45 protein-coding genes (1 of these 45 only partly in view) are annotated in these 55,865 nt (G+C 48.3%); 40 read left to right on the forward strand and 5 right to left on the reverse strand.

The genetic code is table 11. The features are described 5' to 3' along the window. From htpG to ACLTOH_RS00470, 19 genes are all read left to right on the forward strand, one after another. Positions 1 to 221, forward strand: the 3' portion of a protein-coding gene (htpG, locus tag ACLTOH_RS00380) for a molecular chaperone HtpG (protein ID WP_227063999.1). 1,885 nt of this gene lie to the left of the window's left edge; the window shows 221 of its 2,106 coding nt (coding positions 1,886–2,106); its start codon lies off the left edge, out of view; the stop codon is at positions 219 to 221. 301 nt (positions 222 to 522) lie between these two features. Then, positions 523 to 1,764 carry a peptidoglycan-binding protein gene (locus tag ACLTOH_RS00385; RefSeq protein ID WP_118502603.1) on the forward strand — a complete coding sequence of 414 codons (1,242 nt, stop codon included), beginning with the start codon at positions 523 to 525 and terminating at the stop codon, positions 1,762 to 1,764. Positions 1,765 to 2,016: 252 nt separating this feature from the next. Then, entirely contained in the window at positions 2,017 to 2,376 is a 360-nt protein-coding gene (locus ACLTOH_RS00390) for a GntR family transcriptional regulator (RefSeq protein ID WP_118537331.1), read from the forward strand. A 46-nt stretch (positions 2,377 to 2,422) separates the two neighbouring features. Then, on the forward strand, positions 2,423 to 3,121 hold the full coding sequence (locus ACLTOH_RS00395; protein WP_117466219.1) for an ABC transporter ATP-binding protein: 699 nt from the start codon (positions 2,423 to 2,425) through the stop codon (positions 3,119 to 3,121). Next, positions 3,115 to 4,008 carry a hypothetical protein gene (locus tag ACLTOH_RS00400; RefSeq protein ID WP_118502599.1) on the forward strand — a complete coding sequence of 298 codons (894 nt, stop codon included), beginning with the start codon at positions 3,115 to 3,117 and terminating at the stop codon, positions 4,006 to 4,008. Before ACLTOH_RS00395 ends, ACLTOH_RS00400 begins: the two co-directional genes overlap by 7 nt. 77 nt (positions 4,009 to 4,085) lie before the next feature. Then, entirely contained in the window at positions 4,086 to 7,661 is a 3,576-nt protein-coding gene (locus tag ACLTOH_RS00405; protein ID WP_022313398.1) for a DUF5717 family protein, read from the forward strand. A gap of 37 nt (positions 7,662 to 7,698) precedes the next feature. Next, positions 7,699 to 8,937 (forward strand): DUF5716 family protein, encoded by a 1,239-nt coding sequence (locus ACLTOH_RS00410; RefSeq protein WP_412223080.1) that lies wholly within the window; start codon positions 7,699 to 7,701, stop codon positions 8,935 to 8,937. 33 nt (positions 8,938 to 8,970) lie between these two features. Beyond that, entirely contained in the window at positions 8,971 to 9,822 is an 852-nt protein-coding gene (locus ACLTOH_RS00415; RefSeq protein WP_022313397.1) for a hypothetical protein, read from the forward strand. A gap of 21 nt (positions 9,823 to 9,843) precedes the next feature. Further along, positions 9,844 to 11,004: a hypothetical protein gene (locus tag ACLTOH_RS00420; RefSeq protein WP_117466212.1), complete on the forward strand. Its 1,161-nt coding sequence runs from the start codon at positions 9,844 to 9,846 to the stop codon at positions 11,002 to 11,004. Between the two features lie 110 nt (positions 11,005 to 11,114). Continuing rightward, positions 11,115 to 11,915 (forward strand): amino acid ABC transporter substrate-binding protein, encoded by an 801-nt coding sequence (locus ACLTOH_RS00425; RefSeq protein ID WP_119623565.1) that lies wholly within the window; start codon positions 11,115 to 11,117, stop codon positions 11,913 to 11,915. 30 nt (positions 11,916 to 11,945) lie between these two features. Further along, positions 11,946 to 12,596, forward strand: coding sequence for an amino acid ABC transporter permease (locus tag ACLTOH_RS00430; RefSeq protein ID WP_022313394.1), 651 nt, complete (start codon positions 11,946 to 11,948; stop codon positions 12,594 to 12,596). Positions 12,597 to 12,611: 15 nt separating this feature from the next. After that, positions 12,612 to 13,379 (forward strand): amino acid ABC transporter ATP-binding protein, encoded by a 768-nt coding sequence (locus tag ACLTOH_RS00435; RefSeq protein ID WP_117466210.1) that lies wholly within the window; start codon positions 12,612 to 12,614, stop codon positions 13,377 to 13,379. Positions 13,380 to 13,491: 112 nt separating this feature from the next. After that, positions 13,492 to 14,367 carry a phosphoribosylaminoimidazolesuccinocarboxamide synthase gene (locus ACLTOH_RS00440; RefSeq protein WP_117466209.1) on the forward strand — a complete coding sequence of 292 codons (876 nt, stop codon included), beginning with the start codon at positions 13,492 to 13,494 and terminating at the stop codon, positions 14,365 to 14,367. A 60-nt stretch (positions 14,368 to 14,427) separates the two neighbouring features. Continuing rightward, positions 14,428 to 15,879 (forward strand): amidophosphoribosyltransferase, encoded by a 1,452-nt coding sequence (purF, locus tag ACLTOH_RS00445; protein ID WP_022312303.1) that lies wholly within the window; start codon positions 14,428 to 14,430, stop codon positions 15,877 to 15,879. Positions 15,880 to 16,106: 227 nt separating this feature from the next. Next, positions 16,107 to 17,564, forward strand: a complete 1,458-nt coding sequence (gene purB, locus ACLTOH_RS00450; protein ID WP_022312302.1) for an adenylosuccinate lyase — start codon at positions 16,107 to 16,109, stop codon at positions 17,562 to 17,564. A 121-nt stretch (positions 17,565 to 17,685) separates the two neighbouring features. Further along, complete coding sequence (locus ACLTOH_RS00455) at positions 17,686 to 19,092, forward strand: amidophosphoribosyltransferase (protein WP_022312301.1); 1,407 nt, start codon at positions 17,686 to 17,688, stop codon at positions 19,090 to 19,092. Between the two features lie 258 nt (positions 19,093 to 19,350). Then, positions 19,351 to 20,643 carry an adenylosuccinate synthase gene (locus ACLTOH_RS00460; RefSeq protein ID WP_117466207.1) on the forward strand — a complete coding sequence of 431 codons (1,293 nt, stop codon included), beginning with the start codon at positions 19,351 to 19,353 and terminating at the stop codon, positions 20,641 to 20,643. 275 nt (positions 20,644 to 20,918) lie between these two features. Beyond that, positions 20,919 to 21,827 (forward strand): LysR family transcriptional regulator, encoded by a 909-nt coding sequence (locus ACLTOH_RS00465; RefSeq protein WP_022312299.1) that lies wholly within the window; start codon positions 20,919 to 20,921, stop codon positions 21,825 to 21,827. A gap of 76 nt (positions 21,828 to 21,903) precedes the next feature. Beyond that, positions 21,904 to 22,509, forward strand: coding sequence for an HAD family hydrolase (locus ACLTOH_RS00470; protein WP_022312298.1), 606 nt, complete (start codon positions 21,904 to 21,906; stop codon positions 22,507 to 22,509). Positions 22,510 to 22,714: 205 nt separating this feature from the next. Here ACLTOH_RS00470 and ACLTOH_RS00475 read toward each other — a convergent pair whose 3' ends face one another. Together ACLTOH_RS00475 and ACLTOH_RS00480 are read right to left on the reverse strand one after the other, a co-directional pair. Continuing rightward, entirely contained in the window at positions 22,715 to 22,996 is a 282-nt protein-coding gene (locus tag ACLTOH_RS00475; protein ID WP_022312297.1) for a hypothetical protein, read from the reverse strand. 130 nt (positions 22,997 to 23,126) lie between these two features. After that, the gene (locus tag ACLTOH_RS00480; protein ID WP_022312296.1) at positions 23,127 to 24,425 is read right to left on the reverse strand and encodes an HlyC/CorC family transporter; all 1,299 of its coding nucleotides are present in this window, start codon (positions 24,423 to 24,425) and stop codon (positions 23,127 to 23,129) included. Positions 24,426 to 24,573: 148 nt separating this feature from the next. Between ACLTOH_RS00480 and ACLTOH_RS00485 the strand changes: the two genes are divergently transcribed. From ACLTOH_RS00485 to secD, 4 genes are all read left to right on the forward strand, one after another. Next, positions 24,574 to 24,954: a TIGR04086 family membrane protein gene (locus tag ACLTOH_RS00485; protein WP_117464731.1), complete on the forward strand. Its 381-nt coding sequence runs from the start codon at positions 24,574 to 24,576 to the stop codon at positions 24,952 to 24,954. A gap of 158 nt (positions 24,955 to 25,112) precedes the next feature. Further along, on the forward strand, positions 25,113 to 25,256 hold the full coding sequence (gene scfA, locus ACLTOH_RS00490) for a six-cysteine ranthipeptide SCIFF (RefSeq protein ID WP_022154192.1): 144 nt from the start codon (positions 25,113 to 25,115) through the stop codon (positions 25,254 to 25,256). A 279-nt stretch (positions 25,257 to 25,535) separates the two neighbouring features. Further along, positions 25,536 to 26,933: a thioether cross-link-forming SCIFF peptide maturase gene (gene scfB / locus ACLTOH_RS00495; RefSeq protein ID WP_117464732.1), complete on the forward strand. Its 1,398-nt coding sequence runs from the start codon at positions 25,536 to 25,538 to the stop codon at positions 26,931 to 26,933. A 16-nt stretch (positions 26,934 to 26,949) separates the two neighbouring features. Continuing rightward, positions 26,950 to 29,211, forward strand: a complete 2,262-nt coding sequence (secD, locus tag ACLTOH_RS00500; protein ID WP_117464733.1) for a protein translocase subunit SecD — start codon at positions 26,950 to 26,952, stop codon at positions 29,209 to 29,211. A 76-nt stretch (positions 29,212 to 29,287) separates the two neighbouring features. Here secD and ACLTOH_RS00505 read toward each other — a convergent pair whose 3' ends face one another. Further along, positions 29,288 to 30,106, reverse strand: coding sequence for an Rpn family recombination-promoting nuclease/putative transposase (locus tag ACLTOH_RS00505; RefSeq protein ID WP_412194310.1), 819 nt, complete (start codon positions 30,104 to 30,106; stop codon positions 29,288 to 29,290). Between the two features lie 228 nt (positions 30,107 to 30,334). Between ACLTOH_RS00505 and recJ the strand changes: the two genes are divergently transcribed. Both recJ and ACLTOH_RS00515 read left to right on the forward strand, forming a co-directional pair. Continuing rightward, positions 30,335 to 32,098 (forward strand): single-stranded-DNA-specific exonuclease RecJ, encoded by a 1,764-nt coding sequence (gene recJ / locus ACLTOH_RS00510; protein WP_227732308.1) that lies wholly within the window; start codon positions 30,335 to 30,337, stop codon positions 32,096 to 32,098. Positions 32,099 to 32,735: 637 nt separating this feature from the next. Further along, complete coding sequence (locus ACLTOH_RS00515; RefSeq protein ID WP_022312551.1) at positions 32,736 to 33,413, forward strand: YitT family protein; 678 nt, start codon at positions 32,736 to 32,738, stop codon at positions 33,411 to 33,413. Here the strand turns inward: ACLTOH_RS00515 and ACLTOH_RS00520 are convergent. Next, a complete protein-coding gene (locus ACLTOH_RS00520) occupies positions 33,403 to 35,550 on the reverse strand; it encodes a hypothetical protein (RefSeq protein WP_412223082.1) in 2,148 nt (715 codons plus the stop codon). The genes ACLTOH_RS00515 and ACLTOH_RS00520 overlap by 11 nt on opposite strands. 157 nt (positions 35,551 to 35,707) lie before the next feature. Here ACLTOH_RS00520 and ACLTOH_RS00525 point away from each other — a divergent pair, with 157 nt between their 5' ends. From ACLTOH_RS00525 to ACLTOH_RS00590, 14 genes are all read left to right on the forward strand, one after another. Then, the gene (locus tag ACLTOH_RS00525; protein WP_412223084.1) at positions 35,708 to 37,225 is read left to right on the forward strand and encodes a UDP-N-acetylmuramoyl-L-alanyl-D-glutamate--2,6-diaminopimelate ligase; all 1,518 of its coding nucleotides are present in this window, start codon (positions 35,708 to 35,710) and stop codon (positions 37,223 to 37,225) included. 13 nt (positions 37,226 to 37,238) lie between these two features. Beyond that, positions 37,239 to 39,503 (forward strand): primosomal protein N', encoded by a 2,265-nt coding sequence (priA, locus tag ACLTOH_RS00530; protein WP_412223085.1) that lies wholly within the window; start codon positions 37,239 to 37,241, stop codon positions 39,501 to 39,503. 13 nt (positions 39,504 to 39,516) lie between these two features. Then, positions 39,517 to 39,999 (forward strand): peptide deformylase, encoded by a 483-nt coding sequence (gene def / locus ACLTOH_RS00535; RefSeq protein WP_022312555.1) that lies wholly within the window; start codon positions 39,517 to 39,519, stop codon positions 39,997 to 39,999. 23 nt (positions 40,000 to 40,022) lie between these two features. Beyond that, complete coding sequence (fmt, locus tag ACLTOH_RS00540; protein ID WP_117464741.1) at positions 40,023 to 40,958, forward strand: methionyl-tRNA formyltransferase; 936 nt, start codon at positions 40,023 to 40,025, stop codon at positions 40,956 to 40,958. Between the two features lie 61 nt (positions 40,959 to 41,019). After that, positions 41,020 to 41,739 carry a zinc metallopeptidase gene (locus ACLTOH_RS00545; RefSeq protein ID WP_117464742.1) on the forward strand — a complete coding sequence of 240 codons (720 nt, stop codon included), beginning with the start codon at positions 41,020 to 41,022 and terminating at the stop codon, positions 41,737 to 41,739. A 2-nt stretch (positions 41,740 to 41,741) separates the two neighbouring features. After that, the gene (gene rsmB / locus ACLTOH_RS00550) at positions 41,742 to 43,055 is read left to right on the forward strand and encodes a 16S rRNA (cytosine(967)-C(5))-methyltransferase RsmB (protein ID WP_118730713.1); all 1,314 of its coding nucleotides are present in this window, start codon (positions 41,742 to 41,744) and stop codon (positions 43,053 to 43,055) included. Positions 43,056 to 43,080: 25 nt separating this feature from the next. Then, positions 43,081 to 44,154 (forward strand): 23S rRNA (adenine(2503)-C(2))-methyltransferase RlmN, encoded by a 1,074-nt coding sequence (rlmN, locus tag ACLTOH_RS00555; RefSeq protein WP_412223086.1) that lies wholly within the window; start codon positions 43,081 to 43,083, stop codon positions 44,152 to 44,154. Between the two features lies 1 nt (position 44,155). Further along, entirely contained in the window at positions 44,156 to 44,884 is a 729-nt protein-coding gene (locus ACLTOH_RS00560) for a Stp1/IreP family PP2C-type Ser/Thr phosphatase (protein WP_118502571.1), read from the forward strand. 33 nt (positions 44,885 to 44,917) lie between these two features. Then, positions 44,918 to 47,056 (forward strand): Stk1 family PASTA domain-containing Ser/Thr kinase, encoded by a 2,139-nt coding sequence (pknB, locus tag ACLTOH_RS00565; protein WP_118668729.1) that lies wholly within the window; start codon positions 44,918 to 44,920, stop codon positions 47,054 to 47,056. A gap of 18 nt (positions 47,057 to 47,074) precedes the next feature. Next, positions 47,075 to 47,968 carry a ribosome small subunit-dependent GTPase A gene (rsgA, locus tag ACLTOH_RS00570; protein WP_412223087.1) on the forward strand — a complete coding sequence of 298 codons (894 nt, stop codon included), beginning with the start codon at positions 47,075 to 47,077 and terminating at the stop codon, positions 47,966 to 47,968. Between the two features lie 2 nt (positions 47,969 to 47,970). After that, the gene (locus ACLTOH_RS00575) at positions 47,971 to 49,368 is read left to right on the forward strand and encodes a 5-bromo-4-chloroindolyl phosphate hydrolysis family protein (RefSeq protein WP_022312563.1); all 1,398 of its coding nucleotides are present in this window, start codon (positions 47,971 to 47,973) and stop codon (positions 49,366 to 49,368) included. 68 nt (positions 49,369 to 49,436) lie between these two features. Next, the gene (locus ACLTOH_RS00580; RefSeq protein WP_022312564.1) at positions 49,437 to 50,597 is read left to right on the forward strand and encodes a toxic anion resistance protein; all 1,161 of its coding nucleotides are present in this window, start codon (positions 49,437 to 49,439) and stop codon (positions 50,595 to 50,597) included. 98 nt (positions 50,598 to 50,695) lie between these two features. Then, positions 50,696 to 51,961: a methyl-accepting chemotaxis protein gene (locus tag ACLTOH_RS00585; protein WP_022312565.1), complete on the forward strand. Its 1,266-nt coding sequence runs from the start codon at positions 50,696 to 50,698 to the stop codon at positions 51,959 to 51,961. A 90-nt stretch (positions 51,962 to 52,051) separates the two neighbouring features. Further along, positions 52,052 to 53,239, forward strand: a complete 1,188-nt coding sequence (locus ACLTOH_RS00590; RefSeq protein ID WP_022312566.1) for an N-acetylmuramoyl-L-alanine amidase family protein — start codon at positions 52,052 to 52,054, stop codon at positions 53,237 to 53,239. On the opposite strand, the gene ACLTOH_RS00595 is transcribed toward ACLTOH_RS00590, so the two are convergent. Further along, positions 53,214 to 54,260, reverse strand: a complete 1,047-nt coding sequence (locus ACLTOH_RS00595; protein ID WP_022312567.1) for an acyltransferase family protein — start codon at positions 54,258 to 54,260, stop codon at positions 53,214 to 53,216. The two genes, ACLTOH_RS00590 and ACLTOH_RS00595, sit on opposite strands and share 26 nt — an antisense overlap. A 182-nt stretch (positions 54,261 to 54,442) precedes the next feature. Between ACLTOH_RS00595 and ychF the strand changes: the two genes are divergently transcribed. Then, the gene (gene ychF / locus ACLTOH_RS00600) at positions 54,443 to 55,540 is read left to right on the forward strand and encodes a redox-regulated ATPase YchF (protein ID WP_022312568.1); all 1,098 of its coding nucleotides are present in this window, start codon (positions 54,443 to 54,445) and stop codon (positions 55,538 to 55,540) included. Positions 55,541 to 55,865: the final 325 nt, after the last annotated feature.

Consider the following 55,865-nt stretch of genomic DNA (forward strand, 5'->3'; position numbering starts at 1 on the left):
TGGATATGAGTGCTTTCGGCGGTGAGGGCGAGACCCTGATTCTGAATGCCAACCATCCTCTGGTACAGTACATCACCGAGCACCAGGACGGCGAGAACGCAGAAATGATCTGCGAGCAGCTGTACGATCTGGCAAAGCTCCAGCATGCACCCTTGTCCGCCGACGCCATGACCAAGTTCGTGGCAAGAAGCAATGACATTATGATGCTGTTGACCAAATAAAAATGACGGATTAAAAACAAAGGGAATCACAATCTGGGAACGGTTTGTGGTTCCTTTTTTGGGCTACACGGTGGCTCGGGGACAGATGCAGACCGGTACCGGAATTAGTATTTAGTGAATGCATATCACCCGTCTGTTAATCAAGTAGATGTATGATGAAGACAAAACGGATAGAAGTTAGTCTGCTTAGTATATGGGAACATGCACATATTTTTCTGACTTTGCATATTCTGTAAGGAACATTTGTTGCCTGACCGGATCAAGACAGACAAAACGGCATAGGCAGAAAGGACCTCTGTCCATGGAAACTACTTATACAGGAACACTTCAGATCAGCGTTGTCTCCGCTCTGGGGATGACACCGATACCCGGCGCGACCGTCACTGTCTCCTATACCGGGGATCCGGATTCCCCGCTGGAGACGATGACTACTGACGAATCCGGGCAAACCCCTACGATAACACTGGATGCGCCGCCGAGAGAGCTTTCTTTATCTCCGGATATTACGGCACAGCCCTATTCGGAGTACAACATTCAGGTGACTGCAGAAGGCTTTGAACCGGTACTGGTATCTGGTTCCGAAATTCTGGCAGGCGAATTTTCCCTACAACCGATCCGCATGAATCCGCTGAATGTAACAGAGGAGGAAGAAAAAGTAGTAGTAATACCTGCACATACGCTTTTCGGAGAGTATCCTCCGAAGATTCCGGAAGAAGAAATCAAACCTATGAACGAGACCGGGGAGATCGTACTGAGCCGTGTGGTGATTCCGGAATATGTGATCGTACATGACGGTGTCCCGGAGGATCCCACTGCCCGGAATTACTGGGTGCGCTATAAGGATTACATTAAAAATGTGGCCTCCAGCGAGATTTATTCCACCTGGCCGGAGAGTGCAATTTATGCTAATATTCTGGTCATTCAATCATTTACGTTAAACCGTATATATACGGAGTGGTACAGGGGACGTGGATACGATTTTACGATAACTTCTTCTACGGCGTATGATCAAAAATGGATCTATGGCAGAAATGTGTTCGAAGAGATCGACTATCTGGTAGATTCCATTTTTACCAACTATTTGTCAAGGCCCGGTGTACGACAGCCCATTTTCACATCGTATTGTGACGGTAATCGGACTACCTGCCGGGGGCTGAGCCAGTGGGGCTCCAAGTCATTGGCGGATCAGGGATATTCCGCTATTGATATCATTCATTATTATTACGGCAATGATATGTATATCAATTCCGCAGATATTATTTCGGGAGTGCCTTCTTCCTGGCCGGGGTATGATCTGACTATCGGTTCTTCCGGGGAAAAAGTCCGTCAGCTGCAACAGCAGTTGAACCGGATCGCCAGAAATTATCCGGCGATTCCTACGTTGACACCCGACGGAATCTATGGCTCCGGTACTGCGGAGGCTGTCCGGACGTTCCAGAAGATATTTAATCTTCCTCAGACCGGAATCGTGGATTATCCTACATGGTTTGAAATCTCGGATATTTATGTGGGGGTGACACGTATTTCGGAGCCGGATGCGTAGTAAATGGGAAGTTACGCGAGCAATGAGCCGCGTAACTTCCCATTTACCATGTTGTAACAAGTGTAATTCCAACAATTTTCCCGGACAAGCATAAAATCCGCTTGACAGATAAAAATAAATAACGTATTATTGTATTAAATAAATAATACAGTAAAACAACAAGACAATGAGGGACCCGGGGAGGCATCGATAGAAACGATGCGTGACAGGTAATAAGAAACAGAAAATAAGAAACAAGAAAGGATGATAGGAATGGCGTGGGAATTGGATGCTGACAGACCCATATATGCGCAGCTGGTGGAGCGGATCCAGAAAGAGATCGTGTCCGGCAAATATCAGCCGGGAGAGAAGCTGCCGAGTGTCAGAGATCTTGCGGCCGTGGCGGCGGTGAACCCGAATACGATGCAGAAAGCTTTTGCAGAACTGGAGCGGAGCGGCCTGATCGTGACACAGCGCACCAGCGGCAGAACCGTGACGGAGGACACTGAGCTGATCGGGAATACCAGAGAACAGCTGGCAGCCGGGCATGTCCGGAATTTTATCAACAACATGCAGGAACTGGGATATCAGAGAGAGGAGATCCGGAATCTCTTCGATAAGGTACAGGCCTGACAGGGGTGCAAATTTATGATGAAAATAAAGAGAGGCGGAAATAGAAATGAATAATCTGGTAGAAATTGTAAATCTGACCAAGAAATATGGTGCCAATGTGGCTGTGAACAATCTGACCGTAAGTCTCCCCAAGGGGAAGATCATTGGCCTGTTGGGACCCAACGGCAGCGGTAAGACGACACTGATCAAAATGCTGAACGGTCTGCTGACACCGACGGAAGGCACTATTATGATCGACGGAAATTATGTAGGACCGGTGACCAAGAGCAAGGTAGCTTATCTGCCGGACCGCACGTATCTGACCATGAATCAGACAATCCGGGAGATTCTGGATTTCTTTCAGGACTTTTATACAGACTTTTCCAGGGAACGTGCGGAAGAGATGTTAAAGAGTCTGGGGATCGATCCTGCAGTGAAAATGCGGACATTGTCCAAAGGTACGAAGGAGAAGGTACAGTTGATCTTAGTGATGAGCAGGAATGCCAGCCTGTATATTTTGGATGAGCCGATTGCCGGTGTGGATCCGGCAGCGAGAGATTACATCCTGCGCACCATTATCAACAACTACAATCCGGAAGCAACGGTACTGATCTCTACCCATCTGATCGAGGATGTGGAACAGGTACTGGATGAAGTCATCTTCATGCGTTATGGTCAGCTGGTGTTATATACATCCGTTGACAATATCAGAGAAGAGAAAGGTAAGTCTGTAGATGCTTACTTCAGGGAGGTGTTCGCATGTTAGGAAAGTTAATGAAATATGAATGGAAAAATATCTGGAAAGCCGGTACACTGATGCTTCTGGGAATGCTTGTGGTCACCGTGATTGGCTGCGTGGTATTACGCATGCCGGGAGGACTGGTAACGGAGATTGCGGACGGCAATAACATGAATGCGACACAGAGCTGGTTTGTACTCTCTTCCTTTGTGGCAACACTGATCCTGTATGTGATCATGCTGCTGGCGTCTACCTGGGGAATGCTGATTTTTTTGGGCATCCGCTTTTACCGCAGTATGTATACGGATGAAGGCTATCTGTCCCACACCCTGCCGGTAACAGCTAACCAGCTGTTTTTAAGCAAGGTACTGGTCTCCGGTGTCTGGTATCTGTTCATTACGATAGGCATCGGTATTTCAGTGGTGGCACTGATCGTGTCTCTGATGACAGGCCTTTTAAATATCGGTGAACTGAGTAGTGTACTGACACAATATAATGGGAATATCTGGGAATTTCTGGCAGATGCTTTTTATGAACTTGGCAGAACATACGAAGAAGAGATGGGGATCAATCTGTTGCATTATGGGATCACGCTGCTCTTAACCTATGTGGCAGGACCGTTCATTACCATGGTCACTCTGTTCGGAGCGCTGACCATCGGACAGCTTTCCTCCAAACATAAAGGCCTGATGGGAATTCTGGCATATGCCGGCCTGACGATCCTGTCGTCCATCATCGGCAGCACCGTACAGAGCGCATTCATGTTTGGTGCCAATGTCGCAAACAGTGCCAGTGGAATCACGGTGAGCACCAATTCCGCCTATGATATTAACGTGATCACCAGTCTGCTCATTGCGGCCATCATGTACGGCGTATCTTATTACATCATGAACCGAAAATTAAACCTGGACTAACCGGGTCTACAGCTTGCCCTCAACTGGTAAATTTGGTATAATAAATCCAAATGACAACAGGGAACGGGTGAAGGTACATGCAGGAGATTATTGATAGAATTTTAGGAGGAAACTTCGATTATGAGAACGGTTCTTTGGAATTCTCCTGCGCTAAAATAGAGATTTCCCTGTCACAGGGGACAATATATGAGGGCTCTTTTCACATTCTTTCTGCGTCGGAAGGCTATGTAAAAGGATCCGTGATCTCGGACCATCTTCGGATGGAATGTATGACGGATCAGTTTACCGGCTCCGATGCAGAAATTTTTTACTGCTTCCACGGAGAAGATCTGGAGGAAGGGGATGTGATCAAGGGCTCTTTTTCCGTAGTCAGCAACAGAGGAGAATACAATCTTCCTTTTGTGGTGACGGTGGAGCATGGGATGTTGAATTCTTCCATCGGGGCTATCCGGAATCTGTTCCATTTTGCCAACCTGGCGAAGAGCAACTGGAAGGAAGCTGTGCGGCTGTTCTATGATCCGGAATTTCTGCGGCTGTTCCAGGGGAACGATGCCCATTTCTATGACAGTTACCGGATCCTGTCCACTTATGAGGGCAACGAACAAAATGTGGAGGAATTCCTGATCTGTATCAACAAAAAGCAACAGCTGGAATTCCTGACGGAAGAGAAAGAACTGGTGAAAAAACTGCCTCGCAGCGCAGATAATTACGGCGTCACGGAGAACAATCTGACCATCGTGAGGAACGGCTGGGGATATACGAATCTCCAGATCGAGTGTGAGGGTGAATTTGTCTTTACGGAAAAGGAAAACATTACAGACGATGATTTCCTGGGAAACCGTTGCCGCCTGCCGGTCTACATCGACAGCAGCCTGTGCAGACCTGGCAAAAATTTCGGTAAAGTCTACATATATAATGCTTATACTTCACTGGAAATCCCGGTCATGGTACAGCTGGGAGACGGTGTAGTGGCCCGGCATGCGGATCACAGTCATATGCAGTGCATCACCCAGATCATGAAATATTATGAAGAATCGAGACTGAAAAAGATCGGTACGGGAACCTGGCTCGCGGAGACCGGCAAACTGGTGGAGCGCATGGTGACCATGGATGAGAAGGATGTGCCGGCGAGACTGTTCCAGGCACAGCTTCTGATCACAGAGGAACGCTACAATGAAGCCGGATGGATCCTGGATCACGCGGCGGACATGTTGGAAGCCCAGGGAGCTACCGTCGGAGAACAGTGGGCTTACTATCTGTATCTGACCACACTGATCCACAGGGATCCCCAGTATACACTGCAAATGGCGGAGCAGGTGGAACAGATCTACCGCTATGACAGGACCCGCTGGCGTGTGGCATGGCTGCTGTTGTATCTGTCGGAGGAATACAATCGTTCAACCTCCGGGAAATGGATGTTCTTAGAAAAACAGTACCAGTACGGCTGCACCAGTCCGGTGATCTACCTGGAAGCACTGGCCCTTTTGAACGGCAATCCGGCGCTGCTACGTAAATTGAACAGTTTTGAACTGCAGGTGTTGAACTTCGGTGTCCGTCAGGATGCGGTAAACGACAGCCTGATCGAACAGCTGTTGTATCTGTCCGGAAGAGTCAGAGAGTATTCTCCGCTACTGGGCAGAATTTTACGAAGACTGTATGAGAAAAAGAAGGATGTGCGGATCCTGCAGGAGGTGTGCAGCCTTCTGATCAAGGGAAGTAAGACGGGACCGGATGCCTTCACGTGGTATCAGATGGGTGTGGAAAGCCATCTGAGGATCACGAATCTCTATGAATATTATATGGCGTCGGTAGATCTGGATGCTGTGCTGGAGCTTCCGAAAGTGATTCTGATGTATTTTTCTTTCCAGAGCAATCTGGATTATGAACATAGTGCGTTCCTGTATGCGTATCTGTTAAAACACCGGAAAGATTATGAGGAACTGTACGAACATTACGAGCCGAGAATGGAGCGGTTCGTCATTGACCAGATCCAGAAGCAGCATATTAACAGACATCTGGCAATACTGTATCAGGAATTCCTGTCTCCGGCCATTGTAACGGAAGCTATGGCGAAGCCTCTGTCCCGTCTGTTGTTTGCCCATATGGTAAGAGTGGATGACAGCAGAATGCGTAAGGTGATTGTCAGCCAGCCGGGGAATCTGATACTGTCCGAGACGCCTCTGCAAAACGGCACGGCCTGGGTGGCAGTCTACGGGAATGATTATACCATTGCTTTTGAGGATGCATATGGTAACAGGTTCCTTAAAAATGTGGAATATACCCTGGAAAAACTGCTGGTACCGGGGAAATATCTCAGACTTCTGGAACATTATGTGCCGGATACGGCAGAACTGGATCTGTATTTCATGGAGAACGGCAGAACAGAAGAGACCAAATCTTCCACAAAGCTGATGCGGATGGCAAGACTGGTGGAAAGCGATGCCGTGGAGCCGAAGCTGCGCAGTGAGATTGCGGTACAGCTGGTACAGGCCTATTTCGATGCGGATAATTTGCAGGCACTGGATGAATACCTGCAGGAGCTGCAGGGGGACGGCTTTACGGAGGAACAGCGGGAACTGATCCTGCGTTTTCTGGTGTTGCGGGGAAATTATGAGAAGGCATATGCCTGGATCGAAGCATATACCCCTTATTTTGTGGAGGCCAAGATTCTGTTGCGGCTTACGGACGGTGTGATCACGCAGTCGGTCCATGAGGGAGAGGCAGTCCTGTATGCGGCGGCATTGACGGTGTTCCGCAAGGGAAAATACAACGGTGGAATTTTAGAGTATCTGGTGCGTTATGCCACCGGTACCACGAAGGAATTGCGTGACATCTGGAAAGCGGCAAGATCCTTTGAGATAGACTGCTACAGCTTAAGTGAAAAGATATTGCTGCAGATGCTGTTCTCCGGGGCATTTGTGGGAGAGCGGATGGATATTTTTCGTTATTATGTATCCCAGGGAGCCAGACAGGAGATCGAGGAAGCTGTGCTTGTACAGAGCTCTTATGATTATTTCTGCCGGGAGAAGATCACGGAGGAATATGTATTCCGGGAGATCCGTAACTGCTATCTGCGGGGAGAAGAGACCCAGCGGATCTGCAAGCTGGCTTATCTGAAATTCTATGCGGAGAATAAGGACAAGCTGGAGCGGGAAGATGAAACTCTGGTCCGGAATTTCCTGGAGGAAATGATGAAGGACCACATTCATCTGAACTTTTTCAGGGAATATCAGGACTGCCTGCCACAGCTGCAGGAGATGAAGGACAAGACTATCGTGGAGTATCACACAAGAGGCGGCGTCCGTGCAAGGATTCATTATGTGATGATGCATGAGAACGGGCAGGCGGAGGATTACCTGTCGGAATATATGCAGGAAGTATACAGCGGTGTATTTTTCAAGGAATTCGTACTGTTTTTCGGGGAGAATCTTCAATATTACATTATGGAAGAATCAGAGAACGAAGAACAGCTGACGGAGAGCGGAAGCCTGCAGAAGAGCGATATTATGAATGAAAGTCCGGACAGCAAATACGAGATCATCAATGATATGATGATCAGCATGACACTGCAGGACGATACGACACTGGATCATCTGATCGAGGAATATTACCGCAGGGAATATCTGGATCACAGATTGTTCACATTGCAGTAAAGATAAAAAAAGACAGCAGGAGAGGAGGCGGAAGAACATGCGACTGCCGGGAAGTGATAAAGTTATAGTGGGTTATGACCTGGGGAAGGATTATGCGCAGATCAGCTGCTATGTCACAGGCAAGGAAGAAGAGATCACCACATTGTCTTCCGTTGCAGGCTCACAGGTCTATACGATTCCCCTGGTCCTGAGCAAGAGACAGGGAGTCAACCAGTGGTTCTATGGAAGTGAAGCCCTCCGGCATGCGGAGGAAGAAGAGGGAATCCTGGTGGAGCATCTTCTGAAGCTGGCAAAAGATGGGGAACCGGTGCAGATCGATGGAACGACTCTGGATCCGGTGGCACTACTGACTCTTTTTCTCAAGCGTAGTCTGGGAATGCTGTCCCAGATGACTTCCACAGAGCGGATCGGGGCCCTGATGATCACCTGCGAGGAACTGGATGCAGGAATGCTGGAGGTGCTGACGCAGGCAGTGGAGGCATTACACCTGAAGACGGATGCTGTCTGTTTTCAGAGCCATCGGGAGAGCTTTTATTATTACAATCTGTATCAGCCGGAAAATCTGTGGAAGCAGGGGAGCGTGCTGTGCGAGTATAGGGACAGTTCCATCCAGACTTATTATATGGAATGCAACCGCCATACGACGCCGGTGGTAACGTACATCGAAGAGCGGGAATTCCCTTTTCCGGTGGAAAAATCGGATGAAAAGTTCCTGGAGATCGCCACACAGCTATGCGAGAACCGGATGGTGTCCTCGGTATATCTGATCGGGGAAGAGTTTTCTCAAGAATGGATGAAAGAATCGCTACGCTATCTGTGCCGTGGACGGAGAGTCTTTCAGGGGAACAACCTGTTCAGCAAGGGTGCCTGCTACAGCATGATGGAGCGACTGCATCCCAGTGAAAACGGACAAAATCATGTCTATCTGGGACAGGATAAATTGAAATCCAATATCGGTATGAAAGTGCGCAGACAGGGAGAGGAATCCTATCAGGCACTGTTAGACGCCGGAATCAACTGGTACGAGGCGCAGAATACCATGGAGTTTTACCTGCTGGAAGGAAGAGCGGTGGAGATCCTGATCACGTCCCTGACGGGAAAGGGAAGCCGGATCGCCAGAATCGTGCCGGAAGAATTGCAGGAAGGAATCACCAGACTGCGGATTCAGGTGGAGATGAAGGATGAAATACATCTGCAGGTGGAACTGGAGGATCTTGGTTTTGGCAGCTTCCGAACAGCTACGCATCATATCTGGAAGGAAGAAATAGAGTTGTAGATCTGCCCGGGGCAGAGAAAATGAGGATGAAAAATGAAGGCAAGTCTGTGTGTAGGAGAATATTGCGAGAATGCCTATAATGTGGAAGGCCTGGATATCCGGGTCTATAGTATGGAAGAGTTGTGCTATTGCCTAAAGGAGAATGCATTCCTGTTAGACCTGTCCATCATGAACGATAAGCTGGTGGACTGGATCGGAGAAGAATGTAAAGTGTGGGAACTGGCAAAACAGCTCTACCCCATGGTACATAAGCAGGGATCTTTAAGTGTGTTCGTGGTGACGATCCTGCAATATGTGGGGATGTACGATCCGGAAGAAATCCTGCAGGTGGAGCAGGTACTGAAGCAGGGAGCAGGACTCAGCAATCTGGAGAAACGCAAGAGCCAGATCGACTATATGGTGGAAAAAAGAAAATATGCGGCAGCCATCCGTGGATATGATATGCTACTGGAGACCTGGAACCATCTGGAACAGGAAGGAAAGGAACTTCCGGCGGGAAAAGTCCGGGCGGCGATCCTGCACAATAAGGGTGTGGCGCTGACAGGGTTGATGTTTTATGACAAGGCGGCATATTACTTTAACGAAGCCTGGAAGACCGATCCGGACAGAGAACACCTGGATGCTTATCTGGCGGCAAAGAGAATGGAACTGACGGAGGATGCCTATGTGGCATTTGCAGCGCAGAATCCGGAAAATTATACGGAGTCCCTGGAACTGGAAAAGCGGATCGAGCAATTTGAACGGGAATGGGAACAGCAGCCGGAGTACCGACAGCTACGGCTGCGTGGTGACTGGCGGGTGAACGACAGGGTGAAATACGATGCGGAAAATGAGAGACTGACTCAGGCACTGAAAAACAGTTACCGGACAAGTGTCAGCGTATAGAGAAGACAGCAGGAGAGAATTATGGCGTGGTGGAACCGTTTATTTAAGAAAAAAGAACCGATACAGCAGGAAGAGGACTGGGAACAGCTGGTCTATACCCGCAACGGTGTGAATTTTGATGAGGAAGACCAGAGAAAACGTTACATTGTAAATTGCCTGGAGCAGATCGCAGAGGCTTCCAAGGAGATCGACCTCCTGACGGGAGAGTATACGCTGGTGACTTCTTATCTGACGGATACGGATGAGATTGAGGCCCTGCCAGCAGAGCAGAGAGAAGAGGTCAACCGGGTGGCCGGCAAGCTGGCCGGGCTGGAACAGGAACGCAGCAGATACCGGGAAAAGAAGAACCGTATGCGGGATGCGGACTTCTATGCGATCCGCAAAAGAGAGAACGAGATTGAAGAAGGCATTCAGAAGATTCGGGACGGCGAGAAATACGGCAATCTGATAAGGCAGGATCTGCACAGACTGGACGGAGAACGACATGCCTATGAATACCGGAGAAATGAGCTGGAGAATCTGATGAACAACCAACGGGGCATGGCTGTCATTTTCCTTACGGCATTGATCGTCTGTGTGATCATGCTGGTGATCCTGCAGTATGCTTTTGAAATGGATGTCTATGTGGGACTTTTTCTGGCAGTAGGTGCAGGAGCTGTAGCCATCTCCTATGTCTGCATCCGGTACATGGATGCAGGACGGGAACTGCAGCGGGTGGAGAAGACCATCAACAAGATCATCCAGCTGCAGAATAAAGTCAAGATCCGCTATGTGAACAACTGTCAGCTGATGGAATATCTGTATCTGAAGTACAATACGGACAGTGCAGCAAAGCTGGAAAAACAGTGGAAAATGTATCAGGACGAAAAGGAAGAGCGGAAGCAGTTCGCAGAGGCGGAAGCTAAGATCGAGTACTACCAGAAGCAGCTGGTACAGCAGCTGGCCGGTTACCGTGTGCAGATGCCGGAGCGCTGGATCAGCCAGACAGCTGCGCTTTTGGACAAGCGGGAAATGGTGGAGATCCGTCACGAACTGATCCAGAGAAGACAGGTGCTCCGTAAACAGATGGACTACAATCAGGAAGTAGCGGAGAGTGCAAGAAACGAAGTAAAAGACATCGCAGCCACCTATCCGAAATATGCCCAGGAGATCCTGGCCATGGTGGAGCGGTACGACCGATAAAGAATTGACAAGACACCTCTCGTTGTGTTACTATGACACCGTGTTAGCAATTTACCATGCTAAAGTATACGACGCGGCCAACAGTGAGTGGCAGAACGGGAGGATGTATTATGAAAAGAGTATTAGTGGCATTACTGGCAATCAGCATGGCAGCAGGTGCTCTTACCGGCTGTGGTTCTAAAGGATCTGAGAAAACATTTACCGTAGGTTTCGATGCGGAATTTCCCCCTTACGGATATCGTGATGACAGTGGAGAATATGTAGGCTTTGACCTGGATCTGGCAGCAGAAGTATGCAAGAGACAGGGCTGGGAGCTGGTAAAGCAGCCTATCGACTGGGATGCCAAGGATATGGAGCTTTCTTCCGGAGCCATTGACTGTATCTGGAACGGTTTCACCATGAACGGCAGAGAAGATGCCTACACCTGGACAGAGCCCTATATCGACAACAGTCAGGTATTCGTCGTAGCGTCTGCTTCCGGTGTACAGAACAAGGAAGAACTGGCAGGCAAGGTGGTAGCAGTACAGAAGGATTCCTCTGCGCTGGCTGCTCTGAACGATGAAGAAAATGCAGACAACATTGCACTGCGTGATTCCTTCTCCCAGCTGATCGAATATGCGGACTACAATACCGCTTTCATGGATCTGGAGCAGGGTGCGGTAGATGCCGTAGCTATTGATATCGGTGTGGCACAGTATCAGATTGCGCAGAGAGAAGAAGGAAAATTCGTTATGCTGCAGGGCGAGGACAACAAGCTGGCTGTAGAGCAGTATGCAGTAGGTTTCCTGAAGGGTAATGATGAACTGAGAGATACCGTACAGAAGACACTGGACGAAATGGCAGCGGATGGTACCTTCGCACAGATCGCTGAAAAATGGGGACTGACCGACAGCGTATGTCTCGGTAAATAATCAACTAAGGATAGTTAAGGAGTAGAATTCATGAGTTTGCTGACCATGAGTGCCCAACTGGCAGAGGGCTTTCTGATAACGGTGGAAATATTTGTACTGACCCTTTTGTTTTCCCTTCCTCTGGGGCTGATCGTAGCCTTCGGAAGAATGTCAGGATGTAAGGTGATCCGCATTATCTCCAAAATATACATATCCATCATGAGAGGAACCCCTCTGATGTTACAGATCATCGTGGTGTATTTTGCCCCCTTTTATGTATTCCGCATGCAGGTGGGAACGGGGTATCGTTTCCCGGCGGTGATACTGGCATTCGTGATCAATTATGCGGCATATTTTGCAGAGATCTACCGTGCGGGCATTGAGTCCATACCGGTGGGGCAGTATGAGGCTGCGGAGGTGCTGGGCTACAGCAAGGCACAGACTTTCGTGAAGATCATTCTGCCGCAGGTGGTGAAGCGGGTTCTCCCGCCAGTGACCAATGAGACCATTACGCTGGTCAAAGATACCTCCATGGCATTTACCATTTCCATTGCGGAAATGTTCACGGTGGCAAAGCAGATCGGAGCGGCACAGACCAGTGTGCTTCCCCTGTTGGCAGCAGGTGTGTTCTATTATATCTTCAATCTCGTGGTGGCTTCTTTCATGGAGTATCTGGAGAAGAAGACATCTTATTACAGATAGGAGCAGTGCGGAAATATGGTCCTTTTGGAAATGAATCATGTGAAAAAAAGTTTTGACGGCAACGGGGTGCTGAAGGATATATCCCTGAAGGTTAACGAAGGAGAAGTTGTCTCCATCATCGGCCCCTCCGGTTCCGGCAAATCCACATTGCTTCGCTGTGCAACGCTTCTGGAGAAAATGGACGGTGGCGAGCTGATCTATTTAGGGCAGACGGCAGCTTCGGAGAAAACGGATAAAAACGGCAGAATACAGTGCGAATATGCGTCCAAGGCAGAATTACATAAGATCCGGAAATGTTTCGGACTGGTGTTCCAGAATTTTAACCTTTTTCCCCATTATACGGTGATGAAAAATATCATCGATGCGCCGATCCATGTGGATAAGGTAAGCCGCACAGAAGCCGTGGCGAGGGCGGAGAAGCTTTTAGCACAGTTGGGACTGTCGGATAAGGCAGATGCCTACCCTTACCAGCTGTCCGGCGGACAGCAGCAGAGAGTATCCATAGCCAGGGCACTGGCACTGCAGCCCAGGATCCTGTTCTTCGATGAGCCGACCTCGGCACTGGATCCGGAATTGACGGCAGAAGTATTAAAGGTGATCAGACAGCTGGCAAGTGAACATATGACCATGATCATCGTAACCCATGAGATGCAGTTTGCCAGAGAAGTATCCGACCGCATTATTTTCATGGAACAGGGTGTGATCGTGGAGGAAGGTTCTCCCGAAGCACTTTTTACAACGGAAAATGCCCGGGTTCGGGAATTTATCGGAAAGTTGCAGTAAAAATATATTGATTTTTTTTCGCAAATCTGTTTATCTATTAGGTGTGGGTGTATCTTGCCCACACCTGTTTCAATAAAAGACTGAAAAACATAAGAATGCGAGGACTGATGGTATGAGCGTACAGGAAATGAAACCGATCAAGGAAGGCAAAGTTCGTGAGATCTATGACAACGGAGACACCCTGATCATGGTGGCAACTGACCGTATCAGCTGCTTTGATGTGATCTTGGACAACACAGTAACAAAGAAAGGAACTGTATTGACCCAGATGTCGAAATTCTGGTTTGATATGACTGAGGATGTGATTCCCAATCATATGGTATCCGCTGATGTTAAGGATATGCCCGAATTTTTCAGACAGCCGAAATTCGACGGCAACAGCATGATGTGCAAGAAGCTGAACATGCTTCCCATCGAGTGCATCGTTCGTGGATACATTACCGGAAGCGGCTGGGAAAGCTACAAGAAGAATGGTACCGTATGCGGTATCAAGCTTCCGGAAGGTCTGAAGGAGGCAGATAAGCTTCCCGAGCCCATCTATACCCCTTCCACCAAGGCAGAGATCGGAGATCATGATGAGAATATCTCCTATGAGCAGAGTGTGGAATATCTGGAGAAGCGTTTCCCCGGCAAGGGCGCAGAATATGCGGCCAAGCTTCGTGACTATACCATCGCTATTTATAAAAAATGTGCGGATTATGCACTGACCAAAGGAATCATTATCGCAGATACCAAGTTCGAGTTCGGACTGGATGAGAACGGCAACATGGTACTGGGGGATGAAGTATTGACTCCCGACAGCTCCCGTTTCTGGCCGGTAGACGGCTACGAGCCAGGACATGGCCAGCCTTCCTTTGACAAACAGTTCGCCCGTGACTGGCTGAAAGCCAACCCTGAAAAAGGCTGGAAGCTGCCGGAGGACATCGTGGAGAAGACCATTGACAAATACCTTCAGGCTTACAAGATGCTGACAGGCAAGGATCTGTAGGGTACGGTTTTTTAGTTTTTTTTTTTTTCACGGGGCAGGCAGGAAAGGTAAGGCTTACAAGTGACGGACAACATTTATATTCAGACAGAAAATAATGACAAATTAAAGGAAGAATGTGGCGTTTTCGGCGTGTATGATTTCGACGGACACGACGTGGCATCCACGATTTATTACGGCCTTCTGGCATTGCAGCACAGAGGCCAGGAAAGCTGCGGTATTGCCGTCAGTGACACGAATGGGCCCAAGGGCAAAGTCTTAAGCAGCAAAGACATGGGACTGGTCAATGAGGCATTTACACCGGAACAGCTGGAGAAGTTAAAAGGTGACATCGGTGTGGGACATGTCCGCTATTCTACAGCGGGAGGATCCACCAGAGAGAATGCACAGCCTCTGGTACTGAATTATGTAAAGGGTACTCTGGGACTGGCCCATAACGGTAACCTGATCAATGCGCCGGAGCTTCGAAGAGAACTGGAGTATACCGGTGCTATTTTCCAGACCACCATTGATTCCGAGGTGATTGCTTATCATATTGCCAGAGAGCGTTTGAATTCCAAATCGGTAGAGGAAGCTGTGGGCAGAGCCATGACGAAGATCAAGGGAGCCTATTCCCTGGTGGTGATGTCTCCCAGAAAGCTGATCGGCGCCAGAGATCCTTATGGATTTAAGCCGTTATGCATCGGCAAGAGAGACAATGCGTATTTTCTGTCCAGCGAGACCTGCGCTCTGGATACGGTAGGTGCCGAGTTCGTCCGGGATGTGCTTCCCGGCGAGATCGTGACCATTTCCCCGGAGAAGGGAATTGAGTCCGATACCACCCATGTATTAAAGCCTGCGGAGACCGCCAGATGTATTTTTGAGTATATTTATTTCGCCAGACCCGACAGCTTTATCGACGGCGTCAGCGTATACGATTCCCGTATTCTGGCCGGAAAGTTCCTGGCTATGGATTCCCCGGTGGATGCGGATCTGGTCATCGGCGTACCGGAATCCGGCAACTGCGCAGCCATGGGATATTCCATGCAGTCGGGAATCCCTTACGGCATGGGCTTCGTGAAAAATGCCTATGTGGGCAGAACCTTCATCAAACCGAAGCAGAAGAGCAGAGAAAGCAGCGTTCAGGTCAAACTGAACCCTATCCGGGAAGCCGTGGAGGGCAAGCGTGTCATCATGATCGATGATTCCATTGTCCGCGGCACCACCTCCGACCGTATCGTAAAGATGTTACGGGAAGCCGGAGCCAAAGAGGTACATATGAGAGTCAGTTCACCGCCGTTTCTGTGGCCCTGCTATTTCGGCACAGACGTTCCGGCGAGAGACCAGCTGATCGCATATAACCGTTCCATCAAGGAGATCAGTGATCTGATCGGCACGGACAGCCTGGATTATCTGAAGATTGAGAGACTGGAAGAACTGGTGGGCGGTAATCTTGGCATCTGCAAGGGCTGCTTTACCGGAAAATACCCGATGGAACCGCCTGCGGAAGATATCCGCGGAGAATTTGACAAATAAACAATAACTATTCAGAAAACCGCAGAATAAGAAAAACTGATACGTCATGCCTGCATGTAAGTAGCAGTTTTCTTATTTGTAAGGTGACTCGAGTAGAGTCACCATCCCACACATGAACAAAATTAGCTGCGAAGCAGCGGGAAAGTATGAGAAGCATACGGTTTTGTGAATGTGAGGGATGGGTTTTGAATGGTTGCAATAAATTAGAAAATAAGAGGAGCAGACAAATGAGTACAGGTACAGACAGATATCAGAGCCCGTTATCCGAACGCTATGCAAGCAAGGAGATGCAGTATATTTTCTCCCCGGATATGAAATTCCGTACATGGAGAAAGCTGTGGATTGCACTGGCAGAGACGGAGAAAGAGCTGGGACTGTCCCAGGACGGTAAGCCCGTTATCACAGATGAGCAGATTGAGGAACTGAAGGCCCATGCTGAGGACATTAATTACGATGTGGCAAAAGAGCGTGAAAAACTGGTACGTCATGACGTTATGAGCCATGTGTATGCATACGGACAGCAGTGCCCCAAGGCAGCCGGAATCATCCATCTGGGCGCAACCTCCTGCTATGTGGGTGACAACACCGACATTATTGTGATGACCGAGGCACTGAAGCTTGTCAGAAAAAAGCTGATCAATGTTATGAAGGAACTGGCGGATTTCGCTGATAAGTATAAGGCACAGCCTACCCTGGCATTTACTCATTTTCAGCCTGCACAGCCTACAACCGTAGGCAAGAGAGCAACGCTGTGGTTACAGGAGTTCTCACTGGATCTGGAGGATCTGGATCACGTTCTGGGTACCATGAAGCTGTTAGGCTCTAAGGGAACCACCGGAACCCAGGCTTCTTTCCTGGAACTGTTCAACGGAGATCAGGAGACCATCGACAAGATCGATCCCATGATTGCAGCCAAGATGGGATTCAAGGAGTGCTATCCTGTATCCGGCCAGACTTATTCCCGCAAGGTGGATACCAGAGTAGCAAACGTGCTGGCCGGTATTGCGGCATCCGCTCATAAGATGAGCAATGACATCCGCCTGTTACAGCATCTGAAGGAAGTGGAAGAGCCCTTCGAGAAGAACCAGATCGGCTCCTCCGCCATGGCTTACAAGCGTAATCCCATGAGAAGTGAGCGTATTGCTTCCCTGTCCCGTTATGTGATGGTGGATGCGCTGAATCCCGCCATTACTTCCGCAACCCAGTGGTTCGAGAGAACGCTGGACGATTCTGCCAACAAGAGACTGTCTATTCCCGAAGGCTTTCTTGCCATCGATGGTATTCTGGATCTGTGCCTGAATGTGGTAGACGGACTGGTAGTATATCCGAAGGTAATTGAAAAGCACATGATGAGCGAGCTTCCTTTCATGGCTACCGAGAATATTATGATGGATGCCGTAAAGTTAGGCGGCAACCGTCAGGAACTGCATGAGCGTATCCGTGAGCTTTCCATGGAGGCCGGACGCAATGTGAAGGTAGAAGGAAAAGAGAATAACCTCCTGGAGCTGATCGCCGCAGATCCCGCATTCCCCATGGGACTGGAGGAACTGAAAGCATCCATGGATCCGTCCAAGTATATCGGACGTTCCAAAGAGCAGGTGGAAGCTTTCCTGAAAAATGTGATCAGCCCGATCTTAGAGGCCAACAAGGACTTACTGGGTGTAAAGGCCGAGATCAACGTATAAACGTTTTCTGCTGAAGTAATTTGTGGAAACGAAAACTATTCAGAACCTCATTCATCGGTGATCTTTTGATGTTTACATGGCTCTGAATCGTTACAGAATGATAAGAAAGCAGGAGACGAAAATGGGTGGATTTTTTGGAGTCGCAGCAAAAGAAGACTGTGTGTTTGATCTGTTCTTTGGAACGGATTATCATTCCCATCTGGGAACCAGACGTGCCGGCATGGCAGTCTACAGCAAAGAAGAAGGTTACAACAGAGCCATTCACAACATAGAGAATGCACCGTTCCGTACGAAGTTCGACAAGGATGTCAATGAGATGCACGGACATCTGGGCATCGGCTGTATTTCCGATTTTGAGCCCCAGCCGCTGATGGTGCGTTCCCATCACGGAACTTATGCTATTACCACCGTGGGCAAGATCAACAATACGGATGCCATCATCAAGGATCTGTTTGCAAAGGGACATTCTCATTTCCTGGAGATGAGCGGCGGTGACATCAATGCCACGGAGCTGGTGGCGGCCATTGTCAACCAGAAGGACAATCTGGTGGAGGGCATTCAGTACGCCCAGGAGATCATCGACGGTTCCATGACCTTACTGATCATGACACCCAAGGGAATCTATGCGGCCAGAGATAAGATGGGCCGTACTCCGGTGGCAGTAGGCAAAAAGGAGGGGGCTTATTGCGTCTCCTTTGAGAGCTTCGCTTATCTGAATCTGGGATACCAGCCCGTGAGAGAGCTGGGACCGGGAGAGATCGCCGTGGTGACACCGGAAGGTGTACGAACCCTGGTGAAGCCCGGCAAGGATATGAAGATCTGTACGTTTTTGTGGGTCTATTACGGATATCCGTCCTCATCCTATGAAGGCATCAGTGTAGAGAAGATGCGTTATCAATGCGGTGCCAAGCTGGCGGAGCGTGATAATGTAAAACCGGATATCGTAGCAGGAGTGCCGGATTCCGGTACCGCTCATGCAGTGGGATATGCCAACCGCTCGGGAATTCCTTTTTCCCGTCCGTTTATTAAGTATACCCCCACCTGGCCCAGATCCTTTATGCCGACGATCCAGACCCAGAGAAATCTGATCGCAAAGATGAAACTGATCCCGGTACATGATCTGATCCAGGATCAGAGTCTGTTGTTGATCGACGATTCTATTGTCCGCGGCACACAGTTAAGAGAGACCACGGAATTCCTGTACCAGAGCGGTGCAAAGGAAGTACATATCCGTCCGGCCTGTCCGCCTCTGTTATATGGCTGCAAGTACCTGAACTTTTCCAGATCTTCTTCCGAGATGGATCTGATCACCCGCCGTGTGATCAAGGAGATTGAGCAGGAGGGCAGAGAAATCGATCTGAAGAACTATGTGAATCCCGATACTCCGGAATACGAGGAGATGGTAGGACGGATCTGCAAACAGCTGAAGTTCACCACATTGCAGTTTCAGAGATTGGATGATATGATTGAGTCCGTGGGCATCGGCAGAGAGAAGCTGTGCACCTACTGTTGGGACGGCAGAGAATAATGCGAAAAGAACTTCTAATCACTCAGAGCATAGGTTCTTTCGTGAAGAAGTTCTAAGTTTCGCATGGCAAAACGCTACGCGTTTTGAATATAGATGTAGGTTATATAAAATATAATAAATATTGATTTTACTTATACCATAAAGTGTTGTATACTGTAAAGGTGTGAGAAAGAGAAGCAGGAGTTTCTTTGGATCACCCGGAATAAGATATTGGATGTAGATTTATCACAGAAACTGTGGTAAAGAATGGAGGAAAACATGGTAAAGGCAGTTGTAGGAGCCAACTGGGGCGACGAAGGAAAAGGAAAGATCACAGATATGCTGGCAGAGAAAGCGGACATTATCGTACGTTTTCAGGGCGGCGCGAATGCAGGACATACCATCGTGAACAATTATGGTAAATTTGCTCTGCACACCCTTCCTTCCGGTGTATTTTACAATCATACCACCAGCGTGATTGGTAACGGTGTGGCATTAAACATTCCGATCCTGATGAAAGAGATCAAGTCTATCACAGACAGAAATGTTCCCATGCCCAAGATTCTGGTGTCTGATCGTGCACAGATGGTAATGCCTTACCATATTTTATTTGATCAGTATGAAGAGGAGAGACTGGGCGGTAAGTCCTTCGGATCTACCAAGTCCGGTATCGCACCTTTCTATTCTGATAAGTATGCGAAGATCGGTTTCCAGGTAAGTGAGCTGTTTGATGAAGAACTGCTGCAGGAAAAAGTACAGCGTGTCAGTGAGATGAAGAATGTCATCTTAGAGCATCTGTATCACAAGCCCATGATCGATCCCGCAGAGCTGTTAAATACCCTGCATGAGTATCGCGATATGATCGCACCTTTTGTATGCGATGTATCCGCATTCTTAGATAAGGCACTGAAAGAGGGCAAGACCATTCTGTTAGAGGGCCAGTTAGGAACCATGAAGGATCCGGATCACGGAATTTACCCCATGGTAACTTCTTCCTCCACGTTGGCAGCTTACGGCGCCATCGGTGCAGGTATCCCTCCTTATGAGATCAAGCAGATCGTTACCGTAAGTAAGGCATATTCCTCTTCCGTAGGAGCAGGTGCTTTCGTATCTGAGATCTTCGGTGACGAAGCAGATGAATTACGTCACCGCGGCGGTGACGGTGGTGAGTTCGGTGCAACTACCGGACGTCCCAGACGTATGGGATGGTTCGACTGTGTTGCCACCAAGTACGGCTGTCGTCTGCAGGGCGCTACCGATGTGGCATTTACCGTACTGGATGCACTGGGATATCTGGATGAGATCCCTGTATGTGTAGGGTATGAGATCGACGGTGAAGTTACCACTGATTTCCCTGTTACCTACAAGCTGGAAAAGGCAAAGCCCGTACTGAAAAAGCTCCCTGGCTGGAAGTGCGATATCCGCGGTATCCGCAACTTCGATGAACTGCCGGAGAACTGCAGAAAGTATGTGGAATTCATTGAGGAGCAGATCGGATTCCCTATCACCATGGTCAGCAACGGCCCTGGAAGGGAAGATATCATCTATCGTGAGAGTCCTTTGAAGAAATAAATGCTGTCAAATGCGGAGAGATAGGATAATCTTTGATGGAAAAAACATCTGTAAAATGTGAATGAGAATGGAAAGGGCATGGTGCTGGTATGAGATCAGCCCGTGTCCTTTTTGGTATACGATGAATCCGGCAGGAATTTTGATTACACAGTATCTGGCTGAATGCAAACATTCGTAGAACGCAGTTTTGCATGGCTCTGAATAGCTACAGATTTTTACTGTGAAGGAACAAAAACCAGTGTCTGATAGTAATTTTGAGATGGAGACAGCGAGATATGATCAATAATCTGGAAGCGTATAAAGTATTTTATTATGTGGCAAAATGTGGGAGTGTGACCAAAGCGGCCGGGGAACTGTCAATTTCACAGCCGGCGGTCAGTCAGGCCATCAAGCAGCTGGAAAATACCCTGGATGCCGCCCTGTTCCACCGGGCGGCCAAGGGAGTACGGCTGACCAGTGAGGGAGAACTGTTGTATTCCTATGTGGCAAAAGGGTACGAACAGATCGAAATGGGTGTGAAGAAGGTTCACCAGATGCAGAATATGGAACTGGGAGAAGTCCGCATCGGTGCCAGCGATATGACATTGCAGTTTTATCTGCTTCCCTATCTGGAAAAGTTCCATGAACAGTACCCCGGGATCAAGGTGATCGTCACCAATGCGCCGACACCGGAGACATTGAATTATTTAAGAGAGGGACACATTGACTTCGGAATTGTCAGTACGCCGTTTCCGGAGAGACCTGATATTCAGATGATACCGGTGCGGGAGATTGAGGATGTCTTCGTGGCGGGAAGAAGATTTTTCAGCTACAAGAACCGGACGCTGGATTTTCAGAAACTGGAAAGTCTGCCTCTTATTTTCCTGGAAAAAAATACCAGCAGCCGCAGCTACATGGATGAATTTCTGGCGGGAAACGGGGTATATGTGCAGCCGGAGTTCGAACTGGCCACCAGCGATATGATCGTACAGTTTGTGAGACGAAATCTGGGTGTTGGCTGTGTGATGCGGGATTTTGCCAGAGATTATGTGGAATCCGGCTTGCTTTTCGAACTTAGATTCAATAAAATAATACCGAAGCGTCAATTCTGTGTCGTTAGGAACACGAAGATGCCTATGGCTCCGGCGGCGGAGAAACTGTTGGAGATCATGGAGCTGGACAGACAGGAAGAAGCGAAGATATAAAAGTGACGGCAAAAAGAGGATATACCGGCGGAAACGGAACTGCTTTGACTAGTAAAACGAATAGGAGAGAAGAGTTATGATACGCAATATAATTTTTGACATTGGCAATGTGTTGACAGACTATCGCTGGGAGGGATTTCTGGCGGACAAGGGATTTGATGCGGAAATGATCAAAAAAATCGCAAAGGCATCTATTATGCATCCGCTGTGGGCAGAGTATGACCGCGGTACCTGGACGGACGAGCAGGTTCTGGCTGCATTTGTAAAGGATGCACCGGAACTGGAGAAAGAACTGCATCAGGCGTTCGAGAATATCGCTGGCATGGTAACCCCCAGAGCTTACGCTATTCCCTGGTTACAGGAACTGAAAGCAAAGGGATACCATGTGTATTATCTGTCCAACTTCTCACACAAGGCAGAGACAGAATGTGCGGAAGCGTTGAATTTCCTGCCGGAGATGGAAGGTGGCATCCTGTCCTACAAGGATCAGCTGATCAAGCCCGAACCGGAGATTTACCAGCTGCTTCTGAAACGCTATGGATTAAAGGCAGATGAGAGCGTTTTCCTGGATGATACGCTGGTGAATGTGAAGGCGGCCGAAGAACAGGGTATCCACGGCATCCACTTCCTGACCAAAGAGCAGGCGGAAGAGGAACTGCGTAAGCTCGGCGTGGACTGCTAAATGGTTCGTAGCGGAGGGAGTTCTGTTTGTATTCAAAACGCCAATTTCTACGAAAAAAATACAAAAACATAAGATTTTGCTATGTAAAAAGTCTCTATTTTCGCTACACAAGCAAAATAAAGAAATTCCGTACAAAAAATCCTGATTTCGGAACTTTTTTGTACGGAATTTGTTGTTTTGGGGCTTTTTACACCAAACTAACTTGCTATTTATTTTCGTTCTCCTTTTCTTCCGGATGGAAGTCTGCGAAGGTGGAGCGGTTTGTCAGTTTTCCAAACATCCAGGTGTAGATCCAGATGAGAAGAGGGATGGCCACGGTGGCTAGCAGGCAGGTGGCGAATAGCGCGTGGCTGGCGGAGCTGTCGAAGATCGCCGCAAAAAGCGTCACGACATATAAAAGCACCAGCAGAATAATTCCAATGATCGCGAAGATCTGTTTGGAAGTCATTTTTGTTTTCTTGTTTTGTGTATTTTTATCCTGTGACATTTGTATTCCTTTCGTTATTCCCATTCATAATTCACAAAAGAGCGGAAGTGCCGGTGCGGTTCGTGGATCGCAAAAGCTGCGGGAGTGCCAGAACTGTCCGTGTGCCTCAGGGACTGCGGAACCGTCAGAGTTATTCGTGATTCTCAGAGGTCTCGGAACTGTGTTCCACATGTTCTTCGTTGGGTTCTGGAATCGTCATCAGTACCTTGATGATACGGTTCTGGTCGATACCCTGTACCTTCAAGTGAATACCGTTCTCCAGGGTAACTTCCTCACCATCCTCCGGCAGACGATCCAGACAGTCGATGATCAGACCGCCGATGGAGTCATAATCTTCACTGGTCAGATTTGTTCCAAGAACGTCGTTGATGTCATCCAGCTTCATGCTGCCTTCCACCAGATAAGTATCTTCTGACATCTTCTGGATCAGTTCTTCCTCGTCCTCATCGTATTCGTCACGGATCTCACCGACGATCTCTTCTAACAGATCCTCCAGAGTGATCATACCAACGGTAGCACCGTATTCATTTAATACGAAAGAGACATTGGTGGTTTTTTCCCGCATCTCATACATGAGATCTGCGATTTTCTTGTACTCGTAAGTATAGTAAGCATCACGCAAAATGTTTCCCACATGGAAAGCACTCTGATCCTCCGTCAGGATAAAGTCCTTGATATTGATCAGACCGATAATATTGTCCTTGTCATCCTCATAGACCGGAAGCCTGGTATACATGGAATCCCGGAAAACTGCCAGAACATCGTCATAAGTAGCATCCAGACTGACCGTTACCATATTGATGCGTGGAATCATGATATCCTTGGCGTGGGCATCGGAAAAATCGAACACATTGTAGATCAGCTTGCGTTCCTCGGATTCGATGACACCGTCCTCATGACTGACGTCCACGTAGGTTTTCAGCTCGCTTTCAGTCATGGTGCTGGCTTTTTTGTTGGGATCGATATGTAACAGCTTCATGATACCGTGGGACAGCAGATCCACAATGAAGATGACCGGCGTGAGCACCTGCATCAGAAAATAGATTACATTGCAATATGTCAGGGCCAGCTTCTCAGAATACAGTATTGCCCAGGTCTTGGGTACGATTTCGCCGCAGAGCAGCACGACAATGGTCAGAACACCGGTTGCGATACCTACAGCCAGATTGATTCGCATAGCTAATGTTGTTGCCAGGGAAGATGCAGTCAGATTGACAATATTGTTGCCGATCAGAATGGTACTGATCATTTTACTGTAATTGTCCAGGACTTTGTTGACGCGTGCAGCACGCTTGCTGCCTTCCTCTTCCAGGGTACGCATTCGTACACGATTGACCGTGGACAGTGCTGTCTCGGCAGAAGAGAAAAAGCCGGATAGAAAAATCAGAATTACGATAGAAACAAGTTGTATGACACCAGAGGTATCCAAAAAAGTTCACTCCTTCTTAAATAATAGTAGTAGGCATAAGCCCCATTTATAAGTTATTAAGCAACAATATACAATAGGACAGGAATAGTTGTCAAGTTTTCCGAATGATTTGAATATATATTTTACATAGGTAAAAAGGAGGAGCAACATGGAAAAAAGAGGCGAGAGAAAAGAAGGGGTTCCGGTGCTTGCACTGGCAAAATGTCTGCTGGCATCCTATGTGCTGACACTGTTGCTTTTATGTCTGTTGGCACTTTTATTGTATAAATTGCATCTGACGGAAGGAATGGTGACCATTGCAATCTCGGCTATTTATGTCGTAACTACCTTTATGGCGGGATTTTTGGCAGGAAAAAAGATGGAGACGCAGAAGTTTCTTTGGGGAGCACTGCTAGGGGCAGCATATTTCGTGATACTGGCGGTGGTATCCGTATTGATCAAAACGCCGGAAACTGCATTGGGCAATTCCTTCTGGACCACAATGGTATTGTGTGTGGCCGGGGGGACACTGGGCGGAATGTTAGGGTAAAATACAGAAATGGACAGGAATTTAACGGTTTTTGAGAAAAAAAGCTTTTACAAATGCCAAATACATGATATAATGAGCAAAAATGAGTTGCGTGTCTGTATGTTTATATACACGCTGGCGTCTATAGGCGCTTTGAAATCATAAGGAGGCTATTTTTAATGAAGCATATTAAGACTTTAACAACCAGAGATTTAAAGGAATCCATGAAAAAGGGCGGCTGCGGCGAGTGCCAGACTTCCTGCCAGTCTGCATGTAAGACTTCCTGCACTGTAGGAAACCAGAGTTGTGAAAAGATTAAATAATCTAAGAAAATGAGAAGAGACTAACGTAAGCAGCGATTCAGGTCGCTGCTTATTCTCTGTTAACTATTCGGAGCTGGAGATGACAGCGTATTCTTTGTCGGATGCTTGCATACGTAAGAAGATACGTCCGGCAAAATACGGCGAAGTAACCACATGAGCAAATAACATGCAGGCATGTTATTCAGGAAAGTCCGGAGGACGATTTTGCGAATGGGGTTCCGAATAGTTAATGTTAATGTATTTTAAGCAATAAGAAGTAGAAAGAAGAGGAATAGAACTGTGATACACCAGTATAAGAGCAACGGCTATAATATCGTTATGGATGTGAACAGTGGTTCTGTCCATGTGGTAGATGATATTGTGTATGATATGATCCCGCTGGTAGAGCCTCTGGTAACGGAAGGCATCAAGGATGCGGATACTATCAAGGCCGCCGTACTGAATCTTGCAAATATCCCCTATCCCCAGGAAGAGATCACCGAAGCGGTGGACGAGGTCCTGGAGCTGGAGAAGGCAGGACAGCTGTTTGCTCCCGATATTTATGAGAATTACATTTTTGATTTTAAGAAGCGCCAGACCGTAGTCAAGGCACTGTGCCTGCACATTGCCCATGACTGTAACCTTGCCTGCAGATATTGCTTTGCGGAAGAGGGTGAGTACCACGGCAGAAGAGCGCTGATGAGCTTTGAGGTCGGCAAAAAGGCACTGGATTTCCTGGTAGCCAATTCCGGCAACCGTGTGAACCTGGAAGTGGATTTCTTCGGCGGTGAACCACTGATGAACTGGGATGTGGTAAAGCAGCTGGTAGAATACGGCAGAAGCTTAGAGAAGTCCAACAATAAAAAGTTCCGTTTTACCCTGACTACCAATGGTATCTTATTAAATGATGAGATCCTGGAGTTCGTGAATAAGGAAATGGGTAATATCGTGCTGAGTATCGATGGACGTAAGGAGATCAACGACAAGATGCGTCCTTTCCGTGGCGGACAGGGCAGCTATGACATCATTGTTCCCAAGTTCCAGAAGGTAGCGGAGAGCAGAGACCAGATGAACTATTATGTGCGTGGTACGTTCACCCACAATAATCTCGATTTCTCCAAGGACGTTCTGCATCTGGCAGATCTGGGATTCAAACAGATCTCCGTGGAGCCCGTTGTGGCACAGCCTACGGATGATTATGCCATCAGAGAAGAGGATCTTCCGATCTTAAAGGAAGAATACGATAAACTGGCAGTAGAAATGATCAAGCGTAAGAAAGAGGGCAAGGCTTTCAATTTCTTCCACTTTATGATCGATCTGCAGGGCGGTCCCTGCGTAGCCAAGAGACTCTCCGGCTGCGGATCCGGTACCGAATATCTGGCGGTTACTCCCTGGGGAGACTTGTATCCCTGCCATCAGTTCGTGGGTAACGAGAAGTTCCTCATGGGCAATGTGGATACCGGTGTGGTAAGAGATGATATCCGTGACGAGTTCAAATGCTGTAATGTCTATGCAAAGGACAAGTGTAAGAAGTGTTTTGCCAAGTTCTATTGCAGCGGCGGATGTGCTGCGAACTCCTATAATTTCCATGGCAATATCAATGATGCGTATGACATCGGCTGTGAGCTGCAGAGAAAGCGTATCGAATGTGCTATCATGCTGAAGGCTGCGGAAGCAGCAGAAGCTTCAGAAGAATAGAAAGGACAAAGGAAAGATGAAAAAAAGTAAAGCAATCATCATTCTGCTCTGCGCCCTTCTGGTCCTGCTGGGTGTCGGCTATGTGGATCTGTATGGCGTAGATGCGGAAGGAACTGCCAGTGCTTCAGACATCAGTCTGGGACTGGATCTGGCCGGTGGTGTCAGTATCACTTATCAGGTGGTAGGCGATGAAGAGCCGGATGCAACGGACATGGCAGATACTATTGCCAAGCTGCAGAAGCGTGTTGAGAACTACAGTAAAGAGGCTATTGTATACCAGGAGGGTACCGATCGTATCAATATCGAGATTCCCGGTGTAACAGATGCCAACAAGATCCTGGAAGAGCTGGGACGTCCCGGTTCCCTGTATTTCATTGCAGAGACAGACAAGGACGGCAATGCGAACTACTCTATGCAGGCAGTGACCGATGCACAGGGCAATGTAAGCTATGCGTACGCTCTGAATAAGACCATCGATGAACTGAAGGCAGATGGATCCATCATGCTGGAGGGTACAGATGTCAAGACTGCTACCGCAGGCTCTATCAAGGACCAGACGATGGGCAATTCCACTTATGCGGTAGATCTGGTGATGACGGAGGAAGGCACTAAGAAGTTTGAAGAGGCTACCAGAAATGCTTACGAGAAGGGCGAGACCCTGGGTATCTACTATGATGGATCCTTTGTAAGTGTTCCTTCCGTAAAAGGTGTGTTCTCCGATGGTAATGCACAGATATCTCCTATGAACTCCTATGAAGAGGCAGAGAGCCTGGCTTCCACCATCCGTATCGGTGGACTGAAGCTGGAGCTGGAAGAGCTGCATTCCAAGGTAGTTGGTGCACAGCTGGGTGTGGAAGCCATCTCCACCAGCTTAAAAGCAGCTGTGATCGGATTTATCGTAGTGGCTGTTTTCATGATTGCAGTATATTTCCTGCCCGGATTTGCTTCTGTCATTGCACTGGGTATTTATGTGGCATTGGTAGTATTGCTGCTGAACGGCTTTGACATAACCCTGACCCTGTCCGGTATCGCAGGTATCATCCTGTCTATCGGTATGGCAGTGGATGCCAACGTTATCGTCTTTGCCCGTATCCGTGAGGAACTGGCAACAGGCAAGACTGTTAAGAGTGCTATGCAGATCGGTTATGACAAGGCACTGTCCGCTATTATCGACGGTAACGTGACTACCCTGATCGCAGCGGCAGTGCTGTGGCTGTTAGGCCCCGGTACTGTCAAAGGCTTCGCACAGACGCTGGCACTTGGTATTGTATTATCCATGTTCACTGCACTGGTAGTGACCAAGTACATTATGAAAGCTTTCTACGCACTGGGACTGAAAGATACTAAGTGGTATGGTATCGGCAAGGAGCACAAGCCGATCAACTTCCTCGGCAAGAAGGGTATTTTCTTTGGACTGTCTCTGGCAGTGATCCTGGTTGGATTCATTACCATGGGAGTATATAAAGTAAACAGTGGTGATGCACTGAACTACAGTCTGGAGTTCAAGGGCGGTACCGCAACTACTGTTACATTCAACGAAAGCTATACCCTGGATGAGATCAATAGCCAGATGGTTCCTCTGATCGAGAGCACCACCGGCAGTGCAGTACAGATCCAGACCGTGCAGGGTTCCAATGAAGTTATCTTCAAGACCAACTCTCTGGATGTGGATCAGAGACAGGCTCTGAATCAGGTATTTGTGGATAACTTCGGCGTAGATGAGTCTCTGATTACTTCCGAGACCATCAGCTCCACCATCAGTAATGAAATGAAGTCCGATACGATCCTGGCGGTAGCAGTAGCAATCATCTGCATGCTGATCTATATCCGCTTCCGTTTCAGCGATATCCGTTTCGGTGTCAGCAGTATTGCCTGCCTGCTCCATGACGTGCTGGTAGTGATCACCTTCTACGCACTGGCGAGAGTATCCGTCAGCAATACTTTTATCGCGTGTCTGCTGACCATCGTAGGTTACTCCATCAACGCCACCATCGTAGTATTCGACCGTGTACGTGAGAATATGGCAGTCATGACGAAGAAGGATGACCTGCAGGAGGTTGTAAACCGCAGTATTACGCAGACATTATCCAGAAGCTTATTTACCTCCCTTACCACCTTGGTAATGGTAGGTGCTCTGTACATCTGGGGTGTGACCAGTATCCGTGATTTTGCATTGCCTTTGATGGTAGGTATCATCTGCGGTGCTTATTCCTCCGTATGCGTGGCAGGTGCTCTGTGGTATGTACTGAGAAAGAAATTCGCGCCGAAGGCAAAATAAGATTTCACATAGTAGAATGGAATCAAAAAAGGAGTCGGAATGAAATGTTCCGGCTCCTTTTAAAGTTAAGTTATGGTTATACATTCTGCTGCAAACTGGCAAGTTCCTTTTTCAGAGATTCAATCTCTGCGTCTTTCGCGGCATTCTCGGCAGTCAGAGTATCAATCTTCTTCAGCAGATACTGTTCCTGGAGTTCAGCATCCATTCGTGCCTGGCAGCGTTGTCTGACCATGTCATCCGCATTCAGATTATATAAAGTCTTTGTCGCTTCCATCAGGTATTCATCATTTTTAGCAGTCATAAGAATTTCCTCCCATGAAATAGACCGGAATAAAGCAGCCCATTTATCAATGCCATATGCTTTGTCAGCGTCAGTAGCCAATTCTATATGCTTTAAGTCTACCACAGAAAGTGTGAGTTTGTCACTATATTCAAAATGATCCTTAAGATTCAGTAATCGATATGTAGCATAGAACTCAGGGTGTTCCGGAAACAGGGTGTAGTCTAAAAAACCAATGTGAATTACAGGTTTTAATTCAGAATAATTTTGTCCTTTATTTAGTTGATCAAAGTTACGGCACAGATAACTCAGGGAACGTTCCGGCCAGTTGTATAGGTTATTCACCTGCATTTCCAAATTTATGAGAGTATTATTGTTCAACAAGACATTGGTATCGAGAACAAAATCTTTGTCTTCAATAGTTGCACCTAAAGTGATTGGATTGGTAATGGTGACGGACTTAATTGCGGATGGTGGCAGATGGAGCAGAGAACTGATGAGACCGATCAGAGCCTTTTGACTTAGCTGCAGGGCAGCGCGGAACATATAGTCATTGCGGAAACCGTAGTCAATAGGACCGGTAAGGTTCATGGAAAATACTTGTTTGTGTTTCATAGGCAGAATCCTCCTTAGTGTCATTAAAAGTTGCTTGAAAAATGGCGAAACGCCGGATGTAAGAAATTTAAAATAGAAATTGAATTGACTATAGCATAAAAAGAGAAGATGCACAAGAATTTTTATGGTACAATGTAATGAGTCTCAGGGAAAAACAATCGGCTGTGAAGCAGAATGTAGAGTGCGAAAGCACGAATACGTGAGCAAAATTATGAAAGTGGGAAAAGTATGGAAAAATGGTATGTAGCCGCAAAAAAGGCAGATTTTGATAAATGGGCGAAGGAATTTCATATCAGTCCGGTGACGGCGAGAATCCTAAGAAACCGGGATCTGACGGAAGAGAGTGAGATACAGAAGTTCCTCTACGGGAAACTGGAAGATTGTTATTCTCCCTGGCTGTTAAAGGATATGGATAAGGCAGTGGAGGAAATTCTAAAAGCGGTAAGGGAAGGGCTGCATATCCGGGTCATCGGGGATTATGATGTGGATGGAATCTGTTCTTCCTATATTCTGACCAAAGGTTTTCAGATGCTGGGGGCTCAGGTGGACACGGCTATTCCCCACAGAATCCATGACGGCTATGGATTGAACGAGCATCTGATCGAAGAGGCCAAAAGAGAAGGTGTCGGTATGATCGTGACCTGCGATAACGGAATTGCAGCGGCACCCCAGATCGCAATGGCAAATTCTCTGGGCATGCGGGTGATCGTTACGGATCATCATGAAGTTCCATATATAGAAGAAAACGGAGAGCGGAAGGAACAGCTGCCTCCGGCGCTGGCAGTGGTGGATCCCAAGAGAGCAGACGATACGTATCCTTTTTCCGGCATTTGTGGTGGCGTGGTAGCACTGAAACTGATCCAGGCGATCACGGAAAAGACAGGAAATCCGGGACTTGTAAATATTCAGGAGGAGTTACTGGAATTTGCGGCACTGTCTACCGTATGCGATGTTATGGAGTTAAAAGATGAGAATCGCATTCTGGTGAAGGAAGGGTTGAAGCGTATCCAGAAGGGATATAACGAAGGCTTGAAGGCGCTGATGGAAGTGAATGATATTGCGCCAGATCGGCTGAGCGCCTATCATCTGGGATTTGTGCTGGGACCCTGCCTGAATGCCACGGGAAGACTGGATACTGCCAAACGGGCATTGGAACTGCTGCAGAGCTTTACCAGGGCGGATGCCATGACCGCGGCGAGAGAGCTGAAAGACCTGAATGAGAGCCGCAAGAACCTGACAGTACAGGGAATTCAGAGAGCGGATGAGTATATTCAGGAACATCATATGGCAGAAGATAAAGTTATGGTGATCTATCTGCCGGAGGTACATGAGAGCATTGCCGGTATTATTGCCGGAAAAGTCAGAGAAAAATACCATCATCCGGTCTTCATTCTGACCAAGGGAGAAGATGGAGTTAAGGGTTCCGGACGATCCATAGAAGCCTATCACATGTATGATGCCATGACGCAGGTAAAAGAGTATTTTACCAAGTACGGCGGTCATAAGCTGGCAGCAGGCCTTTCCATGCGAGAAGAGGATATTGAACCGCTGAGAGCTGCTTTGAATAAAAAATGCACTTTGACGGAGGATGATTTTATTCCGAAAGTACATATCGATGTGGCAATGCCCATGGGGTATGCGGATGATGCGCTGGCGGGAGAGTTTGCCCTGTTGGAGCCTTTCGGCACCGGGAATCCACGTCCTTTGTTTGCCCAGAAGGGGCTGGTCTTTCAGGCGGGCTTTAAAATGGGTGCCAACAAGACCTGTGCCAGATTCCGGGTGAAGACACCGGAGGGTACGACACAGACGGTGGTATTTTTTGGAGATCTGGAGAAACTGGGAGCTTTCCTGGATGAAAAATATGGTGTTGGAAGTGAAGAGGCACTTTACGCCGGGAAAGGGAAATTCCCATTGTCCGTGGTATATCAGGTCAGCCAGAATACCTATAAGGGGAAAACAGAAGTACAGTTCGTCATGCAGAACTATTGTTAAATTTTTTATTTTTTGAACACAAAATGGACACATTTTCTCTGTAATATGTATTTCAGATAGTTGATGAACTCACTATCTCCCCCCCTCATAAGAAACCGAAAAGCCTTAGGTACGATGCCTGAGGCTTTTTGGTGTCCGGAGAGAAACTTACCGCAGTTTATAAAACCTCAAGACACATTTTAGAATTAAGTTAGAATTCGTACACACTCTGTACACATTTACCCTGTAATATGTATTTCAGATAGTTGATGAACTCACTATCTCCCCCCCTCATAAGAAAATCGTAAGGCCTCAGGCGCAACAGCCTGGGGCTTTACGATGTCTGGAAAAGCAAAATAGTTTCTGATAATGCTTGACACCACCCGAAAGTTATGGATTATAATATAAAAATATGGATGATGCCAGGGTCAAAAGGTCTAAGCCCACATGAGCTTGCTCATAGGTGGGTGAAAGACCTTAGGACCCGCCCCGATATGAGCATAAAAGTGGGATGATAATCCCACGATATGCGAATATTGGGTAGGATTGTGGGAGTGCGTAGCACGGAACAATCCGTAGGCATCAAAGTCGGGGGCTTTTGACCCCGACATCATATAGATAAAAATTATAAAAATATAGAAGGAATAGCAGTACAAAAATGAAAACACAGATTTACGAATGGAGACAGGCACTGAAAAATATTACCTTAAAAAATTGTGCCATAACTTTGTTGGGAAGTTTTATTCTGGCATTTGGATTATATAACGTGCACTCCATCTCCGGAGTAACGGAGGGTGGTGTGCTGGGAGCCACGTTGCTGTTGGAGCATTGGACAGGAATCTCTCCGGCGTTTACCGGAGGGATTATGAATATTTTATGTTATATCCTGGGATGGAAGCTGTTAGGCAAGGAATTTATCGCCTATTCGGCTCTGGCTACCGCAGGATTCTCAGGAACCTATAAAATCTGCGAGCAATTTCCTCATCTGTGGCCGGAACTGGCAAATATGCCCCTTCTGGCAGCACTGGTGGGAGCATTGTTCGTCGGTGTCGGTGCCGGACTGTGCGTGCGCATCGGCGGAGCCCCCAGCGGAGATGATGCCCTGGCCATGAGTATTTCCCATGCTACCGGCTGGAAGATCCAGTGGGTGTATCTGATGTCGGATCTGATCGTACTGGTAATGTCCTTAAGCTACATTCCGGTGAGACGTATCGGATATTCGTTGTTTACCGTGCTTATGTCCGGACAGCTGATCGGCCTGATCCAGAACTTCGGAAGTGCATCCAACAGTGATGCGGAGGGTCTTGCGACTTCCAAGTGTGAAATTATGGATTGATCTGGTAAATCTGAATTTCTCCGTTGTCAAAGATACAGGGCCAGGCGGAGCGGAAGTAGTTTTCATCGACAGCGTAACTTGCCCGTTCCCAGGAAGAGACTTCAATATAATCGATGTCGTAAGTACGGATCAGATCAGCAGAAACAGCGGGAGTCTCATAAATTGTCCGGAAATCTTCGTGATATTCTGTGTGATAGAGACCGTGCATTGCCAAAAAGGTTCCCGCCCCGTTTAACACATTGCGCCCTGCAAGGGCGGCAATTTCATTTACATGCCTGTTGTTGGTAAGAAAACGGGATGTGGGAGAGGTATTTTGCTCGACGAATGCTGCAGCTTCCACCTGTGCGGAAGAATAAGCGGTATAATCGGATATTACCTCTCTGCACAGGGTCAGAACGGCAGAAAAGGTGCAAAGAAATACCATGCCGATCATGCAGAGGTATCGTGAAGAGGCTTTTTTCAGAGAACGCAGGAAATCAATTCCGTAATCGGCACTGAGGCAGCAGACAAATATATAAGTTATATATAATAGTTTATTATTGTCATATGTGTTAGGGGTGAAGGAAATGATTTCCACAACAAACCACAGGAGAAATGCCCCGGACATCACATCAAAATCTTCTTTTTTACAATGAATCATGGCAGGGACGAACCATAGCAGGATCGCACCCCAGTTTTTCAGATAAAACCACAAATAAGTATCGCCCTGATTTCCCCAGTTAAAATGCCCCAGCAAAAAGCCGGATTGCGTTGTCTGGCCAAAAGTCCATTCCAATAACTGCGGAAGTGCAAGAAGCAGAAGCACACCAAAGAAAACTCCCCAGGTGGTCAAAAACTTCTGCAGTGTATCATTGTTTGTACTTTTACCGGAAAAGCACCGGTACAGTAAGGACAGACCGTATAGCACGAGGGATGCCGCAACAAGGATGCCAAAACGAAAGAGCAGTACAGGTGCAACGGCAGCAGAACTTTCGTTCAGAATTTCCAGAAGAATCATACAGGTCACGAAACATCCGAGCAGAACGGCTCCCGGATGCTCTACCGGGGAAGTATTATGCGGCACGGACCGGTAAAGGCACAGCAACATCCAACAGGCACTTAAGATCAGGATGGCAACGAAGGAATGGGTATGGATCATAGGTAATGCCCCTGCCAGGATGCCGGCAGGGAGAAAACATTCTTTTTCCCCGTTCCGGATGGCCCGAAGCAGCAGCCAGATGGCACAGAACAGGACCGCATAGCCAAAGAGTGTTGCACGCTGTGGCAGGAGCATATCTGCGATGATATTGACCCAGCGGATATTCCGGTCGACCAGATTGGTGGGGGTAGTGTAATAGCCGGTAAAAATATCACTGAATTTATAACCGCCTTCTCTGCTCCAGTCAATGAAATATACGAAGCCAAGACCGCCGTTATAGAAAAATAAGACCCAGGCAGCCAGAGATTTGGCGCGATCATGGAACAGAACATCGGCAATGGCATAAAATCCCGTTATGACCTGGAAAAAGGCAAAATACATAGGGAGCATATAAGCATAGCGCAGGGATGCACCAAACAGGTAAATACTGGAAGAAATACTGTCGCACAGGAAAGGATAGCAGAGCTTATCCCAGGGAGAGATGGAGTAGTAAGGAGGGAAGGTCTGTTGATTGGCAATACTTGTAATGATTCCCAGGTGCATCTGCAGATCCCCATAAGTACACTGCCCCACATGAAGACCGTCGTCCTTCGGCAGGATGGTGTGGGTGGATAACAAAATACAAAACAGAACAAAGGTACCGCCTGCCAGCAGAAGAAAGGCATAATTTCTGCGCAACAGCTGCCGGTAGTCTTTGGCGGGAGCAGTCGAAGATACTGCCGCGGCAGGATGGCAAAAGACATATAGCAGGACCAGACAAATGACTACGAAAAGCAGAGCCATAATATGAGCTGTCATGGAAAAACCGAAGAAGAAGGCAAACAGAGCAGGAATCCACTGCAACAGAACAGAGCCGGATACACTGCCGGTCAGCAGATGGAACAGAAGTCCCTTTTTAGGAAAAATACGTTTTATGTACAGAAACCCCACACATTGAAATAGAAGAAAATAAAGTGTGCCAAGGATATTTCCGAATGCAGATCCATAGAAACCGTTCATGAGAATTCCCCCTTAAATAAAAATCAGTAATATTATACCATTGCTTCGGAAAAAGCAAAAGATGCAACTAAATTTAAGGGTGGTACATTCTGAGAAAAAAGAGTAAAATAAAATACAGTATGTGAAAAAGATTCCTGAGAGAAAGGCGGATACCTCTATGGAAAAGGATAAGAATAAGATGGAAAACAAGAAATTAGCAGAGCTTCTGGAACACTTGGAATATGAGCTGGTACAGGGAACACTGGACAGAGAGATCCCTGCGGTGGTCTATGATTCCCGCAAGGTCGTTCCGGGATGCTTATTTCTCTGCATCGGCGGAGCAAATTTTGACGGTCATGATTTTGCTGCACAGGTGGCAGAGCAGGGAGCCGGAGTACTAGTGGTGCAAAAAGACGTGGAACTGCCGGAGAATGTGGATGTGACGGTGGTCAAAGTAGCGGATACCAGATATGCCATGGCATTTATTTCTGCGGCCTGGTTCGGCCATCCGGCAGAAAAGCTGAAAGTCATCGGTATCACGGGTACCAAAGGTAAGACAACGACCACCTATCTGGTAAAGTCCATTCTGGAAAATGCCGGCTATAAAGTGGGACTGGTGGGAACCATCGAAGTGATCATTGGAGACGAACATATCCATGCCAACAATACCACCCCGGAATCCTATCTGCTGCAGGAGTATTTTGCCCGTATGGTGGAGGCAGGACTGGATACGGTTGTGATGGAAGTATCCTCTCAGGCGCTGATGCTGCACCGTACGCAGGGCTTTGTGTTCGATTACGGTATTTTCACGAATCTGGAACCGGATCATATCGGTCCCAACGAGCATGCCAGCTTCGAGGAATATCTGCACTGCAAGGGATTATTGTTCAAACAGTGCAAGGTAGGTATTGTGAATGGTGACGATGAGCACTGGCAGGCAGTGACGGAAGGACATACCTGCACACTGGAGAGCTTCGGAATGGGAGAGCACTGTATGCTCCGGGCGGAAGAACGGAAACTGGTGCATAAGCCCGGAGAACTGGGCGTGACTTTCCACGTAGCCGGACTGATGGATTTTGATGTGGAAGTGCCCATGCCCGGCAAATTCAGCGTGTACAATGCGCTGGCGGCTATTGCCATCTGCCGTCATTTCAAGGTAGATGAGGAAAACATTAAAAAGGCGCTGTTGCAGGCAAAGGTAAAAGGCCGTATCGAGATGATCAAGGTATCCGATCAGTTCACCCTGCTGATCGATTATGCCCACAATGCCATGGCACTGGAGAGTCTGCTGACCACGTTGCGGGAATATGAACCTCACAGACTGATCAGCCTGTTCGGCTGCGGAGGCAACCGTTCGAGACAGCGTCGTTTTGAGATGGGAGAGGTCAGCGGCAAGCTGGCGGATCTGACCATCATTACCTCCGACAATCCCCGTTTTGAGGAACCACAGGATATTATCGACGATATCAAGACAGGTATGGCAAAAACGGATGGAAATTATGTAGAGATCTGCGATCGTAAGGAAGCCATCACTTATGCTATCGAACACGGAGAACCCGGAGATATTATCGTGCTGGCAGGCAAGGGACATGAAGATTACCAGGAGATCCGCGGGGTGAAGCATCCCATGGATGAGAGAGATCTGATTCGGGATATTCTGGCGGAAGGACATATTCCGGGATCTGCAGCAAAATAATGAGGAAAACAGATTGAATACGTTATATGCGGATATCATTGTAGATATCTCCCACGAAAAACTGGATAGAACATTTCAATACCGGGTGCCGGAGAGTCTGCGGGGCAGACTGGAGCCGGGAGCCTGTGTCATGATCCCGTTTGGCAACGGCAATCGTCTCATCAAGGGTTACGTGGTGGCTTTGGGGGAAACGTGTCAGTTCGCTCCGGAGAAGATCAAGGATATCGCAGGAATGCCGGAAAAAGAGACCGGAGTGGAGGACAAAATGATTGCTCTGGCTGCCTGGATCCGTCGGAATTACGGCTGTACCATGATCCAGGCGCTGAAGACGGTACTGCCGGCAAAACAGTCGGTAAAAAAGCTGGAACACAGACAGCTGGTACGTCTGATGAACAGAGAAGAGATTTTGTCATTATTAGGAGAATGTGAACGGAAAAAACAGGTGGCCAAAGCAAGACTGTTAAAAGCCCTGTCAGAACAGGAGACAATTCCCTATGAGTGGATCACCGGAAAACTGGGGGTCAGTGCAGCCACGGTAAACAGTATTGTAAAAAGCGGCGCGGCAAAACTGGTCAGTTCCGAAAGCTATCGCAATCCGGTCAAAATGCAGTCCGTAGAGGCAGTGCGTAATACGCTGAGTGAGGAACAGCAGACCATCGTTACGGAAGTGCTGAAGGATTTTGATGCCGGAAGGAGACAGACCTATCTGATCCACGGCATCACCGGCAGCGGCAAGACGGAAGTATACATGCGGCTGATCGGAGAAATGATCGCGAGGGGACGGCAGGCTATTGTGCTGATTCCCGAGATCGCCCTGACTTATCAGACACTGCTGCGATTTTACCAGAGATTCGGTGATCGGGTCAGCGTGATGAATTCCACGTTATCCCCCGGGGAAAAATACGATCAGTGCGAACGGGCCAAAGCTGGAGAAATCGATGTGATCATCGGCCCAAGATCCGCACTTTTTACGCCGTTTCCAAGTCTTGGTCTGATCGTTATGGATGAGGAGCAGGAGAACAGCTATAAAAGTGAAAGTACTCCGAAATATCATGCCAGAGAGACTGCGCTGGAAGTGGCAAAACTGTACGGGGCCAGTGTAGTGCTGGGTTCAGCCACACCTTCCCTGGAGGCCTATTATCGTGCCGGTAAGGGGGAGTATCGCATGTTTCAACTGACCAGACGTCTCACCGGCGGGGAACTTCCTACGGTGTACACGGTGGATCTCAGACAGGAACTGCAGGAGGGTAACCGTTCTATTTTCAGCAGGAAATTGCAGGAATTAATGGCGGATCGATTGAACAAGGGCCAGCAGACCATCCTGTTTTTAAACAGGAGAGGCTACGCGGGATTTGTGTCCTGCCGTTCCTGCGGTGAGGTCATGAAGTGTCCGCACTGTGATGTCTCTCTCTCGGAACATAAGGGAGGAAGGCTGATCTGTCATTACTGTGGTTATACACAGCCGATGCCGAAGCTTTGTCCCAAGTGTGGATCGAAATATATTCTGGGATTTAAGGCAGGCACCCAGCAGATCGAAGAAAAATTAAAGGAGCTGTACCCCGGTGTGCGGACGTTGCGCATGGATGCGGATACCACCCGGACGAAGGACAGCTATGAGAAAATATTATCCTCCTTCGCAAACGGGGAAGCGGACGTGCTGATCGGCACCCAGATGATCGTCAAGGGACATGATTTCCCCAAGGTGACACTGGTGGGGATCCTGGCGGCGGATCTGTCGTTAAATGCGTCGGATTACCGGGCGGGAGAGCGGACTTTCCAGCTTCTGACCCAGGCGGTGGGCCGGGCCGGCAGAGGAGCGCTCCCCGGGGAAGCGGTGATCCAGACCTATCAGCCGGATCATTACGCCATTACCTGTGCTGCGGCTCAGGATTACGAGAACTTTTATCAGGAGGAGATTCTGTATAGAGAGCTGTCCGGCTACCCACCGGTGGCTCATATGCTGGCAGTACAGATCTACGGGAAAGAGGAAGAAAATGCAAAACAGCTTGCCCTGAGACTGACAGATGTGGTAAAGTCTAATATGGACTTTTTGTCAGGAAAGCAAAAAGAACAGTCCAATAAGAAGATACAGGTACTGGGACCTGCCCCTGCTAACATCAGCAAGATCAATGATATCTACCGGTATGTGTTCTATGTGAAGCATGCGGAGTATGATGTCCTGGTGGAAGTAAAGGACAGACTGGAGGAAACTCTCAGACAGTGGCAGCCCAGACAGATGAGTATACAATTTGATTTTGACCCAGTAAGCGTGTTATAGGAGGTAAAGAACTGTGGCAATCAGAAACATTCGTGAATATGGGGATGAAGTACTGACCAAGACCTGCAAAGAGGTCAAGGAGATGACACCCCGGACCAAAGAACTGATCGAGGATATGTTGGAGACTATGTACGATGCCAATGGCGTAGGGCTGGCGGCACCACAGGTAGGTGTCCTGAAGAGAATCGTGGTGATCGATACCACCGGAGAGGATCCGTATATTCTGATCAACCCCCGCATCGTAGAGAGCAGTGGAGAGCAGACCGGACAGGAAGGGTGTCTTAGCGTACCCGGTAAGTTCGGCATCGTAACCAGACCCAATTATGTGAAAGCGGTAGCACTGGATGTGAATATGAAGCCCATCGAAGTAGAAGGAACAGAATTGCTGGCCAGAGCCATCTGCCACGAACTGGATCATCTGGACGGTCATCTCTATGTGGAAAAGGCGGAAGGACCGCTGCAGGATATGACCTACGAGGATGAGGAAGAAGAGTAAGCTTTCCGGAAAGGAGACAGACTATGCAGATCGTATTTATGGGAACTCCCGATTTTGCCGTGGGAGCGCTGGAGGCACTGATCACACAGGGCCATGAGATCACCGCAGTGGTGACCCAGCCGGACAAGCCAAAGGGCAGAAGCAAAGAATTACAGTTTCCTCCCGTGAAGGAATGTGCGGTAAAACATGGCATTCCTGTATTCCAGCCCCGTCGGATCAAGACACCGGAAGCCATTGAGGAACTGAAAAAATATCCCGCAGATATTTATATCGTGGCGGCGTTCGGACAGATCCTGTCTCAGGAGATTCTGGATCTGCCAAAATACGGATGTCTGAACATCCATGCATCCCTCCTTCCGAAATACCGCGGGGCATCTCCTATCCAGAGAGTGATCATCGACGGAGAAGCCGAGACTGGTGTGACCATCATGCAGATGAATGCGGGACTGGACACCGGCGATATGTTGTACCGGAAGAAAATCCCCATTACTTCGGAGGACACCTTTGAAACTTTGCATGACAAGCTGATGGTGCTGGGCGGGGAAGCGATCACCGAGGCACTGCCTCTGCTGGAGGCAGGCAAACTGGTACCGGAAAAGCAGGATGATACCAAGACCTGCTACGCGGCCCTGATCACCAAAGAGATGGGAAAGCTGGACTTTACGAAAACAGCGGCAGAACTGGATCGTTTGATCCGTGGACTGACTCCCTGGCCCAGTGCATATACGCATTATCATGGAAAACAGCTGAAAATCTGGAAAGCCATTCCTATGGCAACTGCGCATAAGGAAGCACCGGGCACGATCCTTACGGTGAATAAGGATTCCTTTGAAGTGGCTGCATCGGAAGGCTCCTTAAAGGTGATGGAACTGCAGCTGGAAGGTAAAAAGCGTATGACAACTCACGATTTCCTGCTGGGGGTAAAGGTACAGCCGGGAGAGCTTCTGGGCGAGCGTTAGGATACGACGAAATGAAAAGCAACGATCGGGTAAGCGGTGTTGACAGAAAGGAGACTTTCGTATGTACGGTGGCTATTACGGATATGGTTATTATTGGGATCCTACTTATTTTCTGGTACTGGTCGGACTGGTATTGTGTCTGGGTGCCAGCGCACTGGTGAATTCCACCATGCGCAAATACAGCAAAGTCCGGAATATGAGAGGATTGACGGGAGCGGAAGCGGCCCGCAACATTCTCAACAGAGAAGGCTTATACAATGTACAGATCGAGTGCCTGAACTCCGATGACGGTGATCATTACGATCCCCGGACGGATACGGTGCGACTGTCTTACAACAACTTTAACGGAACCTCGGTGACCGCGGTCAGTGTTGCGGCCCATGAGTGCGGACATGCCATTCAGCATGCCCATGGCTATGCCCCCATGAGCATTCGTGCTGCACTGGTGCCGGTGGTGAATATCGGAAGCAATTTAAGCATTCCCCTGATCTTTTTAGGAGTACTGCTCAGCTGGAACCAGACATTGATCCAGCTTGGTATCTGGGCATTTGCCCTGACCGTTATTTTCCAACTGGTGACACTGCCTGTGGAATTCAATGCTTCCCACAGAGCTATCGTGAAGGTGGAAGAATACGGGTTATTAGGCAGTGAAGAAGTAAGCGGCGGCAAAAAGGTGCTGACGGCAGCGGCTCTGACCTATGTGGCAGGAGCGGCCTCCTCCGCATTACAGCTGCTCAGACTGATCCTGCTGTACGGCGGCAATCGCAGAAGGAGAGACTAATCTTGAGTGATCATGCAACGACCGATACAAGAGAGATTATAGTGGAGATCCTGCTCAGTCTGGAAAAGGGGCAGGATTTTTCCCATAAATTGATGAAAGCGGTTCTGGATAAATACGATTATCTGGATCCCAGAGAGAAAGCGTTTATCAAAAGAGTCACGGAAGGTACGATAGAGAGACAGCTGGAGCTGGACTATTATCTGGATCGGTTTTCTTCTGTTCCGGTCCGGAAGATGAAGCCTCTGATCCGCTGTCTTCTTCGCATGAGTACTTATCAGATCCTGTATATGGACGCAGTTCCCGACAGTGCGGTGTGCAATGAGGCCTGCAAACTGGCGGCCAAAAGAGGCTTCCGTACCCTGAAAGGCTTCGTCAATGCGGTGCTGCGTAATATTTCCCGCAGCAAGGAACAGATGCCGTTGCCGGATCCCAAGGATACGGTGAAATATCTGAGCATAAAATATTCCATGCCGGAATGGATCGTGAATCTGTGGCTGCCTGCATATGGCAGAGAAGGAACGGAAACACTTTTAAAAGGACTCCTTTCCATTCATCCGGTATCCCTGCGGTTCTCCACGGAACTGACCGAAGCGGAGAGAGAGTCACTGGCGGAGAAAATTGAGAAAACCGGTGTACGTCTGCAGCAAAGCAGGGAACTTCCTTATGTGTATCTGGCACAGAATCTGGAAAATGTAAGTGAACTTCCGGGCTTTGCGGAAGGCAAATTTACCGTGCAGGATGCCAGCTCCGCACTTGCAGTGGAAGCGGCAGGTATATGCCCAGGTAATACGGTCATGGATCTGTGTGCGGCTCCGGGTGGCAAGACGATCCTGGCGGCGGAATTTGCAGGGGAAGCAGGCCACGTCGTGTCCCGTGATATATCGGAATACAAGACGGACCTGATCCGGGAGAATCTGGAGCGCATGAACCGTAGGAATGTGGAGGTTCAGGTGTATGATGCCACGGTGCATGATCCGGAGAAGGAAAAATATGCGGACGTGGTGCTGATGGATGTCCCCTGCTCTGGTCTTGGTGTTATGGGAAAAAAGAGAGATATCAAATATCATGCCACACCGGAAAGCCTGCAATCCATCACAGAACTGCAAAGGCAGATCGTGGCAGCCGGATGGCAGTATGTGAAGCCGCACGGTGTACTGCTCTACAGTACCTGCACGATCCACCGCGGGGAAAATCAGGAGATGGCAGTCTGGATCACAGAGAATTTCCCGTTTGTACTGGAAGAAGAGAGACAGCTTCTGCCGGGAACGGATGAGACCGACGGATTCTATTATGCAAGACTGCGCAGAAAAGCGTGAGAGATAAGAAGTAAGAGAACGAAAAATGGATACGAAAAAAGATATCAAATCCTTGAATCTGGAAGAATTGAAGACAGAGCTGGAGAGCATGGGAGAGAAGGCTTTCCGGGCAAAGCAGATGTATGAATGGATGCATGTGAAGCTGGTCAGGGGCTTTGATGAAATGACCAACCTCTCCGCAAAATTCAGGGAGCAATGTAAGGAAAAATATGAATACACCTGTGTAAACCCTGTCAGAATACAGGAGTCCAAGATCGACGGAACGAAAAAATTCCTGTTTGAATTATCTGATGGCAATGTGGTGGAAAGTGTCTGGATGCAGTATAAGCACGGCAACAGTGTGTGCATTTCTTCACAGGTGGGATGCCGTATGGGCTGTAAATTCTGTGCGTCCACGCTGGACGGACTGGAACGGAATCTGACTCCTTCCGAGATGCTGGATCAGATTTACGCCATCACAAGACTGACGGGGGAGCGGGTCTCCAATGTGGTAGTCATGGGCACTGGGGAACCGATGGATAATTATAACAATATTTTGAAATTTCTGCATCTTCTGACCGATGAGAACGGTCTGAACATCAGCCAGAGAAATGTCACGGTGTCCACCTGTGGAATCGTGCCCAGAATGCGGCAGCTGGCGGATGAAAAGCTGCAGATCACACTGGCATTGTCCTTGCATGCCACCACCGATGAAAAACGAAGAAAACTGATGCCCATTGCCAACCGGTATTCTATCAAAGAGTTGATGGAAGTTTGTCAGTATTATTTCAAACAGACCGGACGAAGGATCACTTTCGAATACAGTCTGGTGGGCGGTGTGAATGATACGGAAGAGGATGCCAGGGAACTGATCGCCCTGGCGAAGCCGTTGTGCTGCCATATCAACCTCATCCCGGTCAACCCCATTAAAGAGCGGGATTATGTGCAGTCGGATACGAAGCACATTCAGGCATTTAAAAATAAACTTGAAAGTAAGATGATACATGTTACAATTAGAAGGGAGATGGGCCGGGATATTGACGGAGCCTGCGGACAGTTAAGACGCCGTCATACGCAGGAGGCGAAGAACCCGGGGGAACTCTCACAGGAGGAAGTTTGACGTGCTTAAGACGTTTTCCATAACCGATATCGGAAGGAAAAGAAAAGTAAATCAGGACTATATCTATACCTCTGAAAAACCGGTGGGAAATCTGCCGAATGTATTTATCGTGGCAGATGGTATGGGTGGTCACAATGCGGGAGACTATGCGTCCAAGGTAACGGTAGAGACCATGCTTGCCGAGATGGAGAATTCTTTTGAGAAGAATCCCACCCTGATCTTCCGCAAAGCCATTGAGGAAGCCAATGATGTGATCCGCAAGAGAGCCAGCGAGGATGAAAAACTGGAAGGAATGGGGACTACGGTTGTGGTGGCATCCTGCATGGGCAGATTCTTACAGGTGGCCAATGTAGGAGACAGCAGACTCTATGTGGTGGGCAGCAAGATCCGCCAGATCACAAGAGATCATTCGTATGTAGAAGAAATGGTACGGATCGGAGAACTGGATCGTGCCGATGCAAGGAACCATCCGGATAAAAATATTATTACCAGAGCGGTAGGGGCGGAAGACAAAGTGGAGCCGGATTTCTTTACCGTGGAATTACAGGAGGGTGAGATCGTCCTTATGTGCTCGGATGGTCTGACAAATATGCTGGAAGACGAGGAAATCCGCATGATTATCAGCGGAGCCAGAGACCTTGTGGAGAAGGCAGAGAGCCTGGTGGAGGCGGCCAATGCCAACGGCGGCAGAGACAATATCAGTGTGATACTGATCGAGCCGTGCGCGTAAATTACCCAGCTTTTTTGGAAATGGAGAGCAAGTATGATCAAAATAGGAATGATGATCGGCGATCGCTATGAGATCCTGGAAAAAATCGGAACCGGCGGTATGTCAGATGTCTATAAAGCAAAATGTCACAAGCTGAATCGCTATGTGGCGATCAAGGTATTGAAGCAGGAATTCAGCGAAAATGCTAATTTTGTATCCAAATTCCGGATCGAGGCACAGGCGGCAGCAGGACTGATGCACCCCAATATTGTCAATGTTTATGATGTCGGGGAAGAGAACGGAATCTATTATATCGTCATGGAACTGGTAGAGGGTATTACCCTCAAAAAGTACATTGAGAAGAAGGCCAGACTGTCTTACAAGGAAGCGGTAAGTATCGCCATCCAGGTAAGCATGGGTATTGAGGCTGCACATAATAATCATATTATCCATCGGGATATCAAGCCGCAGAATATTATTATCTCCAAGGACGGCAAAGTCAAGGTGACGGACTTCGGTATTGCCAAGGCAGCTACCAGTAATACCATCACTTCTAATGTCATGGGAAGTGTACACTATACTTCTCCCGAGCAGGCCAGAGGGGGTTACAGCGATGAAAAGAGTGATATCTATTCGCTGGGTATCACCATGTTCGAGATGCTGACGGGAAGAGTTCCTTTCAACGGGGAGACTACGGTTGCCATCGCCATCAAGCATATTCAGGAAGAAATGCCGTCTCCGAAGGAGTTTGTACCGGAGATCCCTTCCAGCGTAGCCAGTATTGTACTGAAATGTTGTCAGAAGTCTCCGGACCGCAGATACCAGAATATGGCAGAACTGATCGCGGATCTGAAGCAGTCCCTGATCAACCCGGAGGAAGATTTCGTGGTGAATACCGATCCGGATATGGAAGGTGGTACCCGGATGATCTCCGATGAGGATATGGCGCAGATCAAACGAAAAGTCCCTTATCAGGGAGGACGGGAATACGAAGAACCGGATCATGACGAGACCATGCGTCTGCGTTCCGATACGGAAGCCATGTATGAAAACGAAGAAGATGGCGAAGACGAAGATAATTACGACTACGACCCCAAGATGGAGCGTGTGACCACAATCCTGGCAATTGTAGCCGGTGTGGTGATCTGTATTATCCTGATCGTTCTGGCAGTGAAGATCTTCGGCGGCAAAAATGAAGGAAGCAGTGACTCTGATGCAGGACCGATCATTACGACCGAAGAGACGGATGCCACAGAAGTGGAAAAGGTCTCCATGCCGGATGTAAAGGGCATGAAGGTAGAAGATGCAAAGAGCACCCTGACCAGTCTGGGAATCCTCACAGAGGTGACTTATGAGGAGTCCGACACGGTAGCGGAAGGTATTGTTATCAATACAGATGTCAGCGTGGGAGCACAGATCGATAAGGGCAGCAAGGTAACCCTGAAAGCCAGTGCAGGAACTCAGGGTGTGGAAGTACCCAATGTGGTGAATCTTACTTTTGATGAAGCCAATACACAGCTGGTAAGCAAGGGATTCCTGGTCAACAAGACAGAGAACTATTCCGATACGGTAGAGTCCGGCCGGGTAATTTCCCAGACCCCCTCCGAGGGCAACAAAGCACCAAAGGGCAGTGTGATCACTGTGACAGTAAGTCTGGGTAAGGAAGATACCAAGATCCGTGTGCCGAATCTGATCGGTCTGTCCGAGCAGGACGGCACGGTAGAAGCCATCGAGGCAGGACTGACCGTAGGCAGTGTGACCTATATCTACAGTGACGAAGTGGGAGAAGGCATGATCTGTTACCAGAGCTATTCCCATGGCTCCTATGTGGAGCAGGGAACTTCCATTGATATCAAGGTCAGTCAGGGAGCTCAGAAGGTGACTTACAAGTGTAATGTCAGCATTGCGGCACCGACGACTTCGGAAGCACCCGGCTATGTATCGGGAATGGAAGTCAGCATCAAACTGGTGACGGATGACAATAACGTACTGCTGGATACCAAGACCAGCACTTTCCCGGTAGCTACCAATTTCAACGGTATGACTGCCTCCGGTGGTACGCTCACCATAACGTATCAGGTGACAAGCGAACCGACCACCACAACGAACCCGGATACCGGGGAGCAGGTGACGGTTCCCGGAACGACAGAAGACCGTTCCTTTACCAGAAGAGTTGAGTTCGTAAAGGAATAAGATCAAAGGCGGGAAGCTATGAAGGGCAAGATTATAAAAGGAATCGCCGGGTTCTATTACGTCCATGTAGCGGACGATGGCCATACAATGGGCACGGTGTACGAATGCAAGGCAAAAGGAGTCTTTCGCAAGGATCACAGAAAACCCCTGGTCGGGGATGACGTGGAGATGGATGTCCTGGATGAGGCACAGAAAAAAGGAAATATCAGGGAATTGCTTCCCAGACACAGTGAACTGATCCGTCCGGCGGTAGCTAATGTGGATCAGGCGCTGGTGATCTTTGCCATCACGAAGCCACAGCCGAATTTTAATCTGCTGGATCGTTTCCTGGTCATGATGCAGCAGCAGGACATTCCCTGCATTATCTGTTTTAACAAGCAGGATATTGACGAGGAAGGCAAAAAGGAAGATTATCGTGCCATTTACGAACAGGCGGGATTCCGTACGATCACGGTCAGCGCAGCCAGACAAGAAGGGATAGATACCATTCAGGAGCTGCTTCGCGGCAAGACCACTACGGTGGCGGGTCCCAGCGGTGTCGGTAAATCCTCTCTGGTAAACTGCCTGCAGTCCGGCATAGTGATGGAGACCGGCTCCATCAGTGAGAAGATCGAGCGGGGAAAGCATACTACCAGGCACTCCGAACTGATCTCCATTGCACAGGATACGTATATTCTGGATACCCCGGGATTTAGCTCTCTGGGGTTGTTTCGGTTGGAGAAGGAGCAGCTGGCGGAATTTTATCCGGAGTTTGCCCCTTTTGAAAAATATTGCAGATTCGGAGGCTGCTCCCATATCTCTGAGCCGGTATGCGGTATCAAGGCTGCTGTGGCAGAGGGAGAGATCCCGCAGATACGTTATGAGAACTACTGTCTGCTCTATGATGAACTGAAAAATCAGAGAAAATATTAATTATGAGTGAAGTGCAGAATAATCTAGGGGAAAAATTCAAAGAGACCATTACGGAAGCGATGAAGACCGGAGATTTTCATGCGTTGAACACGCTGGTGACGGATACGGTCAACGATGCCTTGCGGGAGGCGGATTTCCAGGCAAATCTGTCCAGGGAAGCCACGGAAAAAAAGGTGTGGAATTCCCAGCGCAGCTGGCAGGATAAAAGGCGGGAGGAAGTCAAGACCGAGGCAGAGATCCAGGCAGAACGGCAGCAGCGGGAAAAGCAGCAGGAAGAGCACCGCAGACAGAACGAGGAATGGCACAGGCAGCGCAGAGAGCGGGAAAGACAGTGGGAAGAACAGCGGAAGGCTCAGGCAGAGCAGAACCGTGCACGGAATCAGGCACAGCCGATTACTCCGAGACCGGCCACCGCAGCAGAAATGACTTCCCTGGTCAAAATGGAGAAGAAGGGAAATGTGTCCGGAACACTGTGCACCGTGTTCGGCGGGATCGGTCTGGGATTCAGCGGCCTGGGACTGCTGGTACAGTTGTTACTGGCCGCTTTTCAGGCGGCATCTCTGAGTGCGGCAATCCTTCCGGGAGTATTGTCTCTGGTATTTTTAGAGATGATATCTTATGGCAACGGACAGCGCAGAAGATTAAAGCGTGCGGAGAAATATCTGGAGCTGTGTGGCACCAAGATGTATGGTGTGATCAACGAAATGGCCCGCTATACCGGAAAAAGTGTCCGCTATGTCAGAAGGGACCTACGGAAGATGTTAAAAGCCGGAATGTTTCCGGACGGACATCTGGATGACAAAGAGACCTGCTTTATGCTCAACGATGTGATCTACCGTCAGTATCTGGAGACGGAGAAGGCTTATCTGGAGCAGAAAAAGATCAGTGAGCAGGAGAAGGAACAGAATACAGCGGACACCGACACACAGGATACGGAGCAGAACCGCAGAGAGCAGGAGCTGCACAGTATGGTGGCAGAAGGAATGGAATACATCCGTCATCTGCGGGATCTGAACGACAGGATCGAAGGAAAAGCGATCTCTGAGAAGCTGTACCGGCTGGAAAATCTGTTGAAGGAGATCTTTGACAGAGTGCAGGAGCACCCGGAGCAGCTGCACCGGATGCATAAACTGATGGATTATTACCTGCCTACTATGTTGAAACTGGTGGAGCAGTATGCGGAATTTGATGAGATCAGCAGCCCGGGAGACGATATTCTCGATGCTAAAAAAGAGATCGAAAAGACACTGGATATGATCAATCAGGCATTTGTTACATTGCTGAACAATCTGTTCCGGGATGCAGCCTTTGATGCATCGGCGGATGCACAGGTATTGCAGACGATGTTGGCTAAGGAAGGGCTGACGGAATCGGATTTTGTAAGAGAAAAAAGTGTATGACAGCAGGAAAGTAATGCTGATGGTAAATAAAAAATCATGAGAGAGTATGGAAAGGCGGGGTTATAAGTATGAATATGGATCTGGATGCAGCAACAAAAGAGGCACCTACCCTTACACTGGATCCCTTTGCGGAGGCAAAGGCAGAGATCGTGGAGAAGAAGCCGGAGGAACTGGTAGAGGAGCAGGCTGTTCCGGAGATGGAACTGACACCGGAAGAACAGAAAATGGTAGATGATTTTGCGGGACAGATCGATCTGACCAATACCCAGGCGGTATTGCAGTACGGTGCGGGGAGTCAGAAAAAGATCGCAGATTTCTCTGAGACAGCACTTAGCAATGTCCGGACCAAGGATATGGGCGAGGTTGGACAGTTGTTGACGGATGTAGTGGCACAGCTCAAGGATTTTGATACAGAGGAAGACAAGGGATTCTTCGGCTTGTTTAAAAAGAGCGGGGATAAGCTGAGTAATCTGAAAGCAAAGTATGATAAAGCGGAAGTGAACATCAGCAAGATCTGTGATGCCATGGAAAATCATCAGGTGGTGCTGCTAAAAGATGTGGCGGTACTGGACAAGCTGTATCAGCTGAATCTGAATTATTTTAAAGAACTGTCCATGTACATTCTGGCAGGTAAAAAGAAACTGACACAGGCGAAAAACGTGGAACTGCCGGAACTTCTGGAAAAAGCACAGAAGAGCGGACTGCCGGAGGATACGCAGGCTGCGAAGGATTTTGCAGCAATGTGTGAGAGATTCGAGAAGAAGATCTATGACCTGGAACTTACCAGAGCCATTTCTCTGCAGATGGCACCCCAGATCCGACTGATCCAGTCCAATGATATCGCTATGTCCGAGAAGATCCAGTCCACACTGGTGAATACGATCCCTCTGTGGAAGAGCCAGATGGTCATTGCCATCGGTCTGGATCATGCCACCGATGCAGCCAAGGCACAGCGTGCAGTATCGGATATGACCAATGAACTGTTGAAGAAAAATGCAGAAGCACTGAAAGTGGCATCCGTGGAGACAGCGAAGGAATCTGAGAGAGGTATTGTGGATATCGAGACCCTCAAGACCACGAACCAGACACTGATGACCACACTGGATGAAGTCATGAAGATCCAGGAGGAAGGCCGTGCCAGAAGACAGAGCGCAGAGGAAGACTTACAGCGGATCGAAAATGAAATGCGTGAGAAACTGCTGGAGATGAGCCAGTCATCCCATACATGATTTTTACATAATTTTAAGCAGAGAAATCTTGACGAAACCACCAGAGGAAATTAAAATAAAATGTATATAGGTTAATTAACGGAAGGAGCAGGAAACAAATGAAAAAACTGGAAGAAATGCTAAGGGAGAAACCAATTAAAAATAAGCTTTCTTTTGTGTTCCGCATTATGGATGTTTTATATGTGGTGTTGGCACTGGTGGCAGTTGTGGAATTGATACATTCAAAAAGCTATGTGGGAAGCGTAATTGTTGTGATCATAGTTGTATTAGCTATTGCATTTAATGCAGCTATGTCAAAAATGCTTACCAAAATGCTGGTGGAACCTATTGAAAGCCTGGTAATGGCAGCTGAAAAGATTACAGTCGGTGACTTCGAGATCGGCACTCCTTATGAGTCCGAGGATGAGCTGGGACGCTTATCCGATAGTTTTGAGACCGCAGCCGGTATTTTGAAAAAGGTTGTATCAGATCTGCAGGATATTGTAGAGCATTTTGCTGAGGGTAATTTTGATGTACATAGCAACTGCCCCGATGCGTATGTAGGACAGCTCCGCAATGTACTGGATGAACTGGATGATATGGTGAACAAGGTCAGTGAGACTATGCACGGTATTCAGGGATCTTCCGAACAGGTGTCTGCCGGAAGCAATCAGCTGGCTGTCAGTGCACAGGATATTGCAGAAGGTGCTACCAGTCAGGCTGCAGCTGTTGAAGAACTGGTGGCTACCGTAGAAGAAGTAACGAATCAGGTACTGGAGAACACCAAGTCTACCGATATCGTTCACGATAAGGCAAAACAGGTAGGTATCGAGGCAGCCAACAGCCAGCAGAAGATGGATGAGCTGGTAGATGCCATGAAGAAAATCGATACCACGACCCAGAATATCGAGAAGATCATCGCAGATATCGAGAATATTGCATCCCAGACCAATCTGCTGTCTTTGAATGCTTCCATTGAGGCAGCAAGAGCAGGGGAAGCCGGAAGAGGTTTCGCAGTCGTGGCTGACCAGATCAGACAGCTGGCAGAAGAGAGTGCAAATTCCGCAGTAGAGTCTAAGAAGCTGATCGAAGAATCCATGAACGAAGTAGGAGTGGGTAACAGGGTTACCAGGGAGACCAACGAAGCAATGCAGAAGGTTATGACCGAACTGGATCAGATCATCCAGGAGGTTGCTAATATCCGTACTGCATCCGACAGACAGGCAGTATCTGTCAACAACATCAAGAAGGGTGTGGAGGACATCAACGATGTTATCCAGTCCAACTCCGCAGCAGCAGAGGAGACTTCCGCTACCAGCGAGGAGCTTTCCGCTTCCGCTACTACTTTGAACGAGTTGTTAGAGCACTTCAAACTGCGCGGTTAATCGGAGGATGTTTTCCCAAGATCGTAATAGAGAGAACAGAAGAACCATAGCTGAAACCACAGCTGTGGTTCTTTTCATATCGGAGGAGTAATGAGTAATAAGGAAATGCTTCATAGAAAACAATATAGGATAGCGGCGGTAGTGGCCGGTCTGGCGCTTGCAGTAAGTATGACAGCCTGTGGTGCACAGAAAGGGACTGAGGGGACGGAAAGCGTGGAAACTATGGAAAACGTGGATCCTGTGGTTCCCGAGAGCGTAGCAGCATCCGTGGAGACAATAGAAAATGAGAAAAACGCAGAGGAATTCGGTAGAGAAACGCTAGCGGAAACGTCTGTGCCGCAAGGGGCGGCGAATAGTGCAGGACATGAAATGGTGACTTCGGGGACCGACAAAGTTCCCGGGGGAGAGGCTGCGGTGTCGCAAAGCGGTATGCCGACAGAGGCCGCAGGCAGTCAGACAGAAACGGTAGCCGGTCAGCCGGAGGCTATACAGAACCAGCCGGTGGAATATACCGACTTACAGCAGATCACTCTGAATCCGGACTGGGAATATGCGGATCATTCGAAGATAAATACCGGAGCCGCAGTACTATACCGGGCACCAGAGGAGTCCGGAAGCAAGGGAATCATTATCGGAGTGAATGCGGGACATGGCACCGCCGGTGGGGCCAAAGTAAAGACGCTGTGCCATCCGGACGGTTCGGCCAAGACTACGGGAGGCAGTACGGCAGCGGGAGCTACGGAAGCTGCGGCAGTGTCCGGAGGCATGACATTTCAGGACGGGACACCGGAGCGAACGGTTACTTTGCAGATGGCACAGATCCTGCGGGACAAACTGTTGGCCTCTGGCTATGATGTACTGATGCTCAGGGACGGAGAGGATGTGCAGTTGGACAATGTGGCCAGGACCGTGATCTGCAATAACGTGGCAGACTGCCATATCGCACTGCACTGGGACAGCGGTGACGGCAAGAATTACGACAAGGGATGCTTTTACATCTCTGTGCCGGAAGTACTGAAGAGTATGGAACCGGTGGCATCCCACTGGCAGCAGCACGATGCTCTGGGAGCGGATCTGGTGGAAGGGCTGCGGGGACAGGGAGCAACAATCTATGGAAAAGGAAACATGAGCATTGATCTGACCCAGACTTCTTATAGTACGATCCCTTCCGTGGATATGGAACTGGGAAATGCATATTCCGATCACAGCGATGCTATACTGGATCAACTGGCGGAAGGATTGCTGCAGGGGATTAACGTTTATTTTCAACAGCAGTAAGATTGGACAAAGCGGCAATGCATTGATCGGAGATGAACTTCAAAAGAAATCCCAGCACTGCCATCAGCAGCAATTCAACGAGAAACAAACCTAAAACACCCACCATACCGCGCATATAGGGAATAGCCCTCGGAGTGATAAAATAGATAATGATATGGTGGACCAGAAATACTTCATAAGAGTAGTTACTTATCGTACGGAGAAATCGGCCGTTTCCTTTTTCAAGAACCGGTTCCAGGCATGCAGCGGAAATCCAGAAGGCAACGGCCAGTATCGTTATTTTCAAGCCGGTGCTGATGGGAAGTGCAAAAGGGCACAGAACAAAGAAAATCACCACCGGCAGGGATAAGAAAATCCATTTAGGATTGAATTTTTCATGATAATAACCAATCATCATACCGATTACGAATTCGTAGCCCTTCAGGAAGAAGTTCATATGGATGGGGACGGAGAAATCGTAATGAAATAAAACAGTCAAATAAATCCCGGTAGCGATGATAAAAAAGAACTTTTCACTTTTTATCATAAAAAATCGAAGCAATGGAAAGATCAGATACAACAGAATAAGACATCCCAGAAACCATTCTCCGATGGTAAGGGAAAAGGTGCTGATCCCGTGCATGCTGACCCAGGAATCCATTCCCAGAAAAGTAAAAACAATTCTCCACGCAGGAATTCCTTCAGGAAAAATATTGTGGACGGAATGGCTCTGGAAAAGGAGAAACAGGAAATAAACAATGTAAAGTATATAAAAGGGAATCAGGATGCGCAGAAATCTTTTCTTATAATATTTTGCGAGGCTGAAGTTCTCCTTCGCGGTATAGGAGAGACTGGCACCGGATAACATGAAAAATACAGCAACGCCCAGGGTTGCCAGATGCATATTGCTGTTGGAAAACAGAGGATTGAGTCTCTCTACAGGACAGATTCCGGAGAGATAGAGCTGAAAGAGCAGATGATAAAAAATAATGAAGCAAAAGCAGGTACATCTAAGCAAATCAAAATAACGTATTCTTTTCATTGATTTTTCCTCTTTAGTTTATGATATTGCATATTATAGCATATTTTTATTTCGAAAGAAAAGTATTTAGGTGTTTGAAAAAAATACATATTATGCTATAATTTTAGATTATATTGTTCAACTAATAAACAGAAAGGCAAAAATTCCGTTTATAGAGGGATTTTTGAACGGGTAAAGATAAAATGAAGCTGGGTATCGTAGGTCTTCCCAACGTGGGAAAGAGCACACTTTTCAATTCCCTGACCAAGGCGGGAGCAGAATCCGCCAACTATCCCTTCTGTACCATCGACCCTAACGTGGGTGTGGTAACAGTTCCGGATGACAGACTGAAAGCACTGGGCGAGATGTATCATTCCAAGAAGGTAACTCCCGCAGTGATCGAATTCGTGGATATCGCAGGTCTGGTAAAGGGTGCCTCCAAGGGTGAGGGACTGGGCAACCAGTTCTTAAGCAATATCCGTGAAGTGGATGCTATCGTACATGTGGTAAGATGTTTCGAGGATCCTAATGTCATCCATGTGGACGGCAGCGTGAACCCTCTGCGTGATATCGAGACCATCAATCTGGAGCTGATCTTCGCAGATCTGGAAGTACTGGAGAGAAGACTGTCCAAGGTAGTCAAGGCAGCCAGAATGGACAAGACCTATGCCAAGGAGCTGGCACTGCTTGAGCGTATCAAGGAGCATCTGGAGAGCGGTAAGATGGCAAAGAGCCTGGATGTTACCGATGAGGATGAACTGGCTCTGTTAAAGGAATACAATCTGTTGACTTATAAGCCTGTGATCTATGCAGCCAATGTAGCCGAGGATGATCTGGCAGATGACGGCGCATCCAATGAGATGGTGGCAAAAGTAAGAGAGTTCGCAGCCGGTGAACACAGTGAGGTATTCGTGATCTGTGCACAGATCGAGGAAGAGATCTCCGAGCTGGATGATGATGAGAAGGCAATGTTTTTAGACGACCTGGGATTAAAGGAATCCGGTCTGGAGAAACTGATTAAGGCAAGTTATCATATCTTAGGTCTGATGAGCTTCCTGACTGCAGGAGAGGATGAGACCAGAGCATGGACCATCAAGATTGGCACCAAGGCACCTCAGGCAGCCGGCAAGATCCACTCCGATTTCGAGAGAGGCTTCATCAAGGCAGAAGTAGTAAACTACAAGGATCTGCTGGAGCAGGGCTCTCTGGCCGCTGCCCGTGAAAAGGGTCTGGTCGGCATGGAAGGCAAGGATTATGTAGTGCAGGACGGCGATGTGATCCTGTTCCGCTTCAACGTGTAATACTAAGATCCGCAATAGACAGATTACGAGACTGCTTGCAGGCAGAGTAATCTGTCTATTAGCGGATCAAACATACATGAGCAAGTAGGGCGACAGCCCGGAAGGCGAATGTATGTGCCGGATTCGGGAACGCAAAGCGCGGAGAAGCCGGATAGTATGGAGCCATGAGCAAGTAGGGCGACAGCCCGGAATGCGAATGTATGTGCCGGATTCGGGAGCGCGAAGCGCGCAGAAGCCGGATAGTATATGTACATGAGCAAGTAGGGCGATAGCCCGGAATGCGAATGTATGTGCCGGATTCGGGAGCGCGAAGCGCGCAGAAGCC

This window comes from Waltera sp. (assembly GCF_046969025.1).
Lineage (GTDB): Bacteria > Bacillota > Clostridia > Lachnospirales > Lachnospiraceae > Acetatifactor > Acetatifactor acetigignens.

Bases quoted from the DNA above. Each gene is read 5' to 3' on its own strand.
- ACLTOH_RS00595 (WP_022312567.1), bottom strand. From the start codon at position 54,260: ATGAAAAGAATACGTTATTTTGATTTGCTTAGATGTACCTGCTTTTGC.
- ACLTOH_RS00395 (WP_117466219.1), top strand. From the start codon at position 2,423: ATGAATAATCTGGTAGAAATTGTAAATCTGACCAAGAAATATGGTGCC.
- rlmN (WP_412223086.1), top strand. From the start codon at position 43,081: ATGGATACGAAAAAAGATATCAAATCCTTGAATCTGGAAGAATTGAAG.
- ACLTOH_RS00390 (WP_118537331.1), top strand. From the start codon at position 2,017: ATGGCGTGGGAATTGGATGCTGACAGACCCATATATGCGCAGCTGGTG.
- ACLTOH_RS00400 (WP_118502599.1), top strand. From the start codon at position 3,115: ATGTTAGGAAAGTTAATGAAATATGAATGGAAAAATATCTGGAAAGCC.
- ACLTOH_RS00485 (WP_117464731.1), top strand. From the start codon at position 24,574: ATGGAAAAAAGAGGCGAGAGAAAAGAAGGGGTTCCGGTGCTTGCACTG.
- ACLTOH_RS00425 (WP_119623565.1), top strand. From the start codon at position 11,115: ATGAAAAGAGTATTAGTGGCATTACTGGCAATCAGCATGGCAGCAGGT.
- ACLTOH_RS00410 (WP_412223080.1), top strand. From the start codon at position 7,699: ATGCGACTGCCGGGAAGTGATAAAGTTATAGTGGGTTATGACCTGGGG.
- ACLTOH_RS00475 (WP_022312297.1), bottom strand. From the start codon at position 22,996: ATGTCACAGGATAAAAATACACAAAACAAGAAAACAAAAATGACTTCC.
- scfA (WP_022154192.1), top strand. From the start codon at position 25,113: ATGAAGCATATTAAGACTTTAACAACCAGAGATTTAAAGGAATCCATG.
- ACLTOH_RS00505 (WP_412194310.1), bottom strand. From the start codon at position 30,106: ATGAAACACAAACAAGTATTTTCCATGAACCTTACCGGTCCTATTGAC.
- rsgA (WP_412223087.1), top strand. From the start codon at position 47,075: ATGAAGGGCAAGATTATAAAAGGAATCGCCGGGTTCTATTACGTCCAT.
- ACLTOH_RS00415 (WP_022313397.1), top strand. From the start codon at position 8,971: ATGAAGGCAAGTCTGTGTGTAGGAGAATATTGCGAGAATGCCTATAAT.
- ACLTOH_RS00590 (WP_022312566.1), top strand. From the start codon at position 52,052: ATGAGTAATAAGGAAATGCTTCATAGAAAACAATATAGGATAGCGGCG.
- ACLTOH_RS00430 (WP_022313394.1), top strand. From the start codon at position 11,946: ATGAGTTTGCTGACCATGAGTGCCCAACTGGCAGAGGGCTTTCTGATA.
- pknB (WP_118668729.1), top strand. From the start codon at position 44,918: ATGATCAAAATAGGAATGATGATCGGCGATCGCTATGAGATCCTGGAA.
- ACLTOH_RS00515 (WP_022312551.1), top strand. From the start codon at position 32,736: ATGAAAACACAGATTTACGAATGGAGACAGGCACTGAAAAATATTACC.
- ACLTOH_RS00545 (WP_117464742.1), top strand. From the start codon at position 41,020: ATGTACGGTGGCTATTACGGATATGGTTATTATTGGGATCCTACTTAT.
- ACLTOH_RS00460 (WP_117466207.1), top strand. From the start codon at position 19,351: ATGGTAAAGGCAGTTGTAGGAGCCAACTGGGGCGACGAAGGAAAAGGA.
- fmt (WP_117464741.1), top strand. From the start codon at position 40,023: ATGCAGATCGTATTTATGGGAACTCCCGATTTTGCCGTGGGAGCGCTG.
- ychF (WP_022312568.1), top strand. From the start codon at position 54,443: ATGAAGCTGGGTATCGTAGGTCTTCCCAACGTGGGAAAGAGCACACTT.
- ACLTOH_RS00520 (WP_412223082.1), bottom strand. From the start codon at position 35,550: ATGAACGGTTTCTATGGATCTGCATTCGGAAATATCCTTGGCACACTT.
- recJ (WP_227732308.1), top strand. From the start codon at position 30,335: ATGGAAAAATGGTATGTAGCCGCAAAAAAGGCAGATTTTGATAAATGG.
- ACLTOH_RS00455 (WP_022312301.1), top strand. From the start codon at position 17,686: ATGGGTGGATTTTTTGGAGTCGCAGCAAAAGAAGACTGTGTGTTTGAT.
- ACLTOH_RS00580 (WP_022312564.1), top strand. From the start codon at position 49,437: ATGAATATGGATCTGGATGCAGCAACAAAAGAGGCACCTACCCTTACA.
- secD (WP_117464733.1), top strand. From the start codon at position 26,950: ATGAAAAAAAGTAAAGCAATCATCATTCTGCTCTGCGCCCTTCTGGTC.
- ACLTOH_RS00470 (WP_022312298.1), top strand. From the start codon at position 21,904: ATGATACGCAATATAATTTTTGACATTGGCAATGTGTTGACAGACTAT.
- ACLTOH_RS00405 (WP_022313398.1), top strand. From the start codon at position 4,086: ATGCAGGAGATTATTGATAGAATTTTAGGAGGAAACTTCGATTATGAG.
- ACLTOH_RS00575 (WP_022312563.1), top strand. From the start codon at position 47,971: ATGAGTGAAGTGCAGAATAATCTAGGGGAAAAATTCAAAGAGACCATT.
- ACLTOH_RS00525 (WP_412223084.1), top strand. From the start codon at position 35,708: ATGGAAAAGGATAAGAATAAGATGGAAAACAAGAAATTAGCAGAGCTT.
- ACLTOH_RS00440 (WP_117466209.1), top strand. From the start codon at position 13,492: ATGAGCGTACAGGAAATGAAACCGATCAAGGAAGGCAAAGTTCGTGAG.
- ACLTOH_RS00420 (WP_117466212.1), top strand. From the start codon at position 9,844: ATGGCGTGGTGGAACCGTTTATTTAAGAAAAAAGAACCGATACAGCAG.
- purB (WP_022312302.1), top strand. From the start codon at position 16,107: ATGAGTACAGGTACAGACAGATATCAGAGCCCGTTATCCGAACGCTAT.
- ACLTOH_RS00465 (WP_022312299.1), top strand. From the start codon at position 20,919: ATGATCAATAATCTGGAAGCGTATAAAGTATTTTATTATGTGGCAAAA.
- ACLTOH_RS00585 (WP_022312565.1), top strand. From the start codon at position 50,696: ATGAAAAAACTGGAAGAAATGCTAAGGGAGAAACCAATTAAAAATAAG.
- ACLTOH_RS00385 (WP_118502603.1), top strand. From the start codon at position 523: ATGGAAACTACTTATACAGGAACACTTCAGATCAGCGTTGTCTCCGCT.
- ACLTOH_RS00435 (WP_117466210.1), top strand. From the start codon at position 12,612: ATGGTCCTTTTGGAAATGAATCATGTGAAAAAAAGTTTTGACGGCAAC.